This window comes from Pararhizobium sp. LjRoot238 (assembly GCF_964252955.1).
GTDB lineage: Bacteria > Pseudomonadota > Alphaproteobacteria > Rhizobiales > Rhizobiaceae > Pararhizobium.
In genome coordinates, this window is the sequence record NZ_CAXUPP020000006.1 from 57,389 (window position 1) to 115,059 (window position 57,671).

A 57,671-nucleotide genomic window follows, 5' to 3' on the forward strand; every position below is an offset into this window, starting at 1 on the left:
CCGCTATCAGCGAAAGCGATCAAACCTGTTTCCACGGCCCGCGCCAAGCACAGGACCAGATCAATCCTCATCGCCAGCCGGCACCTCAATCGGCTCGCGGACGGCGGAAAGGATCGTGCGTTTGCCGACATGGTTCGCCGGTCCGACAAGCCCTTCCCTCTCCATGCGTTCGACGAGCGAAGCGGCTCTATTATAGCCGATCTGCAGGCGGCGCTGAATGTAGGAGGTCGAGCACTTCTTGTCACGCAGCACGACCTTGACCGCCTTGTCGTAGAGATCGTTGCCGTCTTCCTCGGCCATCGCGCCCTTGTCGAAGACCGCGCTGTCCCCCTCCGCGGCCTCGTCGGCGTCCTCGGCATCCTCGGTTACGGTGCCAAGGTATTCCGGGCGCCCTTGCGTCTTCAGATGCGCGACCACCTTCTCGACCTCCTCGTCCGACACGAAGGGACCATGCACACGCGCGATCCGCCCGCCGCCGACCATGTGCAGCATATCCCCCTGCCCCAGCAGATGCTCGGCGCCCTGCTCGCCGAGGATCGTCCGACTGTCGATCTTGGAGGTCACCTGGAAGGAGATGCGGGTCGGGAAGTTGGCCTTGATCGTGCCGGTGATGACATCAACCGAGGGGCGCTGCGTCGCCATGATCAGGTGGATGCCGGCGGCGCGCGCCATCTGAGCGAGCCGCTGGATGGCACCCTCGATCTCCTTGCCTGCGACCATCATCAGGTCGGCCATTTCATCGACGATGACGACGATATAGGGCATCGGCGCGAGGTCCATTTCCTCCTGCTCGAAGATTGCCTCGCCGGTCGAGCGGTCAAACCCGGTCTGTACCGAGCACAGGATCGTCTCACCCTTGGCCCGAGCCGATGCGGCGCGCGCGTTGAAGCCGTCGATGTTGCGCACGCCGAGCCGCGACATCTTGCGGTAGCGGTCTTCCATTTCGCGAACCGCCCATTTCAGCGCCATCACGGCCTTTTTCGGATCGGTCACAACCGGCGTCAGCAAATGCGGAATGCCGTCATAGACCGAAAGCTCTAGCATCTTCGGATCGACCATGATCAGCCGGCATTCCTCCGGCTTCAGCCGATAGAGCAAGGAGAGGATCATCGTATTGATCGCCACCGATTTGCCTGAACCCGTGGTACCAGCGACCAGAAGATGCGGCATCTTGGCAAGCTCTGCCACCACCGGCTCCCCGCCGATCGTCTTGCCCAGGCATAGCGCCAGCTTGAAGCGGGTCTCGCCGTAGTTTTCGGATTCGATCAGTTCGCGGAAATAGACGGTCTCACGGACCGGGTTCGGCAGTTCGATACCAATGACGTTGCGGCCCGGCACCACCGCGACGCGCGCCGACAGGGCCGACATGGAGCGTGCGATATCATCCGAAAGGCCGATGACACGCGAGGATTTCACGCCCGGCGCCGGTTCGAATTCATAGAGCGTAACCACCGGACCTGGCCGCACATCGATGATCTCGCCGCGAATGCCGAAATCCTCCAGCACACTTTCCAACAGGCCGGCGCTTTGTTCCAGCGCCTCCTGCGTAATGATGGCCGTTTCCTGGACGGACGGTTCCTGCAAAAGCGTAACGGGCGGGAAAACGTAGTCGTCCGTGTCCAGGCCGATCGAGGTATCGGCGATTTTTGCTACGGTCTCAGGCTTGATCTCCCGAACCGGTTCAGACGTGGCCGCCAGGGGGGGCACGTCGCGGGCCGGCTCGATAGGAGCCCGAGCGGCCGGAAGCCGCGATTTCACTTCGGCCAGTTCCACCGGCGGCAACTTCTCAGGCGCCTTGGCAAGCGCGGTCCTTACCACAAGGAGCCCCGCCGACGGCGCGCTCACGCGCCTGACGCCTATCTCCCGATAGAGTGCCGTGACAGAGTCCGGCGCCACCTGAAACTCGGGCGCCTGCCAGCGCGCCACCGGCATCAGCACGTCCATATCGGCAGCCATATCCATGGCACTCCAGAACACATCATCGGAAACATCGTAAAGGGCATTCGGTCGTTTCGCGGCTGTTTCCCAGGCGTCCACGGACTGCGGATCTTCGTCAGCCGGGAAGCAGGCGAGATCAATGGCAGCAGTCTCCATCATTTCGAAGACCGGGTTGGCATCCGCCTGCAATTCCATCTCCCGTTTGAGACGCAGCGAAAGGAGCTGAATGCCGGATGTAGCCTGCTCTGCTTGCGCTATGGCAACGGGGGGTTCACCTGCCACAGGATTTTCGGCGGTCGAAGCAACGCCCTTGTTGTCACTCCCCTCTGCCTTGGGATCCGGATAAGCCGGCGCTGGCTGTTTTTTTGCTTCAGCGGGCAAGCGCTTCGAATAGACACTCTCCGGCGTGCGGGTGAAGCGCACGTTGGGTCTGAGCACAAAGGCGCTTTGCCACACCGGCGCATCCTCGCGCCCCTCGATTTCGCTTGCAGCCATGGCATCCGTATCGGTTCCGGTCGCATTTTCCTCACCGTTCGGATCGATCGGCGAACCGTAGACGCGCCGCTGATGCTCGGCTTTCGCCAGATGATCGTCGTGGTCTGCGGGCCGCTCTCCCGTGTGATCGAAGGGGTTCGAAAAATTGGTTCGGGAAAGACGCATAGGGACCTGCTCACTCATAATTCACGGGCAATGGGCACATCCTTTTCAATAGAAAATAAAGGTTAATCACCTCTTTCTAGCCTGCCTTTCTCACAGAATTTCCGTTGGCTCTGGCGAGCGCCATCAGCATCGGGCCGATGGCAAATTCGCCCCTTTCGGCGCGTCGTGTCAGGTCTCGGAGATAACCGCCGGCGGAGTTGATATGCCCGGCCCGCTCGAGAATGCAGGCAATCACGGTCGCGGCATTTTCCGCTCCGAGTATCTCGCAAGCCTGTTGATAGGCATCGGGGCTGACGCCAAGCATCGAACGCACAACAACCGCTGCCGCCATCAAATCGCGCCAGGTCGAAATGGCTCCGCCTGCCCCGTAATCGGCAATCTGGGGGCATGCCTGCAGCACCAGAGCCAGCGGAAACGCCTTGATGCCAAGACCTGGCGGACTGCGATGACTTTCGTTGGCTGCACCGGCCGCATTAACGCTGCGTTTACCAAGATCTGCGTCCTTCTGTCCCTTCGTCACGGGCAGTGTTTGCCGATCGATTTCGGATTTTTCGCCCTGCTTCGTTTCGATTGCAGGTTCAGATTCAGAGATGGAATCGGTATTTGAATTCTGTATGTGCCGCTGATTTTGAAAGGGATTGCCGCTTATTTTCCTTGAATCGATGTGCATTTCCAAGAGATTGACGATCTCTTCGCGCAGCATCTCCATCTCCTCGAGCGCCGTCGTCAGCACATCTGGTGTCGGTGTGCGCGGAATCGCCATTACCAGGGCACGGAAATGCATGCTGATCATCTCCCAGTCGCCCCTGGCGCCCTCCTCCGCGGCCGTTTCGATCAGCTTGGCGACGTCGCGGCGGCACAGTGTCAACCGCTCGCGTAGCCGCTGCAGATGCAGTCGTTCGGCCGTCACTTGCGCCGCCAGGCTTTCGACTTCATCCGCACGTGCAAGAAGCGGCGCCAGGGAAAAACCGAAGGCCTCGTCAATCGCACCGGCGCCGTTCCTGCGCACATAACGTTTGCCGTTTGGACTGTCCTTGCGAATAATGAGCCCAGCTTCGACCAACACCGCGAGATGACGCCGGATCGTCTGTTCTGTCATCCCATGGGACCGCAGTGACAACTGCGCATTGGACGGGAAAACGACGAGCCCGTGCGCCTCTGATAGTTCGTCCTTTGGATAGAAACTCAGAAGCGCATTCATGACCGCGAGCGCGCGATCGGTGACGCCGATCAGCGGCCTTGCTTCGCACAGCGCCCGGAAGAGTTTCCACTTGTCGACGGTCTTGCCGTCCTCGATCTCTCGCGCCATGACCTGATTGGCCAACATGCCAAGCGTCATCGCCCGCCGCCCAAAGGGCGTCGCCACACTTCCACCTTCCATCGCGTCTGCCTTTCGTCGGGCAAAGCCACTCAGCTCGTCAAAATGACGCCGATCTCAATGAAGAGACTTGACTACGATTCCAGGAAGTGTGATTCTCTCAGTCGCCAAACAGTCGAGAAGGGCTTCCGGAATGCATTTCGGGGGCCTTTTTCTTTGCCGATTTTTGTCTGCTACCCATCCTTCGATAGCGGTTGATCTTGAGGGGCCCACATGGGCGCCCGGCGTAAGCTAGTATCGGCCATCCCGTTTGCGGCTGGCCGTAAATTCCACGTAGAGATCGTCCAGCCGATCGGCGAGATAGCTGCCGAATTCGGGCACCTGCCGCTCATCGAAAACGATCCGGGTCTGAACATCGTCCCGCTCGATCCGGGCTGCTTTCTTGCCCTGCGGGTTCTTCCATTCCTGTGCCTTCGGCTTTCTCTTCGCCGGCTCGGCGCCGAGCATTTCGAACACACGGCTGAACCGCGTATCGCTGTCAGTCGCTAGAAACTCCACGTCCGCGATCAGGGCATCGAGCGTGTTCTGTTTCCGCTCCAGCCGATCGGCCAACGCCGCCCAGCGCGCCCTGCCCGCTTTTGGCGCCGGCCCGATCGCCTGAACCAGATATTCCGGAATACTGCGCGCGATGGAGATGTAGCGGCTGAGGTCAGCCTTGTCGGTCGAGAGCGCCGCCATGATCGTCGTCCGGTCGTAGCCGCCATCTTCGAGGCGTCGCGCGAATTGGGCTTTTTCGATATAGGACAGATCCTGCCGGTCGAGATTTTCCTTGCCCTGCGCGATGACGAGTTCGTTGTCCGTCAGTGTCTGGACAATGGCCCTGACTGTCTTGCCGAGCTTGGCTGCGGCCCGCAGACGCCGGCGGCCATAAGCCACCTGGAAGCGTCCGGGCGCGGTAGCCTGGGGCCGAACGAGGATCGGAACCTGCTGGCCATTTTCTCGGATGCTCTCGACGAGCGCCTCAAAACCGGGATCGACCGCTATCGAAATACGATCGCTCACAGAGGAGCTATCGATCTGCGACGGATCCAGATCGATCACGGTGGATCCGGACGCCAGCTGCTCCTGCAATTTTGCGGCGCTGCGCGCACCCTCGGTCATTTCCTGCAGTGACGCGCCCATAGCTGAAATGGCGCCCGTGCGGACGCGATCTGGGCTTTTTTCAACGCCGGCAACTGGCGCGGAGCCTTCCGGCCTGCGCATAAACAAAGTGTTGACGGTATCTTTTCGGCTCACGACAGATCACCCCGATTTAGATGCTTTTGAGCCGCGGCGCCTTGGAAACAGCAGAAGTTGGGAGCTCCCAACAGGTGCGGCCGGGTGGCATAGCCCCTGGGTCCAGTGGATATGCCACTCGAAAGATCCCGTTCATCGGGCGAAGCACGGAACCGTTTGAAATGCACTGTTGGGAGCTCCCAACAAACTGCGGGCAGTGGGAGGAGAGGGCTCATTTTGGCGTGCGCCCCCACGCTTGCCGAATGAGGGATTCGACTTCGCCGTTCACCGCGTCGAGTGCTTCCATTGCCCGGTCATAGGTCGAACGAGTGAGGTTCTCCCGGCCGATCTCGTACAGTGTCTGCTTCGTTAGACCCGCATCGGAAACCGCGGCCGACTTCACCATCGGATTGGTCATGACGTGATCGTCGAACAGATTGCGAAGGAGGGCGGCGACCTTGGTCTGCGGCGCGTCCTGAGGTTCATAGCGGGTGAGAAGATAGCGGATGAAATCATATTTCAGTTCGCCGCCCGCCTCGCGAACGACGGCCAGTAGGTCATGTGTCATCAACAGGAACTGGCTCATTGACGCCACGTCGAGCATTTGCGGATGGATCGTCACCACCATCGATGTTGCCGCGCAAAGGCCACTCAGCGTCAAGTAACCGAGCTGCGGCGGGCAATCGATGACGACCACGTCATAGCCGTCAGCGATTTCATCGAGCGCACGCGCAACGCGGGTGAAGAAAATTCCGTCTCCATCGCGGGAGCCGCTCGTCAGGGCGCGCGGAGTCGTATGCTCAAACTCCATCAGCTCAAGATTACCCGGCACGAGATCGAGGCCGTCGAAATAGGTGTTGCGGATGACGTCCGCCAGCGGGCGCTTTTCCTCATCATAGCGGATGGCGGCGTAAAGCGTCTCGTTCGACCTGACATCGGTTTCCGGCAGGACGCCGAGAAGGGCGGAGAGGCTTGCCTGCGGATCAAGATCGACGGCAAGCACCCGATATCCCTGCAGCGCCAGATATTGCGCCAGGTGCACAGTCGTGGTCGTCTTGCCCGAGCCGCCTTTGAAATTGGTGACGGCGATGACCTGGAGGTGATCATCGGGGCCGCGGCGCGGCACAAGGTTATAGGCTTCGCGGCCCCGCGCCGTCTGCGCCAGCTTTTCGCGCAATTCGTTGATCTGCCGCAGGGTATAGAGGCGGCGTCCGTTGCTGGTGAGTTCGGGCTGCGGTCCTTCGCCGGCAAGCGTCATTTTGCGCAGCGTCGAATCCGAAACTCCCATGAGGCGAGCCGCCTCGCCAGAGGTGAACCGCCGCAAGGTCTTGTTGGCCGTGGGCGGAAAGAGGGCCTCGCTGATCGCTTGCAGCTGCGAACTGATAACCGCCGCATGATCTCCGATCGTCTCATCGACGGTCTTGCGCTCAATCTTGGTCGCTCGAATTGCATTGCTCACGTTCAAAAACTTTCGTCACGGTAAAATTGCCGGATGGGGGATATAACCGTGACGATACGCAACGCAACGATTCGTGCAAGAAGTTATTGGTTAACAGAAGGTTAACACAGCGGGATAAGAAAATGAATCCGCCGCCGCCCAAAACACGATTCACTCATGAATCCAAGGCGTTCCTGATCTCCGCCGAAGCGCGGCGCCGCGCGAGTGCCAACCCAATGTTTCATGTTAACAATCATGCGGCAACCTGCGCTATATGGACGACAGGGACGACGAAATGCGCGACTCATGCACTCTTCGGCGTGTTTCATCCCGAATCGCGGTGCAATACCGTACCATCCAAAGCTATCGCCTGCCCCTTGATCCTACGGAAGAGGGGAGGACAATCGCGCCTCGCATGGGGGCCGCTACGCTCGAAGCCGTTCGGGGCGCCACGGAAAAACACGCATTTTTCTTGGCAATACCCGGAACATTCCGTTTCCCTGCGCGTTAAGCGCCGGGTCGATTTCTGTCGACATCAAACACCGTGTTTTGCAACGATGCGAGGATGTGCAGATGAACAACCTGTTACCACAACTTCATGAAGGACATGCGCCGATCACGCTGCACCAGTTGTTCCGCGACGCCCTGGAGGCCTATGACGATTGGGTTGAAGGTTCAGATGCTCCGGCGGTGTACTATCAGGGCATGCCGGTTCCGATCGGAGTCGTGTTCGATCACATGCGCAATTGCACGGACATTCTGCCGAACAATATGGTCAGCGCCGTTACCGAGCGACTGACAAAGCCCTGGACCAGCGACAGCCCCCTTGATGAAATGACCTTTTCGACTGCGGCACGTGTCATGTGTGTCCTGATCAGAAAGAGAGAAATGCGGCGCACCGGCGGCGATATCAACGCCTTCATCCGCCGGTTCGAAAAGCGGCGCTCAGACCGTGTCTAGCGTTGAGGTCTAGCGGCCATTTCGGCGCAGCCAATGGCGGCATGGGCAACTCCAATCCCAACAAGTAACGGAAATATATCGAAAAATAACAGGACGTGAAAACGACTTGCTACCATGGGCCTCCCATGGTTAAATGACAAAATATATAGAGTATGCCGTATATTTGTGAACTGGCGTTTGAGTGACAGTGCCAAGGTTCAACAATCCAGCCGCATGATGCGGGGGAGGAGATGATATGACGGTTCATGGTTTCTCGGCGCCTTACGGTTATAGTAGCCAGCCTTTGCAGATCGCCATTGTCGGCCGCGGCTTTTCCGGTTTGATGATGGCAATCGCTCTCCTGAAATCAGTCAGCCAGCCGTTTCAACTGCGCATGTTCGATCCGCAGCCGATCATCAGCGGTGGCCAGGCCCTAGCAACCGCACGCGCGACCGAAATCCTCAACAGCCGCGCCCGCGACCTCTCGGTCTCGACCGGCGAGCCGAAGGATTTCACCCGCTGGCTGCAGGCCAACCAGCATTTTCGCGAAGCCGTCTCCGCCGCGATCCCGGGCTTCGGCCAGATCTTCGTGCCGAAGGCCACCTTCAGCGATTATGTCTATCAGCGGTTTTCCGAAGCCTTGGCGCAACGCACTGATGTCAGCGTCCAGATGTCCAATGAGGGCATCGCCGGTATCCGGCGCAACGACAACGGCTTGTTCGCGCTCGGACTGGCTGATGGCAGCGAAGCAATTTACGACACGGTCGTTCTGGCAACCGGCTATGGGTTGAAGGCCCACCAAGAGAAAACCGAGCAGGATGGTGAAGTCGCTCTGCAAAGCCCCGCAAATGGCGCCCGGCATGTCGTCGTCATGGGCAACGGCCTGCGAGCGGTGGACCAGGTCCTGCAATTGCGCGACGGTGGGTTTGCCGGCCGCATCACGATCCTGTCACGTCGCGGGTTCCTGCCGCAGCCGCATACCCGCATGCCCGCGGATGCCGTCTTCCCGTCGCAACCGATGCCCTCGCAGCTTCGCCATATCGTCCGGTTCGTCCGCAAAGCCTGCGCGGAAGCCGAGGAAAACGGCTGGAGTTGGCAGGCCGCGATGAACGGCCTGCGCAAGCGAGCCCGCACCCTGTGGGCTTCGTTGCCGCCGAGCGAAAAACGGCAATTCAATCGCCATCTGAGAGCCATCTATGACAGCCACCGCAACAGGCTCCCCGCGGACGTGCATGCAAGGCTTGAACGGGAACTGTCCGGCGGCATGACGGAGTTGAAACGCGGGACTACGCTGAAGCGAAGCCCCATTGGGCTTGTCGTGCGGTGGGCCGGTCAGTCCACGGAGGAGCACTTTGCCGCGGACGAAGTCATAGACTGCCGCTGCCTTTCGCCTGACCTGAAAGATCCTGCTATAACCGATCTGCTGCGCGCAGGCCTCGCAAGCACGGACGAACTCGATCTTGGCCTAGCCGTAAACCCAGCCGGCGAACTGCTCACCCCCAGGGGCACGCCCGTTGGCCTGTTCGCCATCGGTCCGCTCGGCCTCGGCTCGCTTCCGGATATCGATCTCGTGCCCGAGATCGTAACGCAGACTTATGCCGCCGCGACGCTGATTGATGCGCGTTCACGGCCGCAATTACAGGCAGGCTGATGGGCCGTAGCCCACGAAAGACCCGATCCCGCGGCCTTCGGGTCGCGGGTCTAATTTCACTCCATCAAATCCACCAATTCGACCTCTAAATGTACGCCTCAGGAATGGGGCTAGCCGTGAACGGATTTTCCATACATGATAAAATTTATAGATATTATTGTTTTGTAACCAGCACCAATCCCGGAAAGACTGTCGGCCAAATGCTAAATCGTATTCCGTACACGCTGGAGACAATCGCATATGAGCACGGTTCCGGAAAAAATCGACGTTCTCTGGTTTCTGCCCACCCATGGGGACAGCCGCTATCTCGGCACCTCCATCGGCGGCCGCAACGTTGACCTCAACTATCTGAAGCAGATCGCCCAGGCCGCCGACAATCTCGGCTACTACGGCGTGCTGATCCCAACGGGCCGCAGTTGCGAGGACAGTTGGATCGTCGCTTCCGCACTTGCACCTCTGACGGAAAAGCTGCGGTTCCTCGTCGCCGTCCGTCCGGGCCTGCTCAGCCCGACGCTTGCCGCCCGCATGACGGCGACGCTCGACAGGATTTCGAGTGGCCGTCTCCTCGTCAACGTCGTCACCGGCGGCGATCCGATCGAGAACAAGGGCGATGGTATCCATTATTCCCACGAGGAACGCTACGAAGTCACCGAAGAATTCCTCGACATCTACAAGGCCGTCCTGCGCGGCAAGGACGTGACGGTCAAGAGCAAGCATTTCGATATCGAGGATGCGAAGCTGTTGTTCAGGCCATTCCAGGAGCCGCACCCGCCGCTCTATTTCGGCGGCTCGTCGGGTATCGGCCAGCAGGTCGCCGCCCGCACGATCGACAAGTATCTCACCTGGGGCGAACCGCCAGAAGATGTCGAGAAGAAGATTGCCGAGGTTCGAGCACTGGCAGATGCCGAGGGCCGTAAGGTCACCTTCGGCATCCGCCTCCACGTCATTGTCCGTGAGACCGCCAAGGAGGCGTGGACCGCAGCGGACGAACTCATCAAATACGTCGATGAAGACACGATCGCCACCGCACAGAAGGTCTTCCAGCGCATGGACTCGGTTGGCCAGAGCCGGATGAGCAAGCTGCATGGTGGCCGCAAGGACAAGCTGGAAATCAGCCCCAACCTCTGGGCCGGTGTCGGCCTCGTGCGCGGCGGAGCAGGGACTGCACTTGTCGGCGATCCCGACCAAGTGAAGGCGCGGATCGACGAATATCGCCAGATCGGCATCGACACCTTCATCCTGTCAGGATATCCGCATCTGGAAGAAGCCTACAAGTTCGGAGAACTCGTGCTGCCCAACCTGCCGCTCAACCATCCGGTGAAGGCCTATTCGGCCGGTGCGAACACTGGGCCTTTCGGCGAAACGATTGCCGGTGACCACCGCCCAAGGCTTAAGGTTTCCCAATCCTGACCTATCCAGCCTAAGGTGCCCCGATGTGTCTCTTTCAAGAAATATCGGGGGTTGCGCATTTTATATATCGTCCTGCGATTAAACGGTGATGTTCAACCGTTAACCAGGGCAGTGACCACAGATAGGTCGCTGCCATGGCTCGGTTGACAAACGACGGACAAGTCTGAAGAGTACAACCGGTCAAAACGGCAGCGTTGGGGAGGACTTAATGTCTATGCGCGCGTTTATCCGGTATTCAGCGATCATTCTTGCCGTACTCTCCTTCAGCCCTGCTGTCAGGGCAGCGGAAACGGGCCGGCATGTCCTCACGACAGAAAACGGCGACTATTTCGGCTTTGACCTCCGCACCGAGCAAAACGTCACCCTCGATCAGTGCAAGACGGTCTGCATGGCCGACTCCTCCTGCCGCGCCTTCACCTACAATCCCAAGGTGAAATGGTGTTTCCTCAAATCCGACTACAACAAGCTGAATACGTTCACTGGCGCTATCGCCGGCAAGATTGTCGAAGCCGCCGCGAGCGAACCGGATATCGGCGCGCCGCCGGCGCTGCCCTTCCTCACCGAACAGCAGCTTGCTGATGCCCGCACAGCCAAGATCAATCTCGCGCTGGAGCCGGATCAGGAAGGGCAGGGGCTCAACGGCCTGATCGCCGCCGCCCATCGCGAACTCGCCGCCGGCAGGATCGCCCCGGCACTGAAGGCTTTCCAGGGTGCCTTATCGATCATCCCGGAGGACGGCGCACTCTGGATCGAGGCGGCACGCGCTGCCAACCGCGTCTACGGCAACACCGACTTTGCCGTCCAGGCGTCGCTCGCCGCCATCAACGGCTACCAGCTCACGCGCACGGCACAGTCCCGCGCAGACGCTCTGGCTGTTCTCGCAAAGGCACTGGAAAGCTCGGAGAATTTCCGAGCGGCGCTCAGCGCCTACAAAGCCAGCCTTGCGATTGTCGAGGCAAAGACGGTTCGGGCGGCCTATGACACATTGAAAACGCGCCAAGGCTTCCGCGTGACTGAGCATACGGTCGATTCCGACAGCGCCATACCGCGGGTTTGCGTCCAGTTTTCCGAACCGCTGGTGAAGGCCGGCGTGGACTACACCCCATACGTCACGCTCGACGGCGCGCCGCCCAAGGCGCTCGAAGCGAAGGGCAGCGAGATCTGCGTCGAGAGCCTGAACCACGGCCAGCGCTACAAGCTGGCCTTCCGTCAGGGCCTGCCGTCCTCCATTTCCGACGAGCCCCTAGAAGCCCAGGTCAATCTCGACGTCTATATCCCGGACCGCGCGGCGATGGTGCGCTTCACCGGCGACAGTTTCGTGCTTCCGGGAACCGCCCGCCGCGGCATTCCGCTCGTCTCGGTCAACACGACCAGCGCAAACCTCAAGCTCTACCGCATCGGCGATCGCAACATCGCGTCGCTGCTCACCACCTCTCAGTTCCTGACGCAGCTCGACGGATACAGTGCCCAGCGCATTCAGGATGAAAACGGCGAGATGGTTTGGCAGGGCTCGATCGATATCTCTACCGACCTCAACAAAGAAGTGGTGACGAGCTTTCCGGTGGATGAAGCGTTGCCGCAGCGCAAGCCTGGCGTCTATGTCCTGACCGCCGTCTCGGGTACCGCAGCGACAAATGAATGGGACAGTCAGGCGACGCAGTGGTTCGTCATCTCCGATATCGGTCTCTCGACCTATTCCGGCACGGATGGCTTGAGCGTGTTTGCCCGGTCCCTAGCGACGGCAAAGCAGATTGCCGGGGTCGAACTAACGCTGCTTGCCAAGAACAACGAAATCCTCGGGACCGCAACCACCGACGCCGACGGACGCGCGACCTTCGATGCCGGTCTGTTGCGGGGCACCGCCGCCATGACCCCCGCGGTGATCGCTGCAAAGGCCGGCAACGACGATTTCGTCTTCCTCGACTTGACGCGCGCCGGCTTCGATCTCTCCGACCGCGGCGTCACCGGACGCGCGGCACCGGGTGCCATCGACATCCTGACCTGGACCGAGCGCGGCATTTATCGCGCCGGTGAGACCGTGCACGTTTCCGCATTGGCGCGCGACAGCGCTTCCGTTGCAATCGAGAAGCTGCCGCTGACCTTCATCTTCATGCGCCCCGATGGCGTCGAGGATCGCCGCGTCGTCAACGACGGCGGGCAGGCGGGCGGCTATACGCTCGATCTCGCCCTGCAGCCGAACGCAATGCGCGGCACATGGACCGTGCAGATCTATACCGACCCCAAGGGCACGGCGATCAGCGAGAAGCAGTTCCAGGTCGACGACTTCGTCCCCGATCGGGTCGAGTTCGACATGGCGAGCACCGTCAAGCAGATCGAAATCGGCAAGCCGGCGCCGATCACCATCGACGGCCGATTCCTGTATGGCGCACCTGCAGCGGGCCTCGAGCTGGAAGGCGAAGTCGGGCTCAAGCCGACACGCGAAAGCGCCGATTTCAAGGGCTATTTCTTCGGTCTGGCCGATGAGGAAGCGACGGAAGACAGCCGCACCCCGCTGGAGGCTCTGGAGCCGCTGGACGAAGACGGCAAATCGACGTTCGAGGTGAACCTCGCGGAAACGCCGTCCACCACCCAATTGCTGAACGCCAATATTACTGTGCGCGTTCAGGAAGCCGGCGGGCGGGCCGTCGAGCGGTCACTGACGCTGCCCGTCAGGCCGGAAGGCTCGATGATCGGCATCAAGCCGCAATTCACCGGCGACCTCGCGGAAAATGCGGTCGGCAAATTCCATGTCATCGCCATCGACCAGAATGGCGACAAGCAGGCCAAGTCCGGCCTGACGTGGAAGCTGTTGCGCATCGTGCAGGATTATCAATGGTACCGCGACGGCACCGCGTGGAAATACGAGCCCGTCATTTCGACCAAGCAGGTGTCCACCGGCAAGCTCGATGTCACGAAAGACGGTGGTGAGATTTCCCTTTCCGCCGGTTGGGGGCGCTACCGCCTCGAAGTCGAGACCGCCGATATCGACGGGCCAACATCAAGTGTGGAATTCGATTCCGGCTGGTATGTCGCCGCCAGCTCTACGGAAACGCCGGACGGGCTCGAGATTGCGCTCGACAAGGAAAATTATGCGATCGGAGACACCGCCAAGCTCAGGGTCTCGCCACGGTTTGCCGGCGAGGTTCTGGTGACGATCGGTTCGGAAAAGCTGATCGCCACGAAGACCGCCACTGTTCCTGCCGAAGGCGGTGCGGTCGATATTCCGATCACCGAGGATTTTGGCGCCGGCGCCTATGTCACGGCAACCCTCTATCGTCCGGGCGACGCCCAGGAAAGCCGCATGCCGATGCGTGCCATCGGCATCAAATGGCTCGCCGTCGATCCGGCAGACCGCAAGCTCTCGGTCAAGCTGGAGTTGCCGGAGAAGACTCTGCCGCGCCAAACCCTCAACATCCCGGTTGAAGTCGCCGGGGCAGGGGTGGGCGAGGAAGCCTATGTGACGGTTGCCGCCGTCGATGTCGGTATTCTCAATCTGACGCGCTACGAGGCGCCCGATCCGGACGGCTGGTATTTCGGCCAGCGCCAGCTCGGTCTTGAAATCCGCGACCTCTATGGCCGTCTGATCGACGGTTCGCTCGGCGCCACAGGACGCCTGCGCACCGGTGGCGACGGCGGCCAGATGCCGCTTCAGGGCAATCCGCCGACCGAAAAGCTGGTGGCCTTCTTCTCCGGGCCGGTTCAGCTTGATGCGAGCGGCAAGGCGATCATCAGTTTCGACATCCCGCAGTTCAACGGCACGGCCCGCGTCATGGCGGTCGCCTGGTCGAAGACCGGTGTCGGCCATGTCAGCTCTGACCTCGTCATCCGCGATCCGGTCGTGGTGACGGCAAGCCTGCCTCAATTCCTGGCACCTGGCGACAAGGCCGAACTTCGCCTCGACATTGCCAATACCGACGGCCCCGCAGGGGATCTCGATCTCAAGGTGACGAGTAGCTCGTCCGTGGTGATCGACAGCGCCCAGGCCGAGCAGACGTTCAGCGTCAAGCCGGGCGGAAAATTCGACCTGACGCTGCCCCTATCCGGTGTTCATCCGGGTGACGGCGCTATCTCGATCGAGCTTACGAGCGCCGACGGACTGTCGCTGCACCAATCCGTCTCCGTTCCGGTGCGGCCGGCATCCTTGCCGTTGACGACACGTCATCCCGTCACTATCGAGCCCAATGCCAGCCTGAAGGTGGACGGCGAATTATTGGCCGAAAGCATGCTGCAGGGGTCGGCGGTCAGCATCAGCGTCACCCGCTCCGCAGCCTTCGATATCCCGGCGCTGCTGACCTCGCTCGATCGCTACCCCTATGGCTGCGCCGAGCAGACGACCAGCCGGGCGCTACCGCTGCTTTATCTCAGCGAACTTTCGAAACAATCCGGCCTGCCGGAGGATGCGGATGTACAAGAGCGCGTGCAAAAGGCGATCTACCGCGTCCTGTCCTATCAGTCATCGACAGGCAGTTTCGGCCTCTGGAGTCCCGGCTCCGGCGATCTCTGGCTCGATGCCTACGTCACCGACTTCCTGACCCGTGCGCGGGAGCAGAAATACCAGGTGCCGGATCAGGCGATGGTTCAGGCGCTCGATAATCTGCAGAATGCCTTGAGCTACGATGTCGACGTCAAGAGCCAGGGCAACGAGATCGCCTATGCCCTCTATGTGCTGGCCCGCAACCGCAAAGCCGCGATCAGCGACCTGCGCTACTATGCCGACACGAAGCTTGCCGAGTTCCCGACACCTCTTTCCAAGGGCCATCTGGCCGCGGCACTCGCGCTTTACGGCGATGGGCAACGCTCCCAGAGCATTTTCGGCGACGCGCTGCAGATGTCGAAGGGCACGAGTACCAGCCTTCTCGATCGCTCCGACTATGGCTCGCCGCTCCGCGACGACGCCGCGGTGCTGACGCTGGCGGCGGAAAGTCGTCCCGTACCGGCGATCATTCCGCAACTCGCCAAGATCGTCGCCCGCGAATGGGAACAGGCTTCCTATACAAGCACGCAGGAACAGATGTGGACGCTGCTTGCGGCGCGTGCCATCAAGGGCGGCGATCAGGATTTGAGGCTCGATATCAATGGAACAGCGCGCAGTGGCGGTTATGCCGCGCGTCTAACCGGTGACGAAATCCTCGACCAACCGATCACGATCAGCAACCGGTCCAAGGATCCGGTCGCCGCCATCGTCACGACGGTTGCAGCACCGGCCTTCCCGCTACCCGCCGGCGGCAATGGGTTCACAATCCAGCGAACCTACTACACGCTCGATGGCGAGGAAGCCAACATCACGCAGGCCAAGCAGAACGAGCGCTACGTGGTCGTCATCAACGCCACGGAGAGCAACGCCTGGCCGTCGCGCGTGCTGATCACAGACCTTCTCCCGGCCGGCTTCGAGATTGACAATCCGAGCCTCGTCGACAGCGCCAAGCTCTCCAACTTCGAATGGATCGGCGAGATCGAAGCGGCGCATACGGAATTCCGCAGCGACCGTTTCGTTGCCGCCTTCGACCGGTCGAGCGGTGACGACCGGGCGATCACGGTCGCCTATGTCGTGCGCGCCGTCACGCCGGGAACCTACGACCATCCGGCGGCCAACATCGAGGACATGTACCGGCCACAGTTTTCGGCGCGCACCGCCATGGGGCGCATGGAGGTTCAGGCGGTCGAATAATGTCGCTCTGGTGGAAATCCTGCGCCGCGCTCTCCTGCTCCGCATTTCTGTGCGCGGCGGCAGTGTTGGGTCTTGAGGCCGCCGACCGCGCCTATCCGCCGCCACTCGATAAGGCGCGCACCGTCGCCGCCGAAGTTCTCGACGCCGACGGCCAGTTGCTGCGCGCCTTCGCGACGCCGGAGGGCCGATGGCGGCTGAAGACGATGGCGAAGGATGTCGATGCGCAGTTCGTCCGCATGCTCATCGCCTACGAGGATCAACGGTTCTGGGAGCACAAGGGCGTCGATCCCTGGGCCCTGATGCGGGCTGCCTGGCAATTCGCAAGCCACGGGCGGATCGTCTCCGGGGCATCGACGCTGTCCATGCAGGTGGCGCGCCTGATCGAGCCGCGCGAGGGACGTTCCTTTACGGCGAAACTTCGCCAGTTGGCCCGCGCCATTCAGATCGAGCGGCGGCTGAGCAAAGCCGAAATCCTCGATCTCTATCTGACCCATGCGCCCTATGGCGGCAACCTCGAAGGCATCCGCGCGGCAAGCCTTGCCTATTTCGGCAAGGAACCGCGACGGCTGACGGTTTCTGAAGCCGCGTTGCTCGTTGCGCTTCCACAATTGCCTGAAAAACGCCGACCCGACCGCCAGCTGAAAGCTGCCGAGACGGCGCGCCAGCGGGTTTTGACGCGCATGGCGGTTTCCGCCGTCATCGGGGAAGGGGAGGCGGAGCGCGCGGCTGCGGTTGCCATCCCGAACCACCGCCTGCAACTTCCGGCCCTTGCCGCTCACGTCGCCGAATCCGCCTTGCGCAAGGAGCCGAAGGTCATCCAACACCAGACGACGCTCAGACGCCCCATTCAGAAGGCGCTTGAGACAGTCGCAAAGGACGCAGCAGCGAAACTCGGGCCAAAAGTATCCATCGCAATGGTCATGGCGGATGCGCGCACCGGAGAGATCGTCGGCGAGCTTGGCTCCGCTGATTATTTCGATGCCAGCCGCTCCGGATGGATCGACATGACCCGCGTCTCCCGCTCGCCGGGCTCGACGCTCAAACCCTTCATCTATGGTCTCGCCTTCGAGGAAGGCCTCGTCTCGCAGGAAACGATCATCGAGGACCGACCGGCTGATTTCTTCGGCTATCGTCCACGTAACTTCGACATGACCTATCAGGGTGATGTCAGCATCCGGCAGGCGCTGCAATTGTCGCTTAACGTGCCGGCCGTGCGGCTGCTCGATGCGGTCGGGCCAAGCCGGATGATGATGCGCTTCCGGCGCGCCGACGTCCGGCCCATCTTGCCGCCGAACGAGGCGCCCGGCCTCGCAATCGGGCTCGGCGGTCTGGGCATCAATCTGAAAGACCTGGTGCAACTCTATACGGCATTGGCGAACCGCGGCAAACCCATGCGGCTTGGCGACGGCATTCAGAATCAGCCCAGCCAGATCGAAGGCGAGCCGCTTCTCGATCCGGTCGCGACCTGGCAGATTGCCGATATCCTGTCCGGCGTCTTGCCGCCCGCCGGCGCAGTCCAGCGCGGCATCGCCTACAAGACGGGGACGAGTTATGGCTACCGCGATGCCTGGTCGGTCGGGTTTGACGGTCGCTACGTGCTCGGCGTGTGGGTGGGCCGACCCGACAATGGCGCCGTTCCGGGCCTGACCGGCTATGGAACGGCGGCGCCCATCCTGTTCGAAGGCTTTGCCAAATCCGGCGTTATCATAACGCCCTTGCCGCGCGCGCCCGTTGGCGCAGTTCGCATCGCCCAGTCCGAGCTGCCGATTAGCCAACGGCGTTTTTCGCTGACCTCGAACGGGCTCGTCTCGGCTACGGTTCGCGAGTCGGCTCCCCAGATCGTCTATCCTCCGGAGGGCGCCCGCGTCGAACTCGGTGTCGATACGGCGGGCATGCCCATGCCGCTGGTCCTGAAGCTGCAAGGGGGGAGGGCGCCGTTCCGCTGGCTGGCAAACGGCAAGCCATTGCCGGAAACATCACGGCGCCGCGTCAATCAATGGGTTCCCGATGGAGCCGGTTATTCGACGCTGACGGTCATCGATGCCGCGGGCCGCGCTGCAAGCGTTCGGGTTTTCCTCAATTGAGGCTGCAGCGTCCTGTGCGCCGAATGGCATAGTCTCCTAATCTGGCAACCCAAAATTGCACCTTCTATGAATAGGGATTCACGAAAGGGGCCCTATGAGCTAACAGTGGTTAACGATCCGATTCATCGCGATTCGCATTTGCGTCCTGGCATCAACATCCACTGGGGAAACGGGGGTTTTTTGCCTGTATCGGCATTTCCATCTTTGCGATATCTGCTCGCTGGCTTTGCGATAACTGCTGTGCTTGCGGGCTGCGGCGCTCGCGACGGTGTACGGCTGTCCGATACGGCAGTGACGGTTCCTGACGAGACCGCATTCGCGCTGCCGCCGCCCGGCGGGCTGGCGGTCGTCAACATCGTCGAGCGCCGTTTCAGCAACAGCACCCAGCAGGACGTCTTCCTTTTCACGTCCGCATCCACACCAGGCCAGAATGTCCTGCGCGTTCAATTGTTCGGGCCGGTCGGGTTGCAGATGGATGGACAGAAGACGCTCGGCTACTCCTCCATCAGGGCGAGCGACATTACCACGGAAATGCGCCGCGAGCTTCCCGGCGTCGCCCTCGTTCAGTCGCCACTCTACCTGCAGAACAATTACGGCCCCTTCAGCTACGCATACGGCCGCGGTCACGGCAACGATGCCTGTCTCTATGCCTGGCAGCAGATCCGTTCGCCCGAAGAAGCAAGGACAGTCTTCCAGAACCGCGGCACGATCCAGGTCCGCCTGCGTCTGTGCGAGGACGGTGCGAGCGAAGAGAAACTGCTCAGCACGATGTACGGATACACCATTCGCGCCGCCTTCAACGTCCCAGGGTGGAACCCTTACGGCGAACCGCCGAGTGTCGATCCGACATTCGGCCGCACCGGAAACCCGATCTATCCGAAAAGCGAAGACCTGCGTGATTCGCCGACCACCGCCGTGGAAATTACGAGACCCCGTCCCGTTTTGCGACAGAAACAAGCGGCTCGCACCGCCGAAAACAAGGAACCTGTTAAGCGACCGGCTTCGGATGAAACCATTCCTTTACCAACAGGCGCGGATATAGACGCAGTCGTTGTTCCTTCGCCGGACTGTATGACACAGTCGGAAGGTGCCACGCAGTGCAAGTAACCTCGGCATGGTCCGGATTGCCGAGTGCAGTTTGAGTTGACCGTGGCATTTTAAGGGCTCCGCCAATGAACGGCTTGTCACCGGGCGGTATCCTGAAAGGCAGCAACCATGCGCAAGGCAGGTATTATCCTTTTCTGGATCATCGCATCCCTCAGCGGGATCGCACTGGTTACCTTGCCGATCAATCTGCAAACCCAACTGATCGCCAGCATCGCCGTCGTCACCTTCATGGCGGTGATCAAGATCCTGCGGGCGGAAGGCACATGGCGGCTGATCGCGCTTGCGTTCGGCACTGCCATCGTCATGCGCTATGTTTACTGGCGTAGCACCAGCACGCTGCCGCCGTTCAACCAACTCGAAAATTTCATTCCCGGCTTCCTGCTCTACCTGGCCGAAATGCACAGCGTCATGATGCTATGGCTCAGCCTGTTCGTCGTCTCGATGCCTCTGCCGCCGCGACCATCCCGCGCCGCATCAGCAGGCAAATATCCGAGTGTCGATGTCTTCGTGCCCACATACAACGAGGATTCCGGTCTTCTCGCCAATACGCTGGCGGCGGCCAAGGGCATGGATTATCCCGCCGACAAACTGACCGTCTGGCTTCTCGATGACGGCGGCACGCTGCAGAAGCGAACGTCGCCAAATCTCCTCGAAGACCAGATGGCCAAGGCTCGGCATCAGGAACTGCAGATCCTCTGCAGCGATCTTGACGTGCACTATCTGACCCGCGACCGAAATGAGCACGCCAAGGCAGGCAATCTCAACAATGGCATGCAGCATTCCAATGGTGAACTGATCGCAGTCTTCGACGCCGACCATGCACCGGCACGGGATTTCCTGCTCGAAACCGTCGGCTATTTCGAGGACGATCCGAAGCTCTTCCTTGTCCAAACGCCGCATTTCTTTCTCAACCCCGACCCGGTCGAGCGCAATCTGCGGACCTTCGAAAGGATGCCGAGCGAGAACGAAATGTTCTACGGCATCATCCAGCGCGGCCTGGACAAATGGAACGCCTCGTTCTTCTGCGGATCGGCCGCCGTGTTGCGCCGACAGGCGCTCAACCAGACCGGCGGCTTCAGCAGCCTCAGCATCACTGAAGACTGCGACACCGCAATCGCGCTGCATGCGAGCGGCTGGAACAGCGTCTATGTCGACCGGCCGCTGATTGCCGGGCTGCAGCCTGCGACATTTGCGAGCTTCATCGGCCAGCGCAGCCGCTGGGCGCAGGGCATGATGCAGATCCTGCGGTTCCGCTTTCCGCTCTTGAAGCGTGGACTGTCGATCCCGCAGCGGCTCTGCTACATGTCATCTACTCTGTTCTGGCTCTTCCCCTTTCCGCGCGCGATCTTCCTCTTTGCGCCGCTCTGCTACCTGTTCTTTGATCTGGAAATCTTCACAGCATCCGGCGGCGAGTTCCTCGGCTATACGCTTGCCTATATGCTCGTGAACCTGATGATGCAGAATTATCTCTATGGATCGTTCCGCTGGCCATGGATCTCCGAACTTTACGAATATGTCCAGACGATCCATCTGCTGCCGGCCGTCGTCTCGGCCATCGTCAACCCCAGGAAGCCGAGCTTCAAGGTGACGGCCAAGGACGAAACCGTCCTCGTCAGCCGCCTGTCCGAAATCAGCCGGCCCTTCTTTCTCATATTCGGCATTTTGCTGCTCGCCGTCGTCGTAACGGCTTACCGGGTCTACACGGAGCCGTACAAGGCGGACGTCACCCTGGTGGTTGGCGGCTGGAACCTGCTCAACCTTCTCCTCGCCGGCTGCGCCCTCGGTGTTGTCTCCGAACGGGGAGAACACTCGGCAACGCGACGGGTCAAAGTCACGCGCCGGTGTGAATTCGGGCTCGACGAGAAATGGTATCCGGCCACGATCGACAATGTTTCCGTTCATGGCGCGCGCGTGAATATCTACGCGAAGGAGATAGGGACACTACCTGTCGATACCCGTGGCCTGATCCGCTTCAAGCCCTATAGCGGCGACACCGAGGAAATCCTGCCGGTTGCGATCCGGAACTCTCAGGTCGCAGGCGACATTGTTACGATCGGCTGTCGCTATCTGCCGGAAGTGACCAGGGACCACAGCCTCGTCGCCGATCTCATCTTTGCAAACTCGCAGCAATGGACCGAGTTCCAGCTCTCACGCCGCGGCAATCCGGGTCTCCTGCGAGGCACGCTCTGGTTCCTCGGCCTTGCCTTCTACCAGACCAGCCGTGGCCTCATCTATTTCTTCAGAAGTCCGGGGGCGCGAGACAAGGCCCGGATCGCTGCGGAGGCAAAAAGATGATGAAGTCTGTTCTGCTGGCCTTGATCATCCTCGTGCTACAGAGCTTCCCGCTTCGCGCGCAAGCGCCCTTCGACATGACGCCGGAGCAGCCGACGGCTGAAGAGGAGACAGGGAATGGAGCGGCATCGCAACCCGCGGTCGTCACGCCGACTGCCCAACCGAGTGAAACCGAAGCCTTCAAGCGGTACCTTCTCCCAAACGGCAACCTGGATCTGAACGGTGAGTTCGAAGATCGGGCCTGGTCGGTCTATCTGACACCGCAGCAGGCAGCCACCGGAGCAAAGCTCAATCTCGGCTATCAGAATTCGATTTTCGTCGCGCCGGAGGTGTCCCGTCTTTCGGTGGAAGTCAATGACGCGAAGATCGCCGACGAAGCGGTTCGCTCTCCTGATTCCGTATCCGACTTGAGCTTCAACCTGCCGAAAGATCTGCTGAAACCTGGATCGAACCTGATCCGTCTGCGCGCGCACCAGCGTCACCGTACCGACTGCACGATCGAATCGACCTTTCAGCTCTGGTCGAATGTCGATGCGGAAAAGACCTATTTGAGCTTTTCGGGCAGCGACGCGCAGGGCCTGCAAAGCCTCGACGATATCCGGGCCATCGGCGTCGATGACAATGGCCTTACCCGGTTCAATTTCGTCGTACCGGCGCTGGAGCAGCCCAGTGCGACGATACCCCTGATGCGACTCGCCCAGGGTCTCGCCGTTTTCGCCGACATGCCGAACCAATCCTTCTCTTTCAACACGCGCAGCATGGCCGGAACAAAGCCAGGCGAATTGACGGTGCTCGTTGGCACGCCCGCCGAGCTTCAGCCGCTTCTTGCCTCCTTGCCCGCCAGCGCCAGTTCCGGGCCTGTTGCCGGTTTCGTCGAAGATCCGGCGACCGGATCGCCGGTGTTTGTCGTCAGCGGACCGACATGGCAGGCGATCGGCACGGCAATAGAAAGCGTCGTTGCCCCCACCGAAGTCACCGGTCCGGCGACCCGCCGCGACGTCATAACGACACAACGGTGGCACTCTCCCGACGCGCCTTTCCTTTTCTCCGATACCCGGCTGCGTTTCTCTCAACTCGGTTTCAAGACCGAAGAATTTTCCGGCCGGCGGTTTCGCACCGATTTCACCGTCGGCGTTCCTGCGGATTTCTATGCCAATGCATATGGCGAAGCGGTCATCCTTCTGGACGCCGCCTACTCCCCGACTGTCTTGCCCGGCAGCCACATCGACATCTACGTCAATGGAAATATCGCTTCGACGGTCCCGATTACCTCCTCCGGTGGCGGTATCCTCAGACAGCTGCCGATCAACGTGACGATGCGGCATTTCCGTCCGGGCGTGAACACGATCACAATCGAAGCCATTCTCGAAACCGAGGACGACAAGCTCTGCGCACCCGGCGCGACCGGCTCGGAAACGCCCCGCTTCGCGCTGTTCGATAGCTCGGAATTCCACATGCCCGACTTCGCGCGTATCGCGCAATTGCCCAATCTCGCGGCGTCCGCCGGAACCGGGTTTCCCTATGGTAGAAGCCAGGACGCTACTCGCCTCTACCTGGATCGCATCGATGCCGATACGCTGTCGGCTGCAGCGACGTTTCTTGGACGCCTGGCCGTCGGCGCCGGTCACCCAATCCCTGTCGAGACGGTAGCATCTCCGGCACTGATCGGCAGCCGAAGTGCGATCTTCATCGGCGCGCTTTCGCAAATGCCGCAGACGGTCCTGACGCAGATGAATATTGCCGAGGCAAGCCGCACGACATGGGGATCCGATCCCGGCGGCCAAGCGGATGCCGTTACTACCGAAGCCGCTGTCGACGCGTGGCGGGAGAAATTGCGCGGCGGCGTCTGGGCCGGCTGGATCACTGCGTTCGAAGACTGGGTTAAACGGAACTTCGACATTTCCCTTTCCTCGTTGCGATTTGCGCCGGTATCGGAGAGCAGCTTTACGCCCTCGAATGAGACATCGCTGCTGGTCGCACAAAGCGCCAGCCTCGACGGCAGCGGCACATGGTCCCTGGTGGCGGCACCGACAGGAAAAGACCTGCACGAAAGCGTGCAGGCCCTGAGCGCGCAGGACACCTGGATGCAGCTTGCCGGCCATATCACGACCTACCAGCGTGGCACCAAAACGGTCGAGACCGTACCGATCAATGACTTCGACTTCGTCGAGACCCAGCCAGCGTCCCTTTCAAACTACCGGCTGATCGCCGCCAATTGGCTTTCGACCAACATCCTGACCTACGCCGTGCTGCTGACTGCGCTCAGTGTTCTGCTGGGGCTTGCGACCGCCATGCTGCTCAATAATCTCGGGCGGCGGGAATGATGGGAAAACTGCTTGCAGCGCTCCTCGCAGGCATTTTCTATCTCTGCCTGCAAACCGTTCCGGCCGAGGCACAACAGCCGATGATCACCACCGAAGCCTGGCAGGCCTATAAGACCAAATTTCTCGATCCCGGCGGCCGGATCATCGACGATGGCAACGGCAATGTCAGCCACAGCGAAGGGCAGGGCTACGGCCTGCTGCTGTCGGTCCTTGCCGGCAGTCCGGCGGATTTCGCGTTGATCTGGGCTTTCACGCGGACGGAGCTTCTCGTGCGCAATGACGGCCTCGCCGCCTGGAAATGGAGCCCCGGCACGAAGCCGCATGTAACCGACATCAACAACGCGTCCGACGGCGATATCCTGATTGCCTATGCGCTGGGCCTTGCCGGCCAGCAGTGGAACCGCAGGGATTATACGGCGGCCGGGGCAGGAATCGCCCGAGCCATTCTCGCAAGGACCATCGTTCAGGACAACGCCCGAACGCTGCTTCTGCCGGGCGTCACGGGATTTTCCGCCGGCGACCGCGAGAACGGCCCGGTCATCAACCTGTCCTATTGGGTTTTCGAGGCCTTTCCGGTTCTCGATCAACTGGCGCCGTCACCGGCCTGGGAAAAGCTGCACGACGACGGCATCGCGCTGATCAACGAACTTCGTTTCGGTCCAAAACAACTGCCCGCCGACTGGGTCTCGCTGAAGCCTTCGCCCAAGCCGGCATCCGGCTTTCCGGCGGAATACGGATACAACGCACTGCGTATACCCCTTTATCTCGTTCGCGGCGGCGTAGCGGACCGGCAATTGCTTTTAAGGTTCCGGCAAGCCACGTCCGGCGCCAATGACGCAATGACAACCGTGGATTTGAATTCCGGCACAACCAGGAATAATCTCTCCGATCCGGGTTATCGAATTGTTAACCATATTCTGGCCTGTGTGGTGGACAAGACGGCGTTGCCGGCGGATGTGAGACAATTCACGCCAACGCTGTATTACCCTTCGACGCTCCATTTACTGGGGTTATCTTTTGTTGCTGCAAAGCATCCGGAGTGCTTATGAGGCCGTCCTTTATCGCACTGTCAGCGATCATCGCGGCCGTCGGCATCGTCGGCATGAAGAAGCCCGACTATGTGAAACATATGATTCAGTCCTTTTCGCCGGCAAGCGAAGATGACCTCGCCCAGCTATCGTCGCGACTGCCTCAACAACAGCCAGCGTTTCAGACCGTCGGTGGAACGGCACCGGTGTTCCAGGAAATCAAGCGACCTTCGGAGCCGCCGCTCGATACCGTGGTCACGGCGGCGACAGCGCCTGCGGTTGATGAAAGTGCGCTGCGCTACTTCGCAAGCCAGGGCGATACCGCAAGGTTGCAAGCGGAAATCTCGCGGCTGAAGGCGCTCTATCCCGATTGGACCCCACCGAAGGACCCGATGGCCATTCCTCAGAATGAGGACAAGCAGCTGGAGACAATGTGGCAGCTCTATTCGCAGGCACGCTACCCCGAAGTCCGCAAGGCGATTGCCGAACGGCAAGCCGCAGAACCCGGCTGGCAGCCGCCTGCGGATTTGCTCGAGCGGTTGAGCGTGGCAGAGGCGCGGCTGCGGCTGATCAATGCATCCGATCTCAAACAATACGAGACGGTCGTGCGCATCGGCGCCGAGACGACCAGCCTGCTGACCTGCAGCGAGGTCGATGTCCTCTGGCGCGTTGCCGAGGCATTTTTCCGGACGAGCAAACCGCAACGGGCGACGGACGCCTATATATACATCCTGAACAATTGCCAGAACGCCGCCGAACGCCTCGCTACGATCCAGAAGGCAGCCGATCTTCTGCCCTCCAAGACGGTCGAAGATCTTCTCGCCAAAGAGAAGACGGCGCCGGATGGCACACGGGAATTCGACAGCATCCGCAACGACCTTGCCCGCCGGTTCGTCGCCGAAGCCAATGCCGACGGAAAGAATATCGTACCGCCCCAGTATGTCTCGCGTGTCGAGCGGCTTGCCGAGACCGGCCGCCTTGCCTCTGACGCCCTGTTGCTCGGCTGGTACCATCTGCCGCGCGGCGACAGGGAAGCCGCCGAAAAATGGTTCCGCCGCGCCCGTGACAAGGAAGATTCCGCCTCCGCCTCACAGGGTCTGGCGCTGACCCTGATCGATCGCAACGTGCCTCTCGACGCCGAGAATGTGGTGTATCGCTGGCGCGACGCCTCCAAGGAGGCAAAAGCGGTCTATCTGGCCGCGACCGCAAACCTGCTTGCGCTCGATCCGCCGATTTCGATCAAGGCCGACGTCCTCAAGCGGATCGCCGCAGAGGTGATCAAATCGCGCGACGCCGCAACGGCCCAGCAGTTCGGCTGGTACGCCCGTGCCTTGAACCAGCCGCAGACGGCGGTGCAATGGTTCAAGACGGCGCTTGGCTGGAAGCTCGACGACGAGCCTTCCGCCTACGGCCTGGCGGTGACCCATCTCCAGTTGGACGATATGAAGGGCGTTTCGGAAATCCAGCGTCTTTGGGCCGGGAGGTCGGAGCGCATAGCCAAGCTCGGCGAAGAGAAAGACGCGTCCGACGCCGCCAAGGAACAATTGCCGGTTCCGGGCGAAACGGTAACCGTCCGGCGCAAGGCCCGCCCGCAGGCGCAAGCGATTGCCGTTTCCGACGAACCTCAGGAATTCAGGGAAACCCCGGATGTCATCGTTCGGCCACGCAAGGGCATAAGTGTCGCAATCGTCCGTGGCTGCAGGACCACGATCAATCCTGAGACGCTGTCGCCCGACGCGGCGCTGGCGCGCGGCTGGTGCCTTATGGAGCTGAACAGGCCACTGGAAGCAGCAGCAGCCTTCGAGGTCGCCTTGCTCGGATCTTCGAAAACGCGCGAGGATGCCGCCTATGGCCAGAGCCTGGCCTATCTGCGTGCCGGATTGGCGAGCAAGGCGGCGGTCGCGGCGGCCAAGGCACCGCAGAAACGTGAACGCGCCCTCGAACTGCAAAAAGCCATTCTGGCCGACAAGGCCATCGCCGCCTTCGACGGGGGCCGCCCGCGGGAAACCTTGCTTGCGCTCGATCAGTTGAATCAGATCACCCCGGAAAGAACGGATCTGCTTGCGTTGAGGGGATATGCCTATCTCAAGATGAAGCGCTATGCTGACGCCCGCCGCATATTCGAAGCACTGGCCGCGATCGGCAATCGGGACGGCCAGCGTGGACTTGCAATTATCAACGAGATATTCCACGAAAACGATTGACCGGACATAAAGTGCCCCACCGGCATTGCGCGTCCGCCCCAAGGAGCGGAGTGAACCATCGTGACGTCATCCCCATTGGACATCTCCGTCAAGACCGCGGACGGACGACAGACGACGCTTGGCGAATTTCGCGGACGGGTGATGCTGGTCGTCAACGTCGCCTCGAAATGCGGCCTGACCGTTCAGTATGAAGGGCTGGAAAAGCTATTCGAAGCAAAGCGCGACGAAGGCCTCGTCATTCTTGCCTTCCCGGCCAACGACTTCATGGGGCAGGAGCCGGGAACCGAAGCGGAAATCGTCGAATTCTGCACCAGCACCTACGACGTCCAGTTCCCGATCTTTGCGAAAATATCGGTCAAGGGCGAGGCGACCCATCCGCTCTACCGCAGCCTGACGACGATCGCGCCCGACGCAATCGGCGAGGGGCCGATGCGCGACCGGCTCAAGGGCTACGGCGTCGAGGCCGACAGCGCTTCCGATGTTCTCTGGAACTTCGAAAAGTTCCTGATCGGCCGCGACGGCAACGTCGCCGCCCGGTTCGCGCCGGATGTGACCGCCGACGACGGGCGCCTCGTTTCCGCGGTCGAAGGAGAGCTTGCGCGGGGACGCTGACGCATTGTCGAAAGCTGTGTTGGGAACCAGCACAGCAAGCGCAATGTTCTTACTGCGCGGCGGCGTTCGCGGGATACTCGCCTGGCACGTACGCCGCTTTCCCGTTCTGTCATCCGGGATGAAAACACGCTTGCATTCGCTCCCGAATGTTCCAGATTGACGAAAGTGGCGTTGATGGAGACAGCGATGGCGGATGATCGCAAGGCGGCACTTGTGCACATATCGGGAAGAGTACAGGGCGTCAGCTTCCGCATCTGGACGCGTACTCAGGCGCAACGGCTGGGCCTGACCGGCTGGGTCCGCAACGAAGCGGACGGATCCGTAACAGCTTTGATCGCCGGACCGGATGGCGCGATCGCCACCATGTTGAAGCAGTTTTGGAACGGGCCGATCGGTGCGTCCGTTTCCAGCGTCGAGACCGAACCAGTTCCCCCCGGCTTGATTCCATCAGAGTTCGTTATCAAGACCTAACACGCGCCTCAGACCGTTCTCGCCTCCTTGGGCGAAAACCCGTATTGCCGCTTGAACGCAGTAGAAAAGTTGGCAGTGCTGGAATAGCCGGCGAGAAAGGCGGCCTGGGCAATGCTGAGACCTTCCGTCTCCAGTGCCATGCGGGCCTCTTCCAGTTTCAGCCGGCGGACGTAATTGAAGACGGTTGTGCCATGGGCGATGTGGAAAAGCCGCTGCAGCGTGTTGACGCTCACCCCGGCTTCCGCGGCCAGTTCCTCGACCGTCGGCAGAGAGCCGCGGCTGCCGCGCAACCGCTCTTTCGCACGTTCGAGCCGCTTTCGCTCCGCCGGCCGCAGCGAGCTCGTTCCTGCCGGCGCCGACCTGATCGATGCGAGCCGGCCGAAGGCCTCCGCGATGATGCCGAGCGCCCGGCTTTCGAGATATAGTTTCTGCATGAAGGGTTGAAGCGGCGGCGGGTGCATCGCCTGTTCGGCAAGCGCGATCAGCGAAGGAGAGGGGTTCCACGACATAGACGCCAGATGCTCGGCGGTGAAGGCCTTCAGCGCCGCGGAATCGGAATGCCCGAAGACATCGCCCGATTCCAGCCATTCGGGAAAGATCCTGATGGTGAATTTGCGCACCCGGTCGCCGATCTGCGCGCAGCGCCGGAAACTCTCCCGATGCCTTTGTGAAAAGAGCGTCGCCGACGGTATCCATCTGTCGTCACGCTCGCCTTTCCTTGCCATCGGAATATCGTGATCGCCGATGCTGGCTGCAACCCCGCCCTGAAAAAACAGCTTGATGCCCAGATGCGGTTGCATCTCGGTCTCGGTGCTGAGATCGCACAGATTGATCACATCGGAATAGTGGACAGTCAGTCCCTGGCGCACCGTGGTCCTTCGGAATGTGCCGCTGAGCACCATGTCCTCGCTGGAGATGTTGTCACTGAGCAGGCGGAAGGACTGATTTTCCCTCCGCATGCGGTCGAAGAAATCCTGCGCTTTGACCTGGGTGTTCATCGGGTAGCGGCTTTATCCGGTGGCGGCGCGGCAATGCGCCCTTGCGGTTTCGCAAACGAAATTGGTGGTTTTGCAAAGATGTTGGCGGTGGCCTTCATCCCGGTATGGGGTATATACACAAAACATGACTATTTCCATCATATTATTTTAAATGGATGGATATGGCCCCAGCTTGGTCAAGAACCGACCGGGGAAACAGGTGGTGATCAAGGAGTTGAAATGCTGCATAAACAAGGCTTTGCATATATCTTAATGGGGACGGTAAGCCTTTTCGGGCTTATGGCTTCCGCCCCTGCGCAAGGCCAGGAGCCTACGGCTCTTGAAAAGATCACCGTCGAGGCGGGCGGTGAAGCCGACGACGGCATCGTCGCGGAAAGCGGCAGTTCAGCCACCAAGACGAAGACCCCGCTGTTGAAGACGCCGCAATCGATCTCCGTCGTCACCAGGAAGCAGATCGAGCAGCAAGGCGCGAAAACCATCGCCGAGGCGTTGCGCTACACGCCGGGCGTATCGCCTGAAATCCGACCGAACGATCGCTACGACATCGTGCCGGTGCGCGGCTTCGGCGGCTATCAGAATTTCGTGCAATATCTGGACGGCCTGCGCCTGCTGCGTGGCCTGTCTTTCTCCCAGCCGACCGTCGATATCTTCGATCTGGAGCGTATCGAGGTCGTGCGCGGGCCTGCCTCGGTGCTCTACGGGCAGATGAGCCCCGGCGGCTTTGTCAATCTCGTCTCCAAAAAGCCGCCGGAAGAGGAAATCCGCGAGGTCGACCTGACGCTCGGCTTTCCCAACTATATCAAGGCGGCTGCCGATTTCGGCGGCAAACTCAATGAAGACGGAACGCTGCTCTACCGGTTGACGGCATCCGGCCGTTACAACGAAACCAATATAGACGACATCACCTCGAAGCGCGTTTCAATTTCCCCTTCGCTGACGATCAAGCCGGAGGAGGGTACGAGCCTGACCTTCCTCTTCAACCATACGAACGACCCGACCAGTTCCTATCCTTCCTATCTGCCGGCGACGGGTACAGCCGTCGCCAATCCCGGCTATGCCGACATTCCCTATGATTTCAACATCGGGGACCCGGATTTCGACATGTTCAAACGATCGGTAACGCGGGCGGGCTATGAATTCGAACACGAGTTCGGCGACTATTTCACCTTCCGCCAGAACCTTCGCTACACCCACATCGAATCGGAGCAGCGCGGCCTGACCGGAGCAGCGATTTCCGGAACCACGATCACGCGGCGGACCTCGCACCTCGACGAGACGGTGGACACGTTCGTGGTCGACAACCAGCTGCAGGCCGATTTCCAGGCGGGCGGCATCGACCACACGCTGCTCTTCGGCGTCGACTATCAATATATCGACGCCGGCCGGCTGCTCGGCAACGGCCTTGGCCCGAGCATCGACTATCTCAACCCGGTCTATGGCGAAGCGATTGTCGATCCCGCGTTCACGACGGACACTTCGCAGATTACCAAGCAGGCGGGCGTCTATCTTCAGGAACAGGCCGAGATCGGCAATCTCAACCTTTCTTTCGGCGGGCGCTACGATCGTTACTCCGTCGAAACCGATACCACGATGCTTGCAACCGGCGTGACGACGAGCGCCGAACAGGAAAATGGCGCCTTCACCGGCAAGGCGGGTGCTACCTATGAATTCGACGGCGGCATCGCACCCTATGTCAGCTATGCGACGTCTTTCGAGCCTCCCGCGGGTCTCGGCTTCAGCGACAGCGGAGGCGTTACGCTGGATCCCGTCAAAGGACAGCAGGCCGAGATCGGCATCAAGTACCAGCCGGAAGGCTCAGGTCTCTTCCTGATGGCCTCGCTCTACGATCTCCGCCAGCAGAATGCCACGGCGTCGGATGCGGCCCATCCCGGCTACTACACCCAGCAGGGCGAAATCCATTCGCGCGGTCTCGAGCTAGAGGCTAAACTCGGCTTGGCCTCGGGCTGGGACGTGGCCGCCGCCTATACCTTCATCGACGCGGAAATCACCAAGAGCGCCGCGGATGTCGTCGGCAATCGCCCGGTGACGGTGCCGGAGCACGCCGCCTCGCTCTGGGTTCATTACACCGTGCAGAGCGGCACCTTTGAAGGCCTCGGCCTCGGCGGTGGCGTGCGTTATGTCGGATCGAGCTACGGCGCCGACGACAACAGTTTCAAGGTTTCCGCCTTCACTCTCGCCGATCTGGCTCTCGATTATGATTTCGGTGCGAAGTCGCCGGATCTCAAGGGACTTTCGCTGAATGTCAGCGTCTCGAACCTCTTCGACGAGGAATATGTCGCTTCCTGCACAACCGCGCTGAATTGCTTCTACGGAACCGGGCGCACGACGCTCGCGACGCTGAAATACAAATGGTGATGGGTCTCCAGCGCATTCCGGCGTTTGGGCGGAATGCACTGCCCATCGCGGTCTATCCGCAGACGGAGTTAGAGATATGAAGCATATATCCGAAATCGAAATACGGCGTTACGCCGTCGAGGTTGGCACACGCCAGACCGAGGTGCAGCGCCGGTTGCGCGACGATACCCTCGAGATGCCGAACGGCAACATGGTCACGACGCCGCCGGCCGGGCAACTGATGGCGTTTCTGGCAAGGACCATCGAGGCCAAGCGGGCGCTGGAGATCGGCACCTTCACCGGCTACAGCGCGCTTGCCATCGCCCAGGCGCTGCCGCCCTCCGGCGAACTCGTCGCCTGCGATGCGAGCGCGGAGTGGACCGGCATCGCCCGGCGCTATTGGGAGGAAGCAGGGGTTGCCGACCGCATCACGCTGAAACTCGGCGATGCCGTTGAAACACTCGATCGGTTGCGGGCAGAAGAAGGCGAGGCGGGCTTCGACTTCGCCTTCGTCGATGCCGACAAGGAAAACTACGACGCCTATTACGAGCGCTGCCTGCGCCTCGTCCGCCCCGGTGGCGTCATCTGCTTCGACAACATGTTCTGGGGCCGCTCGGTGGCTGATCCTGAGGACAACCGTCCGGATACGGTGGCGCTGCGGGCGCTCAATCTCAAGATCCGCGACGACCAGCGGGTCGACATGTCGATGATCCCGCTTGGCGACGGCATGACCTTCATCCGCCGTCGGGCCTGAACAGAGCGGTCCGCTTCGGCGGGCCGATTTCAATCCTTCAATGGAATGATGCTGATGTTACGTATTGCAACACGCGCGCTGACGCTGCTCTTTCGCAGCCGGCCGCGCTTCAAAGTGCTTCGCTGGCTGCCAATCTTTGCTGCGTCTTTCTTCCTGGCGGGGGCGCCGGCACGCGCGGAAATCGTGCTGACCGATCTCAAGGGCCGGACGGTCGCTCTGGAGAAGCCGGCGAGCCGCCTTCTGGTCGACGACGGCCGAATGATCCTGGCGCTGTCGTTCCTCACCGACGATCCGGTCGGTATCCTGGCGGCCTGGCCGCATGATGTCGACCGTTTCGGCCGCGGCCTTTACGAAGCCTATCGGCAAAAATTCCCGCATATCGAGACGCTGCCGAAATCCTCCAGCAACGCGCAGGATCTGTTCGTCGAACAGGTGCTGGCGGCCAAGCCGGATCTCGTGGTGCTGTCGATCTTCTCCCATCCCGCCGAGCAGCAGATCGCGCAGCTTGCCGAGGCCGGCATCGCCGTGGTCTTCGTCGATTTCGTCGCCGATCCCTTCGACAATACCGACACGAGCCTTGCCATTCTCGGCGAGGCGATCGGCAAGCAGGACCAGGCCGCAAGGGTCGTCGCCTTCCGGCAGGCGCAGAAAAAGCTGATTTCCGACCGGCTCGCCGACAACAGGCCAGCCAGCCGTCCGGTCGTTTTCCTGGAGGCGCATGCTTCGACGAGCGAGCCGTGCTGCAACTCGCCAGGGACCGGCAATATCGGCCGCTTCATCGATTTCCTCAATGCGCGCAATATCGGCGATGTCCTGAAAGGGCGGCCCTTCGGCCAGATCAACCTCGAATACGCGATCGCGTCCCGGCCGGACGTCTACATCGCCAGCGGCGGCGAATATATGGCTGAGCGTAGCGGTCTTCTGATCGGGCCCGCCTATGGCAAGGCCAAAACTGCCGAAACACTTCAGCTTCTGCTCGACCGGACCGGCTTTCAGCAGTTGCCGGCGGTGAAGAACGGCAACGTGCATGGCATATCGCAGCAGGTGTTCAATTCCCCGCTCGATCTCCTGGCTTTGGAACTGGTCGCAAAATGGGTGCATCCGCGGCTTTTTGCCGATCTCGACATCGAAGAGACGCGGCGGGTGCTGAACGGGATGATGGCGATCCCCCTCACCGGAAACTACTGGACCGACTGACACGGCATGGCGTCGCCCGCCTCGTCGTGGCGACGCCGGCACGCTTTGAATCCACGTGAACAACTGGAGAGCACAATGGCTAATCCGATGATCTGGATCGACGAGGATGCGCAGACGCAGGCCCCATCGGCGCGACAGGTTCCCTATGTCCTTAAAACCGCCGGCGAAACGCTGCTTGCCCTTGGACAGAACGCCCTGCTGCCGCAAGGCCCGCTGGCGGAATTAAGCGAACGGACCGCTCGGTTCTTCCGCGACCATAGCGAAGGGCCGGACATGTTGGTCGGAGCGCTGCCTTTCGAACCCTCGGCATCGGCCCATCTTTTCCAGCCGGAACGGGTCTTGCGGGTTCAAGGCCGCCATGACCTCGGGGCGGTGCCCGGCCTTGGCGGTGCGCAGCCGCAGGCCGGCCCGGCCCGCATCCTTTCGGTTACCGCCGATCCCGATCCTGAGATCTTCGCTGCGGCGGTTTCGGCCGGTCTCGAGGCCATGGAGGCCGCCGGCGCGGATCTGCGCAAGATCGTCCTGTCGCGCAGCCTGAAGATCAGCGCCAGCCGTGATTTTTCCGCCGCCGACCTCATGCGCCGCCTTTCCGGCGACGACAGCGTCACGGTCTTTGCCACGCCACTTCCGCCGCGCGGTGCGAACGGGCGGACGCTGATCGGCGCGACGCCGGAGCTTCTGGTCGAAAAACGCGGCTGCAGCGTGGTCTCCCATCCGCTCGCGGGCTCCGCCCGCCGCCATCCAGACGCGGCCGCGGACCGGCGCTCGGCGGCCGCTCTCCTCAGCTCCGAGAAGGATCGCCGCGAGCATGCGATGGTGGTGGAATCGATCTTCGACCTCCTCTCGCCCTATTGCCTTGACCTGTCCGCTCCGGAGGGCACCGGGCTCAGGGCGACCGCCAGCATGTGGCACCTGGGGACCCGGATTGCCGGACGGTTGAAGGATGCCTCGATGCAATCGGAATACCTGGCCGCGCTCCTGCATCCGACGCCCGCCGTCTGCGGCCTGCCGCGGGCGGCGGCCCACAGCAAGATCGGCGAGCTCGAAAGCCATGACCGCGGCTTTTATGCCGGCGCTGTCGGCTGGTGCGATTCGGCCGGGGATGGGCGCTGGTTCGTTTCCATCCGTTGCGCCGAGATCGAAGGCTGCGAGGCAAGGCTCTATGCCGGCGCCGGGATTGTCCCGGGCTCGACGCCGGAAGGCGAGATCGCCGAAACGGCTGCGAAATTCCGTGCGATGCTCGACGGCTTCGGCATCGACGGCGCCCGTTACGGTATCTGAGGGGTGACCATGCTGGAACTGAAACAAAGCTGGCCGGACGGCCTTGCGGCAAAGTACCGGGCTGCCGGCTATTGGCGCGGCGAAACCATGTTCGGCTTTCTGCGTGACCGCGCCGTTCGAGCGCCCGACAACATCGCGGTGGTCGGCGGCCCAATCCGCTGGACCTACGGCGAGCTCGTCAAACGGGCCGAGGCCCATGCCGCCGGATTTCTCTCGCTGGGCCTCGTTCCCGGCGAGCGCGTGATCGTGCAGCTTCCGAACATTGCGGAGTTCCTCTCGGTCGTCTTCGGGCTGTTTCGCGCAGGCCTCGTCCCGGTCTTTGCGCTGCCCGCGCATCGGGCGACCGAAATAGCCCATTTCGCGCTGAAAGCCGAAGCGAGCGCCTATGTCATCGCCGAAAGGCATGAGGACTTCGACTACAGGATCCTGGCGCGCGAGATCCGCTCGATCGCACCCGCGCTTCGCCATGTCGTGGTGATCGGCGAGGCGCAGGAGTTTACACCGCTCGACGGGTTGCCGACCGAAGGCGTGCCGCTCCCACCTGATCCGCCTTCCTCCGACGTCGCCTTCCTGCAGATCTCCGGCGGCAGCACGGGACTGTCGAAGCTCATTCCTCGCACCCATGACGACTATATCTACAGCTTTCGCGCGAGCGCCGAAATCTGTGGACTCGGCGAGTCCAGCGTCTATATGGCGGCCTTGCCGGTCGCCCATAATTTTCCGATGAGCTCGCCGGGCATTTTCGGAGCACTCCATGCCGGGAGCCGGATCATCCTTTGCCCGTCGCCGAGCCCAGAGAAGGCATTCACGCTGATCGAAAAGGAACGGGTGATAATCACCGGCGTCGTTCCACCGCTGGCGCTCCTGTGGATGCAGGCCGCGGCGACGACCGGTCACGACATTTCGAGCCTTGAGGTACTGCAGGTGGGCGGCGCCAAATTCGCCCCTGAAGCCGCCGCCCGCGTCCGCGCCACGCTCGGCTGCACGTTGCAGCAGGTTTTCGGCATGGCCGAGGGCCTCGTCAACTATACCCGGCTAGACGATCCGGAAGAGGTCATCGTCCAGACACAGGGACGGGCGATCAGCCCGGACGACGAGATCCTGATCGTTGACGATCTGGGACAGCCGGTGGCGGAGGGCGAACCCGGAGTGCTGCTTACGAGAGGGCCGTATACGATCCGGGCCTATCACAATGACGCGGCGGCCAATGCACGCTCCTTCACACCCGATGGCTACTACCGGACCGGTGACATCGTGTCGAAGACCCCCGATGGCTATCTGATCGTCCGGGGCAGGGCGGGCGATCACATCAATCGCGCTGGCGAGAAAATCTCGGCCGAGGAAATCGAGGATCATCTGCTCGCCCATCCGGCGGTCTTCGACGCCGCGGTCGTCTCCATTCCCGATCCCTATCTCGGCGAGCGCAGCTGCGCCTTCGTGATCAGCAAGGGCGAGAAACCGAAAACGATTGCCTTGAAGGCCTTCGTGCGCGGTCGTGGGCTTGCCGAGTTCAAGGTGCCCGACCAGATCGTCTTCGTCGAGAAATTCGAGACGACGGCCGTCGGCAAGATCAGCCGCAAGACGCTTCGCCAAAATCTTCGCGAACAGTTTCTGAAACAGATGCCGGTGGAGGCCTGACGATGGGATTGCCGAAAATAGCCCCCTACGACCTGCCGTCCGCCGGCGAAATGCCGAAGGCCAGGGCCGACTGGACGTTCGACCCAACGCGGGCCGCACTTCTGATCCATGACATGCAGAACTATTTCATCGGTGCCTTTTCGCCGGAAAATTCCCCCATCGCTCCGGTGATCGCCAATATCGCCCGGCTGCGATCGGTCTGCGACAAGGCTGAAATTCCAGTGTTCTACACCGCGCAAACCGGCAACCAGGACCGCCGCGACCGCGGGCTCCAAGCCGATTTGTGGGGATCGGGCATGAGCGACGCGGCCGAACACCAGCCCATCACGCCTGCACTGAGCCCGCGCGATGGCGATATCGTCCTGGTCAAGCACCGCTACAGCGCCTTTCAGCTCAGCAATCTGGCGCATCTGATGCAGGTCCGCGACCGCGACCAGCTGATCGTCTGCGGCATCTATGCCCATATTGGCTGCCTGCTGACAGCCGCCGAGGCCTTCCAGCGCGACATCAAGCCTTTCCTCGTCGGCGATGCGGTGGCGGACTTTTCCCGGGAACGCCACGACCTCGCACTCAACTATGTCGCCATGACCTGCGGCATTCCCATCAGCGTTGATGCGCTGTCCGGCGCAATCGAGAGAGGAGCCCTCGCATGAAGCGTCCGTTTACCCGCGAGCAGATGCGGCTCGATATCGCGGCGATGATCTATGCCGATCCAGACGAGATCGGTGCCGACGATAACCTGATGGATCTGGGTCTCGATTCCATGCGCGCCATGAACCTCGTTCTCCTCTGGCAGGAGCGCGGCATCACTCTCGACTTTTCCGAACTGGCGGAATGCCCGACACTCGCCGGCTGGTGGGCGGTCGCGCAGCGCCGGATTCCCGTTGCGCTGGAGGCCTGACCATGCCGGCATTCGCACCCAACGACCGCCGCTCCCAGGAAACCGGACGCACATTTCCCTTGACGGATGCCCAGGCGGGCCTCTGGTTCGCGCAGTCCATCGATCCGCAAAACCCGGTCTTCAATACCGGGCAATATGTGGACATCAACGGACCTCTAAATGTTGCCGCCTTCGAGGAGGCGGTCCGGCAGGTGGCAATGGAGGCAGACAGCCTCGCCGTCCGGATTCTCGGGCAGGATCGGCAGGTCGTCAACGAGCGCAACCGACCTTTCCTCACGATCGAAGACGTTTCGGGCCGCAAAAATCCGCGCGAAGCCGCGCTGGACGTGATCCGCACCGATATGGGCCGCGCCGTTGACATGACGGCGGAACCGCTTGCCCGCCAACATCTCTTCCGTCTCGCAGATGAGAGCTTCCTCTGGTACCAGCGCCTGCACCATGTGATCACCGACGGTTTTGCCACAGGTCTCGTCACCCAGCGCATTGCCCAGTTCTACAATGCCGCGCTGTCGGGCGGCACTGCCGGCCATCCGCTGACGGACATGGAAATCGCCGTGCGCGACGACCTCGGCTACCGCCAGTCTTGCCGCTTCCGGGAGGACCGCGACTATTGGCTGGACGCCATGCGCGACCTTCCCGACGTGGTCGGCATGAAACCGGGCCTCGCGCGCAGCGGCGTGAGCTATCAGCACGTCGAGCGCATGCTCGATGCTACTTTCTGCGCGGGTCTTGTCGCGCTTGCAAAGGCGACACAGCTTTCCTGGCCGGACATCCTGACCGCACTTGCCGGGGTCTATTTCGCCCGCCATGTAGGGGGCAGTGAGGTCGTCATCGGCGTTCCCTTCATGGGGCGGTTCGGCGCAAGCGTTGCCCGGGTGCCGACCATGGTCATGAACGTTCTGCCGCTTCGGCTCGCCGTTGACGAGGAGGAGGAACTGGTCACCTGGCTTCGCCGGTCGGCCGGCCGCATCGTCAGGGATCGCCGCCATGGACGCTATCGCAGCGAGCAGGTCCGCCGGGATTGCGGGCTTCTGGGCGGCCACAGGCGGCTTTCCGGACCGCTCGTCAATGTCCTGCCTTTCGACGCCTTACCGTCGCTTGCCGGCGTTCAGACGCATCTCACAATCCTCGGAACCGGTCCCGTGGACGATATCACTTTCAGCTTTCGCGGCGATCTGGGCGCGGGAAACCTGCGTCTGGAAGTGGACACCAATCCCGGCCTCTACGACGAAACGGAAACCGCTGCCCACGGCGTGCGGCTGGCCGCCTTCTTGTCCGCAGCCGTTTCAGGCGCACTTGCGGGCAGGCGGCTGTGCGACATTCCGACGGTCACCGGCGAAGAGAGCCGCTGGCTGATCGAGACTCTTAACGATACGGCCCATCCGGTTCCGGAAAAAACGCTCGCCGTACTGATCGAGGAGCGTTTGTCGGCCTTTGCCGCGAGCGAGGCCGTGCGCTTCGAGGGGCGGTCGCTCACCTATGGGGATCTCGATCAACGAAGTGCGGCGCTGGCGGAAGCCCTTCTCGAACACGGCGCGGGACCGGGCGCCATCGTCGCGGTGACGCTGCCGCGCTCGCTCGATCTCATCGTCGCACTGATCGCGATATTGCGGGCGGGAGCGGCCTATATGCCGCTCGATCCGGCCCATCCTCCGGAGCGGCTGAACAAAATCATGAACTCCGCGGGTCCGGTGGCGTTGCTGCGGGCCGAAGATGGTGGCGATTTCGCCGGCATTCCCTCCCTGCCACCGTCGCTTTGGCCGGATGAGCCGCGCGGCCTGGCGATCCCGGGTCCGTCCGGCGCAGACCCCGCTTATGTGATCTATACCTCCGGCTCCACCGGTGAGCCGAAGGGGGTCGTGGTCGGGCACGACGCCATCGTTAACCGCCTGGAATGGATGCGGCTGCACTACGGCTTCACGGCTGAAGACGTCATTCTGCAGAAGACGCCGATGACCTTCGACGTTTCCGTCTGGGAGTTCTTTCTCGCCTTCCTGTGCGGCGGGCTGCTTGTCGTCGCACCGCCGGAAGCGCACAGGGACCCGGTCGCCATGGCCCGCATCATCCGAGACAACGGCGTCACGACGGCGCATTTCGTGCCGTCCATGCTGTCAGCCTTCCTTGCGGAACCAAAATCGCGCGGACTGTCGCTGAGCCGGGTGTTCTGCAGCGGCGAGGAACTGACCGCGGACCTCCGCGACCGTTTTCATGACCGGATCGAGGCCGAGCTGCACAATCTCTATGGACCGACGGAAGCTGCCGTCGATGTCAGCTACTGGCCGGCGGATCGCAAGGACGCATCCCGTCCGGTGCCGATCGGCTTTCCGGTCTGGAATACCCGCCTCTATGTCTTGGACGACCATCTCCGCCCCGTTCCGGCCGGAGTCGACGGGCACCTCTTCATCGCCGGCCGGCAGCTGGCGCTGGAATATCTTGGCCAGAAAGCCCTGACTGAAGATCGTTTCATTGCCGATCCCTTTCATCCAGGCGAGTGCATGTACCGCACGGGTGATCTTGCCCGGGTTCGCGACGACGGCGCCATCCTCTATCTTGGTCGTTCCGATCACCAGATCAAGCTGCGCGGTCTGCGTATAGAACTCGGCGAAATCGAAACAGCGCTGCTCTCCCATCCCGCCGTCACCCAAGCCGTGGTCATTCTGCGCGAGGACCAGCCTGGAGACAAGCGCATCGTCGCCTATGTGACGGCTGAGGCAAATGTCTTGCCTGCCGAGATTTCGGCCCACGGCGCTACCCGCCTGCCGGACTACATGGTTCCTTCGGCGATCATGGTTCTCGACGCCTTTCCCGTCAATGGTAGCGGCAAGCTGGATCGCAAGGCGCTGCCGGCTCCGGCACATGCCGGGACAAGGGGCAGGGCGCCGGAGACGGAAAGCGAAAAGCTGGTCGCCCTGCTTTTCGCGCGGGTGCTGCAATCGCCCGGGCCTTTTTCCGCCGCCGATGATTTCTTCGATCTCGGCGGGCATTCGCTGCTGGCCGTCGAATTGATGCTGCATCTGCGCGAAATCCTCGGACGCGATGCCGGCATTGGCGTCCTGTTCGAGCATTCGACGATCGGCAAGCTCGCCCACTACCTCGATCAGGGGCCGGTCTCCCCCGACACCGGGCTTCAGCCACTGGTCAAGCTGAATGCAGTGACCGCGGGCAGGGCGCCGGTCTTCATGCTGCATCCGGCGGGCGGCCTGTCCTGGTGCTACAACGGGCTTGCCCGCGCACTTGGCGCCGAAAGACCCGTCTGGGGCGTGCAAGCGCTAGCGCTCGATCCGGAAGCGGAGGCGCCGCGCAGCCTTGAGGAAATGGCGAGGGACTATGCGCGCCGCATTCGGTTTCTGGCCGGCGGCGAGACCATCCACCTCGTCGGCTGGTCTGTCGGCGGCATTCTCGCCCAGGCGGTGGCCGTTCAGTTGCGCGACATGGGCCTTGTCGTCGGCGTCGTCGCCATGCTCGATGCCTATCCTTGCGATTGCTGGCGCGATGAGCCTGATCCCGGACCGGGGGCCGAACTGAAGGCGCTGCTCGCCATCGGCGGGCACGACCCGGACCGATTGCCGGACCTGCCGCTGACCCGGCCTGCCGTCACCGCATTCCTGGCTGAAAATGGTAGTCCGCTCGCCAGGCTTCCCGCCGCCGCACTCGACGGCATGATGCGCGTTGTCGGGCTCAACAATCGCTTCGTGCGAGCCCATCACCATCGCCGCTATGAGGGTCCGCTCCTGCATTTCCGCGCGGCCGCCGACCATGGCGACGGCATTTTGACGCCGGAAAGCTGGCGGACCTATTCTGCGTCGCTGAGCATCCACGAGGTGCCCGTCCTGCATGCCCATATGACGGGGGCCGAGGCCGTCACCCATATCGCCCCGGTCCTGAAGGCGGCGATCGAAAACAAAGAAAACGGAGAGAGCGACCATGGCATTCAGCGGGCTTGAGGGCAAAACCGCCTTCGTCACCGGTGCCGGCGGCGGCATCGGCCATGCCGTGGTGAAACTGCTTCTCGACGAAGGGGTCAAGGTCGCGGCCAGCGATCTCGCCGTCGAGACGCTCGAGACGCTGGCCGGTGCGAATCTCAGGATCGACCGTCTCGATGTCAGCCGGAGCGCGGCGGTCGACCGGCTCGTCGACGATGTCGCGGGCGCCTGGGGCGGTGTGGATTTCGGCGTCAATGTCGCCGGCGTGCTCGCAACGGCCACCATCCTTGAAACCTCGGACGAGGAATGGAACAGGGTTTTCTCCGTCAATGCAGCAGGCGTCTTCCATGTCTCGCGGGCGCTCGCGCGCCACATGGCGCCCCGTCGGCAAGGCAGCATCGTGACCGTGAGTTCCAACGCTGCCGGCATCCCGCGACAGAACATGGCCGCCTATGCCGCCTCCAAGGCGGCCTCGACCATGTTCACACGCTGCCTCGGGCTGGAACTTGCCGAATACGGCATCCGCTGCAACATCGTCGCACCGGGCTCGACCTTGACGTCGATGCAGACCGGCATGTGGAGCGACGAAGCAGGAGCCGCGCGGGTGATCGAGGGGTCGCTTGCGACCTACAAGCCCGGCATCCCGCTGCGGAAACTGGCGACGCCCGAGGACGTTGCCAATTCCGTGGCTTTCCTCCTGTCCGACAGGGCAGCACATATCACCATGGCCGATCTCTATGTCGACGGCGGCGCAACGCTTCGGGGTTGAACGATGAAACAAACATGCAAGAAACAGGACGGGCCATCGACCTTTGCCGCCCGCGAGGCAAGCCGCGAGGCAATGCCGGAAACCGAGATGGACGCAATGCCTGTGACCATGCCGGGCTGTCGGCGGTTCATGCTGATGGCCGAAAGCGGCCTGCCTTATGAGATTTTCGCCTTCGTTCCCGACGCGCCGCCGCCGCCTCGAGGGTTTCCGGCCATCTATGTCCTGGATGCCAATTCGGATTTCATCACCGTCGCCGAGACCGTGCGGCGGGTTTCGCGCCGTCCGAAGGCGACCGGCATCGATCCTGCCGTGGTGATCGGCATCGGCTATCCGAAGACGGGCGACTACAATGCCGATCGCAGGCACTATGACTTCACCCGCGGACCGGCGGATGCCGGCGTCTTCCCCGACCGGGACGGCACAGACTGCGGGGGCCAGGCGGCCTATATCCGCTTTCTCACCCATCGGCTTCTGCCCCATGTCGCGACGCATTTCCCGATCGACGATGCCCGGCGGACCCTTCTCGGCCATTCGCTGGCGGGCTATTTTGCGCTCGACCTTCTGGCGCAGCACCCCGGCATGTTTGCCGGCTATATCGCCTTCAGCCCGTCGATCTGGTGGGACAGGCCGGTGCTCTCGGCGTCCCTGCGCGAAGCCGGGCCGACCTTTGCCGGCACGGTGCACGTCTATGCCGCGGTCGGGGGATGGGAGCAGGATCTTGCACCTTGGCAGTCGAAGGAACAGTTCGGTCCGCGCTATCATCAGGTCCGGCAAGCGCGGCGGATGATCGACAACGTCCGGGAATTGATGCTCGAACTGAACCACGCCTTCGGTTCTTGCGCCGCAGTGAAGTTCGAGGTCCGCGACGACGAGGATCACGCCACCGTCGTCACGTCCGCGCTCTGCCGGGCCTTGAGATACGTCACCGGCAGAGCGTAGGGATCGGGTTTCGTCTCACCGTCGCCTCCGTCGGCGCAACACGGTCCGGGATATCGACCTCCCAGATTTCGCATCAGTTCCAATCCACGCTAAGCGGCCCGGTTCGTTCAGAAATCCGCCACCTTGCCCCAGGCCGCGGTTTTGAAGCGGTTCGGGTGATAGGGGCGGGGATCGACCAGAGGCTCCGCGCCGGTGATGATATCGGCAATCAGGTGTCCGGCACCGGGGCCGATGCCGAAGCCGTGGCCGCTGAAACCAGCGGCGAGGATGAAACCGGGGACAGAAGCGATTTCGCCGATGCCGGGCACGCCGTCGGGCGTGCTGTCAATATATCCCGCCCAGGCCGCGGTGATGCTTGTCTTGGTGAGCGAGGGCAAGAGCGCGCAGGCGCGGCGATGAGTGAGCTCAATGGTGCTGCGATCGGGCGTCGGGTCGAGAATACGCATCCGTTCCATCGGGGTCGGAGCATCCAGCCGCCAGCGGGCCAGCGTCTCGTGGCCTGAGCGCCAGCCTTCGGCGCCACCCGGCGCCAGGCTGCGCCACCGGCGCAGGAACATCGGCACGAACTGGTCTGCAAAACGCAACTGCTGCGGCGTGGGATCGACGCGCCCGCGCCCGCTGATCGCCAGAGTGTAGCCGTTGTCGCTCCGCCGCGTGATCGAAACGTCAGCCGTGTGGAGCGCATCGGGGAGATCATCCGCCCCGGCCGAGACCGACAGGATCGACGAGCGGATGGATGCCTGCGGAAAGCGGATGCCGATCTGACGGCAGAAGGATGACGCCCAGGCGCCGCCCGCCATGACGGCGACGGGCGTGCGGATGGTTCCCCTTTCGGTCACCACCGCGCTCAGTCGTCCGGCCGTAGTCTCGATACCGCGTGCGGCGCAATTCTGATGCACGCTGCTGCCGAGTTTCACGATTGCTTTGGCGACGGCAGGTGCCGCACGCGAGGGATCGGCGGTGCCGTCCGACGGGGAGAAGACCCCGCCCTTCCAAATCCGGCCACTTGCCCTGCCGCGTTCGGTCGCCTTCGTGCTGTCGAGCATATGCGTTGTCACGCCGGCGGTTCCGGCAAAGTCGCGCCAGCGGGCCCAGCCCTCAAGTTCGGCATCGTCGTTGCTGAGGTAGAGCAGTCCGCAGCGCCGGAACCCCGTGTCCTCGCCGGTTTCGGCCGCAAAACGCTCCCACAGGTCGAGGCTCTTTGTCGCCATCGGCAGTTCCCGCGCATCCCGGTTCTGCTGACGACACCAGCCCCAGTTTCGGCTCGACTGCTCGGCGCCGATCAGACCTTTCTCCAGAAGCGCGACTTTCAGACCCCGGCGCACAAGATAGTAGGCCGCGAAGACGCCGACGATGCCGCCGCCGATGATCACCGCGTCGGCGCTTTCAGGCAGGGTTTGATTCGTTTCGATCTTTTGAAGGGGCACACGCATTGCAGATCTCCAGCTCAAGCCGTCAATCTACCCGCGCCCGGACGAAGGCGTAGCTGGAGTTCATGGATGTCCAGCATTTTCTACTGTCTTGCGCGGCGCGGCAACCTTTTATGCTACCCAATAGGAATGCATAGATAATGACAGTGATGCCCCATGTGCTATGGTCGGGTTGGGATGGATGCAGCATTTTCTGCTGCATCCATCCGTCGATGACACCAACACGGCAGGTCTCACATGAAACTGGATCGGATCGACATCAAGATCCTCTACGAGCTGCAGAAGAACGGCCGCATCACCAATGTCGAGCTTGCCGAACTGGTCAATCTTTCGCCGAGCCCTTGTCTGATGCGGGTGAAGAAGCTGCAGGCCGAAGGCTATATTGTCGGCTATTCGGCCCAGGTCAATGTCGGCAAGCTCGGCCAGACCCTGACGGTTTTCACCGAGGTCACCCTCAAGAATCACCGGCAGATCGACTTCGCCCGCTTCCTGGCCGCGGTCGAGAAGGTCGACCAGGTGATCGAATGCCATCTGGTTTCCGGCGGCTACGACTATATGCTGAAATTCGTGACGGCCGGGATCGGCGAGTACCAGACCATCATGGAACGGCTGACGGACATGGATATCGGCATCGACAAGTATTTCAGCTTCGTGGTGCTGAAGTCGCCGATCGTCAAGGCCCACATGCCGTTGACCAGTCTCTTTCCCCTCTGAAGAAGAGACGACCGCCTCTCAGCGCCGGCAATAGGCGCGGACCAACTCCGGGTCCTGCTCAAGTCCGTCGAGCCAGTTCGGATCGAGCTTCGGCACGGAGGAGAAGAGCAGTTGCGAATAGGGATGCTTCGGCTTTTTTCCTGCGTTGGATGGCGTGATCTGCTCGACCTTTTCGCCCGCATACATCACGACGATCTCGTCGCAGATGGCCTCCACCACCGAAAGGTCGTGGCTGATGAAGATGTAGGACAAGCCGAGTTCGCGCTGCAGTTCCTTCAGCAGTTCGATCACAGCGGCTGCGACGACGGTGTCGAGGGCCGAGGTGATTTCATCACAGAGGATCAGCTTCGGGTCGGCCGCAAGGGCGCGCGCGAAGTTCACGCGCTGCTTCTGACCGCCGGAAAGCTCGGCCGGACGCCGCTGGCGGACCGATGACGGCAACCGAACCATATCCAGGAGCTCGTTGATCCGCTTGTCCCGGGCCTTGCGGTCCATGCCGTGATAAAAGGCAAGCGGCCGCGCCAGAATGTCCTCGATCGACTTTGCGGGATTGAGCGCCGTATCGGCATATTGGAAGACGATCTGCATTTCGCGCAGTTGCTCGCGGGAGCGGCCGCGGACGCTTTGCGCCAGTTCCCGCCCGTCGAAGACGATCTGACCGGCAGAGGCAGGCAGAATGCCGGCGATCGCCCGGGCCAGCGTGGACTTCCCACAGCCGGATTCACCGATGATGCCGAGATTGCGGCCCCGTTCCACCTTGAGGCTGACCGATTGGACGGCACGCACCAGGGGCAGACCGTCATTCTGAATTGTACCATAGCCCGCGATAAGGTTTTCGACCGTGAGAATATGGGGCGTGTCCATGGCCGCCGCCGACTGGGCGCCTCGTGCCTTGGGCTCGAAGGCGGCAAGCAGTTCGCGCGTATAGGGATGTTGTGCATGCGACAGGATATTGTCCGTGGTTCCGGCTTCCTGAACCTCGCCGCCCTTCAGCACGATGATCCGGTCAGCGATCTGCGCGACGACGGCGAGATCGTGGGAGACATAGATGCCGGCGATACCGCCTTTGCGCATCACGGCCTTGAAGGCGCGAAGCACCTCGATCTGCGTCGTCACATCGAGCGCCGTTGTCGGTTCATCGAAGATCACCAGCTTGGGATCGCCGATCAATGCCATGGCAGCGGAAAGGCGCTGCAACTGACCGCCAGAAACCTGGTGCGGATAGCGGTCGCCGATCGTTTCGGGAGCGGGCAGGGAAAGCGCCCGGAAAAGTTCGATCGCGCGGACTCTTGCCTCGGCGACCGGCATCAGATCGTGAATGCGGGTCACTTCGATCACCTGGTCCATGATCGTGGCGGCTGGATTGAAGGCCGCGGCCGCGCTCTGCGGCACATAGGCGACTTCGGTGCCGCGAACGGCAGCCCGTTCCTTTTCCGAAAGCCTGGCCATATCCTTGCCCGCGAGCATCACGCTGCCGCCGGAAATGCGGCAGCCCGCGCGGGCATGGCCCATCAGGGTAAGGGCAATCGTCGTCTTTCCCGAGCCGCTTTCACCGATCAGCGCGACGATTTCGCCTTCCGCGACGTCGAAGCTGACACCTTTGATGATCTCAACGATACGGCCGGAATCGGTCTTCGCCTCGACCTTCAGATCACGGGTTTCAACGAGGTTGGCCATCATGCGCTCCGGTCCCGGATCTTGTAGGGCAGGTTGTCGATCAGAAGGTTCACGCTGATGGTGAGGCTTGCGATCGCAATCGAGGGAAAAATCACAGCGGGTGCGCCAAAGGGCAGGCCGCCGATATTCTCGCGGACGAGGGCACCCCAGTCGGCATAGGGCGGCTGGACGCCAAGGCCAAGAAACGACAGACCGGACAGGAGCAGCACGATGAAGACGAAACGGAGACCAAGATCGGCAAGCACCGGCCCCAGGATGTTCGGCAGGATTTCGGAGCCAACGAGGTAGAAGACGTTCTCACCACGAATCCGCGCGACGGTGATGAAATCCATGGCGTTGACGTTCACCGCAAGCGCACGGGCAAAACGATAGGCCCCGGGGATGTAGATCACCGACAGCGTAAAGATCAGAACCGGGATTGACGATCCCACGGCTGCTACGACGACAAGCCCGAACAGCTTGCTCGGGATGGAGTTCAGCGCATCGAGAAAGCGGCTGAGCACCGTATCGGTCCATCCGCCCGTCACCGCGGCGATCATGCCCAGCACGACGCCGGTAAAGCAGGCAATCGTGACGGCGGCCAGCGAGATGCCGACGGTGTAGCGCGCGCCCATCAGGATACGCGAGAAGATATCGCGCCCGAGATAGTCGGAGCCCATCCAGAACTGACCGGACATCGGACCGAAATAGTCGAAGTCGACAATTTCTCCTACCGGGTAAGGGATGAGAATGGGGGCGAAAATGGCGATGAGAGCCCACAACAGGATAACGGCAAGGCCTGTCATTCCAACCAGATTGAAGCGATAGCCGGCACGGCGTCCGATTGGCTTATGCGTGGTGTCTGTCGTCATCGGAGCCTCGGATTCGAAAGAATGGCAATAATGTCGGCAAGCGTGATCAGGACCAGATAACCGAGGCAGAAGATCATCGCGCAGCTCTGGATTAACGGCAGGTCGCGCGTGGCGACCGCATCGACCATCAACTTGGCAATCCCGGGGTAGTTGAAGATGGTCTCAACGATGATCACCCCGCCGAGCAGATAAGATAGCGAGAGGGCGACCGCATTGACGATCGGACCAAGTGCATTCGGAAGAGCGTGCTTCAGGACAATCCGGCGCCGTGACGCACCCTTCAGCAGGGCCATTTCGACGTAGGGCGTGTTCAATGTTTCGACGACGGCGGCACGTGTCATACGGATCATCTGGGCGGAAACGACGAAGGTCAGCGTGATCACCGGCATGGCATAGACCCGCAGCAAGTCGGTGAAGGAGTGCACCTCATTGGCAAAGGAGAGCGCCGGCAGCCATTTCAGGTAGACCGCGAAGAGAAGGACGGCCGAGGTTGCGACCATGAATTCGGGGACGGATATCACGCCGATCGTGAGGATGGTGACGATCCGGTCGTAGAGGGAGCCACGCATCATTGCAGCGGTAATGCCGAGCGTGAGTGCAATCGGCACCGAGAACAAGGCGGTTACTCCGGCGAGTTTCAGCGAGTTGATGAAGCGCCCGCCGATCAGTTCGGCAATCGGCATGTCGTTGGCGTAGGACGTGCCGAGATCACCCGCCAGGAGCCCGGCGAACCACCGCATGAACCGGAAAATGGCCGGCTCGTCCAGGTGCATTGCCTTGCGCAGGCCTTCGACGGCTTCCGGCGTGGCGGCCTGGCCGAGCAGGATCGTTGCCGTGTCGCCGGGCAGCATGGTCGTGGCGAAGAACACCGCAAACGATACGATGACCAAGGTAACAAGGGCAATGAGCAACCTGCTCATCACGAGGGACATAACCCTATTGCTCACGCGCGCGCTCCCTTTGGCGTTCGGCTGATGGACTATACGCGATCGGAAAGCGGACCGGGGGCGAAATCCGCCCCCGGCCATTCGCTTCGTCAGGCTTCGAGCCAGACATATTCCGCGAATGCGTAGCCCATCTGGCCGCCAAGCGGGTTAGGAGCAAGGCCTTTCAGCTTGACTGTCGTTGCGTCGACATTCGAGAGATAGGCAGGGATAGCGGTTCCCGCCTCTTCAGCGACCATGACCTGCATCTCGTTGTAGATTTCCTTGCGCTTTGCCTGATCGAGAGAGCCCCGCGCCTCGATCAGCATCTTGTCGAACTTCTCGGACTTGTACTGGCTCTCGTTCCACGGGGCGTCCGAGGTGTAGAGCAGCGAGAAGAGGATGTCCGGCGTCGGCCGAGGATTGATGTTGCCGAAATGGACCGGCGCCTTGAGCCAATAGTTGTCCCAGTAGCCGTCGGAGGGTACGCGCTGGACGTCGAACTTCATGCCGATTTCGGCGGCCGCTGCCTGAACGATCATGGCCATGTCGATCGAAGAGGTCGCAGCTTCCGAAGCGATCATGGGGATGGATTGACCGAGGACTCCCGCCTTTTCAAAATGGAACTTCGCCTTTTCGGGATCGAAGGCCTTCGGCTTCAGGTCGGCATTGTGGTAGAAATTGGCCGGAGAAACCGGCTGGTCATTGCCGATTTCCGCCAGACCGCGCAAAGCCGATTTCTGGATCTGTTCGCGGTTGATCAGATACTTCATGCCCTCGACGAAATCTTTCTTGTCGCCTGGAGCCAGATCCATCCGCATGTTGAGGTTGGTATAGTTGCCGGATGTCGTCTTTGACAGAAAGAAGCCTTCCTGGCTTTCGACCAGGCGCATCGACCGCGGGTTGATCGACGCGGCAAGATGGATATCGCCGGACAGAAGGGCGTTCACCCGTGCATTGTCGTCGCTGATCGCGAAGTATTCGAACGAGTCGACGTTCGCACCACCGGATTTCCAGTAATTCTTGTTCTTGACGCCGACCGAGCGCACACCCGGTTCGAAGACCTCGCGCACGAAGGCGCCGGTGCCGTTGGCCTTGGAGAAGTCCGTGGTGCCGTCGGCGACGATCATGAAATGGTGCATGCCGAGGACGGTCGGAAGGTCGGCGTTCGGGTTGGCGAGAGTGATCTCCACCGTTAGCTTGTCGACGGCCTTGAAGCCGGTCATCTGCGCCGCGATCTTGGCAACCTTCGAACCGACGCCCGGATCGAGATGACGCTTCAGCGAGAAGACGACGTCTTCCGCGGTGAGCGGCTTGCCGTCATGGAATGTCACGCCGCCGCGCAACTTCACGGTCCAGACCTGGGCATCCTTGCTCTCGATGGATTCTGCAAGTTCCATGCGTGGAACGCCGGTCTGATCAAGGAAGGTCAGGCGGTTGTAGAAGGCGCAGCAGCGCACGTAGTCGGTGGAAAGCGAGGCCTTGGCCGGATCCAGTGTATCGGCAGTTGAGGAAGACCAGCCCGCAGCCTTCAGCGCGCCTCCAGCAACCGGAGTGGCAGCAACCGCCCTGGTTGCCTGCCCGAGAATGAAGCCGCCAGCGGCCGTGGCGACGCCGCCAGCCAGCATCAACTGAAGAAGTTCGCGACGGGTGGCGCCACGACGGATAGCATTTTCCACCATCGTGTCGTCTGCTTTCGTCCAATTCGTGATCTTGTCGTTCATGTCATTCCCCTTTTTGTTGGATTTTCCGTGGCGCCCGCCTTTTCCGGCGGGTTCTGTCCGTTTGTGAGGCTTGGTTTCTAAGCCGCTACCTCCTCCACGGCGCTGGCGAGGTCAGCCATAGAATGGAAGTGGAAGTCGGGCCGGGTAAATTCAGCCGGCTCGATCGTGCCGCCGTAGCCCTTTTGCGCATGGCGCCGCTCTATCCAGCAATTGGTCATGCCGAGCCGACGCGAGATGCCGATGTCGTGGTACTGGCTTTGTGCGACATGGAGGATATCCTCCTTCGAATTGCCTTCGGTCGCGACGAAATCGAAAACCTTCTGGAAAAAGGCCGGATCGGGTTTCTCGGTGCCGGCATCGTCGGCCGTGAAGGCCGCATAGAAGGGGTTGCCGAGCTCGTTCGAAAAATGCTCAAAGGCCCAGCGTCGCGCGTTCGTCATTGCGATCAGCCGGTATTTTTTTGAAAGCCGGGCCATCGCCTCTGCGCTGTCGGCAAAGCCTTTCCAGTTCTTGGCCGAATCCCTGAGCCGCTCGCCATAAGCCGCTTGCGCCGGCAGGCCAAGCCTGGGCGCAATCGCCAGATAGACGCGCACGAGATCGTCGGGGAAGAGATCGGCATCGTCCGAATAGCGAGCTTCCCGATAGAGCGTCAGCGCTTCTTCGCCGTCCACGGTCACGCCTGTCTCCGCGGCAATCCCGGCCAGGCAGTCCTTGATGCCCCCTTCGAAGTCGATCAGCGTGCCGACAACATCGAATGTGAGATATTTGAAATCAGCGAAGGTCTTTGCCACGTGAATTTCCCCGGTTGTGCGCGCGTCATGCCGTCGCATTGGGCCGTCTACAGAATTTAATGCTGTCGCGGATGCCATTGGCCCCGCCCATTTTTCCTGCAAAACCCCGGTTTTCCGGGATTGCCGCCTTTTTCTCAGCTCCAGTTTCGCAGCAATGGCTCGCCGGATTCTCCGAAATGAACCTGCCCGGCGGCACAAAATTGCGAATATGGCGGGCTTCACGGTATTTCGAGGGATGCGCGAAACCCTGCCTTGCATGGATTTTACCGCTCACGCCATGACAGCGCGAACGGCCGGATCAGCCAGAGTTTCGTCGAGCGTCCGGCGCGTGCGCTCGATGATCGCGTCGATTTCCGCATCGGTGCAGCAGAGCGGCGGTGCATAGCCCAGCACACCGTTAGCAAAGGCGCGGATGACAAGACCGTTGTTCCATGCGCGGTCGAAGATGCGGCGGGCGGGTTCGGCGGCTACCGGAAGGGGCGTCTTGCGCACCTTGTCAACGACGAGTTCCACCGCAGCCAGCATGCCGCGACCGCGGACATCGCCGACGAGAGGATGATCTCTGAGGCTCTCGAGACCGGCCATCAGCCGTGCACCGGCCTTGCGGCCATTGTCCAGAAGCCCTCCTTCATAGAGCCGCAGAACTTCCAGACCAACGGCTGCGCTGACGGGATGGGCCGAATAGGTATAGCCGTGGCCGACGGCGGAAGCGCCGGCGCCGTCGGCGATCGTCTGGTAGACGTGCTCGGACATGAAGAGAGCGCCCATCGGCACATAGCCGGAGGTCAGGCCTTTCGCGACGGTCAGGAAATCCGGCACGATCTCGTCCTCCGCGCAGGCAAACAGCGGACCCGTGCGCCCGAACCCGGTGATGACTTCATCGGCGACAAAGAGGATATCGAGCTCCCGGCAGGCGTCGCGCATCGCCTTCATCCAGCCTTTGGGCGGCACGAGCACGCCGCCCGAACCCTGGATCGGTTCGGCATAGAATGCCGCGACGCGGTCAGCGCCTAGGTCCTCGACCTTCTGCTTCAATGCCGCAACCGAGGCGGCGATGATTGCTTCCGGGTCGGTGCCGACCGGATTGCGATAGGCATAGTGGGACGGAATCTTGTGCTGCCAGTCGAAAGGCAGGCCGAAGCCGGCATGGAAAGCGGGCAGGGCAGTCAAGCCCGCTCCGACCGTCGAGGAACCGTGATAGCCCTGCTCGATAGAGATGAACTGGTCTTTCCTCGGCAGGCCGCGAGCGTTCCAATAGTAATGGATGAAGCGGATCGTACTGTCGACGGCGTCGGAGCCACCGAGCGTGAAGTAGACGTGGTTGAGGTCGCCCGGGGCGCGGTCGGCGAGTTCGGCGGCGAGCCGGATCGCCGGCTCCGAGCCGAGGCCGAAATAGGCGGTCGCGTAGGGGAGCTCCCGCATCTGTTTTGCGGCAGCCTCCACGATGCTGTCATGACCATAGCCGGCGTTGACGCACCAGAGACCGGCAAAGCCGTCGATCAGCTGTTTGCCGTAGGCGTCGGTGACGGTCGCTCCGGAGGCCGAGGCGAGAACGCGCACGCCCAGCTTCTCGTGGCTGCGATAGGAGGCAACCGGATGGACCAGGTGAGCGCGGTCGAGTTCGATGAGGGAATTGCTAAACATGCATGTCTCCGGGTCAGCCGAGGGCTTGGTTGGCGAGAGCGAAGGTTTTCAGCTCGGGGGGTGTCGTGACATCGCGGCCTGCGGCCCGCATGGCAATGCCGCCACCGGCATAAGCAAGGCCGTGCCTAGCGAGCCAGGGCGCAATGGCAGTGTCGTCCGTCGTGTCGACCCGCAGGAAGGCACCGGGCCGGCTGGCAATGAAGAAGGAAATCAGGGCGCAGGCATCGCTCGCATCGGCGGCGACCACGGGTCCGATCACGTCGCCCCGCCCGAAAGCGCGAAGTGCTGCAAAACCCCGGAGCTGACCCGCTCGCCGTATCACGGCAAACCGGCCGACCCCTGCGATGGATTCGAGGAGGCCTCTTCGGTCGGCGCCGAAGGCAGCGCGATCAAGCGCCACGATCATGTCGAGATCAGCCCTTTTGGCCGGCTCAACGCCGTCCGGCGCAGCGATCGCAGGCACATTCCCCTGATGTTGCAGGATGACAGAGCCGGTCTGCCGGAAACCGAGCTTTTGATAGAGCGGCAAGCCGTCGTTGGTCGCCACCAGACGGAGTTGCCGCTCGCCCGCAATTTTGAGCGATGCATCCATCAGCTTGCGCCCAAGACCGCGGCCGCGCATGGCTTCATCGACGATAACCATGTTGATCGTCGCACAACCGTCGCCATAGGACGTGACAAGTACCGTCCCGACCACACGGCGCTCTTCCTCGAACGCCACGACACCGCTACTCAGCGCAAGCGCCATCTGCCAGTCTTCCAGGCGATGGGGCCATCCGTTCTGACGGGAGAGCGCCACCGCACCCTCGAGATGTTCGGGGCCGAAGGCCACAAGATCGATCTGGCTTGTCTGCATCGACGAGGTCCTTAGTCTGTTTCCTTCAGTCTTAGACCGGTGCCGTCAGAAGATCGTCCCAAGGACGGGCCGCCGGCGGTATCTTCCGCCGTAGCTTCGGCAGCTTGCCGCATCTTATGCCGGCAGTTTTGGACAAAAGGGCCAAATCCCGGGGACCTTGCCCACTTCATGATCCTGGTGACGCAACTCTGTGCCAAAGAGTGCGCGGGATACGAAACAATCTGCTTCGCCAGTCCCGATTTCAGTCGGGCAGGTGGGCAAGCCTCAGCCTATGATCGGGACAGACGAAATCGCTTCAGGAAACTTCAAGGACCCTGTCATGGCCCACTTCCGCCCGAAATTCATCACCTTCGACTGCTACGGGACGCTTACCAACTTCCAGATGGCGGAGGCAGCTCGCGATCTCTACGGCGATCAGCTCGACGAGGCGCGCATGGCGCAATTCATCAAGAATTTTGCCGCCTACCGTCTGGATGAAATCTTGGGGGACTGGAAGCCTTATAGCGAAGTCGTTCACAATGCCGTCGAGCGCACCTGCAAGAAGAACGGTGTGATCTTTCGCGACGAGGACGCAAGGATGGTCTATGAACGGGTGCCGACCTGGGGGCCGCATCCGGACGTGCCGGCGGGCCTTGCCAAGGTGGCCAAGGAAATCCCGCTGGTCATCCTTTCCAACGCCATGAACGCGCAGATCATGTCGAATGTCGAAAAGCTTGGCGCGCCCTTCCACGCGGTCTACACGGCCCAGCAGGCCAATGCCTACAAGCCACGTTTCAAGGCCTTCGAATATATGTTCGACATGCTGGGCTGCGGCCCGGAAGACGTCTTGCACTGCTCGTCCTCCTTCCGCTACGACCTGATGTCGGCGCATGACCTCGGGATCAAGAACAAGGTCTGGGTCAATCGTGGCCACGAGCCGGCAAACGCCTACTACGGCTATGTCGAAATCGCGGATATTTCTGGCCTGCCGGGCGTCGTCGGGCTCTGACGGAGGGCATGGCGATGAAGTTCCAATCCTACTGGCATGACACGGCCCCCGCCTTCGGGGGCGCGGCGCAAGGCCCCGTCGAGGGACATTACGACGTCGCCATCATCGGCGGCGGCTTCACCGGGCTTGCGGCCGCGCGCCACCTCGCCAAGGCGGGCGTCCGGGTCGTTGTGCTGGAGGCGGAACGGGTCGGTTGGGGGGCTTCCGGCCGCAATGGCGGGCATCTCAACAACGGGCTCGCCCATAGCTACATTTCCGCCAAGGCGGAACTTGGCAAGGAGCGCGCCATCGCGCTCTACCGGGCACTCGATGACTCGATCGATACCATCGAGGCGATCATTGCCGAGGAGGGGATCGACTGCAATTTCCGCCGGGCCGGAAAGCTCAAGCTCGCCTCCAAGCCACAGCATTTCGATGCCATTACCCGCAATTTCGAGGCGGTACACAACGAGGTTGATCCGGACACCGCGCTTCTGACGGCGACCGACCTGAAGGATGAGGTCGGCTCGCCATTCCATGGCGCCATGTTGTCGAAGAAGAGCGCAATGATGCACATGGGACGCTATGTGGTCGGGCTCGCCACCGCCGCCGCGCGCCATGGCGCCATCATCTTCGAGAAGGCAGCGGTGACCGCCCATCGCAAGGGAAATGGACGACACAGCCTGGCGACCGAGCGCGGGACGGTTACCGCTGATCACGTGTTCGTAGCGACGGGCGCCTATACGCCGTCGGTCTTTGGCTATTTCCGCCGCCGCATCGTTTCGGTCGGCAGTTTCATCGTCGCGACCCGGCCGCTGACCGAAACCGAAATAGCGGCGACGATGCCGGGCAACCGGACCTGCGTCACCTCGATGAATATCGGCAATTATTTCAGGTTGGCGCCCGACAACCGGCTGATCTTTGGCGGCCGCGCCCGGTTTTCCGCCACATCCGACCAGCGCTCGGATGCAAAGAGCGGAGCGATCCTTCAAGCAAGCCTCCTGCAGATTTTCCCGCAGCTTGCCGGGGTCGAGATCGATTACTGCTGGGGCGGGCTCGTCGACATGACCAAGGACCGCTATCCGCGCGCCGGCTATGTCGATGGCGTCTGGTACGCCATGGGCTATTCCGGCCATGGCGCGCAATTGTCCACCCATCTCGGCATGATCATCGCCGACGCCATTCTGGGCAAGGCCGACCGCAACCCGGTAAAGGGCCTCGACTGGCCCGCCGTTCCCGGCCATTTCGGCAAGCCGTGGTTCCTGCCGCTTGTCGGGCTGTACTACAAGACCCTCGACCGGTTTCAGTAACCGCGGAGCGATCAACGAAGGAGGGCGCCGGGATGTTCTCTCGGCGCCCATTTTCTTGTTCTTGCCGGTCAGTCAGTTGAGCCCGCCGATATGGAAGCTCTTCATTTCGAGATATTCCTCGATGCCGCACTGGGCACCTTCGCGACCAAGGCCGGATTGCTTGACGCCGCCAAAGGGAGCAACCTCGGTGGAAATTGCCGCGGTATTCAGTCCGACCATGCCGAACTCGAGCGCCTCTGCGACGCGCCAGGAGCGCTTCAAGCTCTCGGTGTAGAAATAGGCCGCGAGCCCGAAAGGCGTAGCATTGGCGATCCTGATCGCGTCCTCCTCCTCGTCGAAGCGGAAGAGGGGGGCAACGGGCCCGAAGGTTTCCTCGCTGGCGAGCTGCATATCGGTCGTTGCACCACCGAGGACGATCGGAGCAGTATACTGTTCGCCCTTCGGCATGGCTGGCGGCGTGGTGAGGATGCGGGCGCCCTTTGCGACTGCGTCGTCGACATGGCGGTTGATCTTGTCGATCGCGGCCTTGTTGATCATCGGGCCGATATCGACGCCGGCTTCAGTGCCGGGGCCGACCTTCATGGCCGAGACACGGGCGGCCAACTTCCCGGCGAAGGCGTCATAGACACCCGACTGGACGAGAAGGCGGTTGGCGCAGACGCAGGTCTGGCCGCCATTGCGGAATTTCGACGCGATCGCGCCCTCGACGGCAAGGTCGAGATCGGCATCGTCGAAGACGATGAAAGGCGCGTTGCCACCGAGTTCCAGGCTGAGTCGCTTGACGCTGTCGGATGCGCCGCGCATCAGGAGCGAGCCGACGCGGGTAGAGCCGGTGAAGGAGATCTTGCGAACGGTAGGGTTCGCCATCAGTTCGTCACCGATCTCGGTCGGCATGCCGGTGACGATATTGATGACGCCTTTTGGGATGCCGGCGCGTTCCGCCAGAACGCCGAGCGCAAGCGCCGAATAGGGCGTGAGATCCGATGGCTTGATGACGACGGTGCAGCCTGCGGCAAGCGCCGGCCCGACCTTGCGGGTGATCATCGCGTTGGGGAAATTCCAGGGTGTGATGATCGCCGAAACACCGACCGGCTCCTTCAGGACAACGATCCGCCGGTCAGCTGTCGGGGAGGGAATGGTCGTGCCGCCGATACGGCGCGCTTCTTCGGAAAACCACTTGATGAACGAGGCGCCGTAGCGGATCTCGCCGCGCGCCTCGGCCAGCGGCTTGCCCTGTTCCTTGGTCAGGATCAGCGCGAGATCCTCGATGTTCGCAATCATCAGGTCATGCCAGGCCTCCAGCAAGGTGGCGCGTTCGGAATGCGTCTTCCTGCGCCACGATCCAAAGGCATTCTCAGCCGCCTCGATCGCCGCGCGGGTATCGCTACCGTCCATGTCCGGCACGGTGCCGAGCACGTCCTGCGTTGCCGGCTCAATGACGTCGATTTCGCGTTCCGCCGCAGCACCACGCCATTCACCGTTGATCAGCCCTTGCTCGCGAAACAGGCTGGTGTCCTTCAACTCGTTCATCGTGTCCTCTTCTCTGTCAGCCAAGCGCCGAAAGCACTGCCGCGGTGATCGCGTCTGTTTTGTCCTTGCCGGGGATGGCG

General features: G+C 61.7%; 41 protein-coding genes (1 of these 41 cut by a window edge). 25 read left to right on the forward strand and 16 right to left on the reverse strand.

The features are described from left to right. Positions 1 to 60: 60 nt before the first annotated feature. From ACSQ3F_RS28845 to repA, 4 genes are all read right to left on the reverse strand, one after another. Positions 61 to 2,598, reverse strand: a complete 2,538-nt coding sequence (locus tag ACSQ3F_RS28845; protein WP_436103578.1) for a DNA translocase FtsK — start codon at positions 2,596 to 2,598, stop codon at positions 61 to 63. A 76-nt stretch (positions 2,599 to 2,674) separates the two neighbouring features. Beyond that, on the reverse strand, positions 2,675 to 3,979 hold the full coding sequence (gene repC, locus ACSQ3F_RS28850; protein WP_436103579.1) for a plasmid replication protein RepC: 1,305 nt from the start codon (positions 3,977 to 3,979) through the stop codon (positions 2,675 to 2,677). A 228-nt stretch (positions 3,980 to 4,207) separates the two neighbouring features. Next, a complete protein-coding gene (gene repB, locus ACSQ3F_RS28855; RefSeq protein ID WP_436103580.1) occupies positions 4,208 to 5,212 on the reverse strand; it encodes a plasmid partitioning protein RepB in 1,005 nt (334 codons plus the stop codon). A 211-nt stretch (positions 5,213 to 5,423) separates the two neighbouring features. After that, the gene (repA, locus tag ACSQ3F_RS28860; protein WP_436103581.1) at positions 5,424 to 6,650 is read right to left on the reverse strand and encodes a plasmid partitioning protein RepA; all 1,227 of its coding nucleotides are present in this window, start codon (positions 6,648 to 6,650) and stop codon (positions 5,424 to 5,426) included. Positions 6,651 to 7,202: 552 nt separating this feature from the next. Between repA and ACSQ3F_RS28865 the strand changes: the two genes are divergently transcribed. The 12 genes from ACSQ3F_RS28865 to ACSQ3F_RS28920 all read left to right on the forward strand — a co-directional run bounded on the left by ACSQ3F_RS28865 (position 7,203) and on the right by ACSQ3F_RS28920 (position 28,419). Further along, positions 7,203 to 7,589 carry a hypothetical protein gene (locus tag ACSQ3F_RS28865; protein ID WP_436103582.1) on the forward strand — a complete coding sequence of 129 codons (387 nt, stop codon included), beginning with the start codon at positions 7,203 to 7,205 and terminating at the stop codon, positions 7,587 to 7,589. 235 nt (positions 7,590 to 7,824) lie between these two features. Continuing rightward, entirely contained in the window at positions 7,825 to 9,219 is a 1,395-nt protein-coding gene (locus tag ACSQ3F_RS28870) for an FAD/NAD(P)-binding protein (RefSeq protein ID WP_436103583.1), read from the forward strand. Between the two features lie 240 nt (positions 9,220 to 9,459). Further along, positions 9,460 to 10,629, forward strand: coding sequence for an FMNH2-dependent alkanesulfonate monooxygenase (gene ssuD, locus ACSQ3F_RS28875; protein WP_436103584.1), 1,170 nt, complete (start codon positions 9,460 to 9,462; stop codon positions 10,627 to 10,629). A gap of 214 nt (positions 10,630 to 10,843) precedes the next feature. After that, positions 10,844 to 16,297 carry an MG2 domain-containing protein gene (locus ACSQ3F_RS28880; RefSeq protein WP_436103663.1) on the forward strand — a complete coding sequence of 1,818 codons (5,454 nt, stop codon included), beginning with the start codon at positions 10,844 to 10,846 and terminating at the stop codon, positions 16,295 to 16,297. Further along, positions 16,297 to 18,381 (forward strand): penicillin-binding protein 1C, encoded by a 2,085-nt coding sequence (gene pbpC / locus ACSQ3F_RS28885; protein WP_436103585.1) that lies wholly within the window; start codon positions 16,297 to 16,299, stop codon positions 18,379 to 18,381. The genes ACSQ3F_RS28880 and pbpC overlap by 1 nt, the downstream gene beginning before the upstream one ends. A gap of 291 nt (positions 18,382 to 18,672) precedes the next feature. Then, entirely contained in the window at positions 18,673 to 19,488 is an 816-nt protein-coding gene (bcsN, locus tag ACSQ3F_RS28890; protein WP_436103586.1) for a cellulose biosynthesis protein BcsN, read from the forward strand. 108 nt (positions 19,489 to 19,596) lie between these two features. Beyond that, positions 19,597 to 21,783 (forward strand): UDP-forming cellulose synthase catalytic subunit, encoded by a 2,187-nt coding sequence (gene bcsA / locus ACSQ3F_RS28895; RefSeq protein WP_436103587.1) that lies wholly within the window; start codon positions 19,597 to 19,599, stop codon positions 21,781 to 21,783. Then, positions 21,780 to 24,104 (forward strand): cellulose biosynthesis cyclic di-GMP-binding regulatory protein BcsB, encoded by a 2,325-nt coding sequence (locus ACSQ3F_RS28900; protein ID WP_436103588.1) that lies wholly within the window; start codon positions 21,780 to 21,782, stop codon positions 24,102 to 24,104. Before bcsA ends, ACSQ3F_RS28900 begins: the two co-directional genes overlap by 4 nt. Then, positions 24,104 to 25,153, forward strand: a complete 1,050-nt coding sequence (locus ACSQ3F_RS28905; RefSeq protein WP_436103664.1) for a glycosyl hydrolase family 8 — start codon at positions 24,104 to 24,106, stop codon at positions 25,151 to 25,153. Before ACSQ3F_RS28900 ends, ACSQ3F_RS28905 begins: the two co-directional genes overlap by 1 nt. Beyond that, a complete protein-coding gene (locus ACSQ3F_RS28910; protein ID WP_436103589.1) occupies positions 25,150 to 27,336 on the forward strand; it encodes a cellulose synthase in 2,187 nt (728 codons plus the stop codon). Before ACSQ3F_RS28905 ends, ACSQ3F_RS28910 begins: the two co-directional genes overlap by 4 nt. A 60-nt stretch (positions 27,337 to 27,396) precedes the next feature. Then, a complete protein-coding gene (locus tag ACSQ3F_RS28915) occupies positions 27,397 to 27,948 on the forward strand; it encodes a glutathione peroxidase (protein ID WP_436103590.1) in 552 nt (183 codons plus the stop codon). 186 nt (positions 27,949 to 28,134) lie between these two features. Then, complete coding sequence (locus ACSQ3F_RS28920) at positions 28,135 to 28,419, forward strand: acylphosphatase (RefSeq protein ID WP_436103591.1); 285 nt, start codon at positions 28,135 to 28,137, stop codon at positions 28,417 to 28,419. 8 nt (positions 28,420 to 28,427) lie between these two features. Here ACSQ3F_RS28920 and ACSQ3F_RS28925 read toward each other — a convergent pair whose 3' ends face one another. After that, on the reverse strand, positions 28,428 to 29,417 hold the full coding sequence (locus ACSQ3F_RS28925) for a helix-turn-helix transcriptional regulator (protein ID WP_436103592.1): 990 nt from the start codon (positions 29,415 to 29,417) through the stop codon (positions 28,428 to 28,430). A 219-nt stretch (positions 29,418 to 29,636) separates the two neighbouring features. Here ACSQ3F_RS28925 and ACSQ3F_RS28930 point away from each other — a divergent pair, with 219 nt between their 5' ends. From ACSQ3F_RS28930 to ACSQ3F_RS28975, 10 genes are all read left to right on the forward strand, one after another. Continuing rightward, complete coding sequence (locus tag ACSQ3F_RS28930; protein ID WP_436103593.1) at positions 29,637 to 31,793, forward strand: TonB-dependent siderophore receptor; 2,157 nt, start codon at positions 29,637 to 29,639, stop codon at positions 31,791 to 31,793. 76 nt (positions 31,794 to 31,869) lie between these two features. Continuing rightward, positions 31,870 to 32,526, forward strand: coding sequence for an O-methyltransferase (locus tag ACSQ3F_RS28935; RefSeq protein ID WP_436103594.1), 657 nt, complete (start codon positions 31,870 to 31,872; stop codon positions 32,524 to 32,526). Positions 32,527 to 32,580: 54 nt separating this feature from the next. Next, a complete protein-coding gene (locus tag ACSQ3F_RS28940) occupies positions 32,581 to 33,723 on the forward strand; it encodes an ABC transporter substrate-binding protein (protein WP_436103595.1) in 1,143 nt (380 codons plus the stop codon). A 75-nt stretch (positions 33,724 to 33,798) separates the two neighbouring features. Then, positions 33,799 to 35,004 (forward strand): isochorismate synthase, encoded by a 1,206-nt coding sequence (locus tag ACSQ3F_RS28945; RefSeq protein WP_436103596.1) that lies wholly within the window; start codon positions 33,799 to 33,801, stop codon positions 35,002 to 35,004. Positions 35,005 to 35,013: 9 nt separating this feature from the next. Beyond that, positions 35,014 to 36,642, forward strand: coding sequence for a (2,3-dihydroxybenzoyl)adenylate synthase (locus ACSQ3F_RS28950; RefSeq protein ID WP_436103597.1), 1,629 nt, complete (start codon positions 35,014 to 35,016; stop codon positions 36,640 to 36,642). Positions 36,643 to 36,644: 2 nt separating this feature from the next. Further along, positions 36,645 to 37,295 carry an isochorismatase family protein gene (locus tag ACSQ3F_RS28955; protein ID WP_436103598.1) on the forward strand — a complete coding sequence of 217 codons (651 nt, stop codon included), beginning with the start codon at positions 36,645 to 36,647 and terminating at the stop codon, positions 37,293 to 37,295. Continuing rightward, on the forward strand, positions 37,292 to 37,543 hold the full coding sequence (locus tag ACSQ3F_RS28960; RefSeq protein ID WP_436103599.1) for a phosphopantetheine-binding protein: 252 nt from the start codon (positions 37,292 to 37,294) through the stop codon (positions 37,541 to 37,543). The genes ACSQ3F_RS28955 and ACSQ3F_RS28960 overlap by 4 nt, the downstream gene beginning before the upstream one ends. Before the next feature lie 2 nt (positions 37,544 to 37,545). Further along, positions 37,546 to 41,487 (forward strand): amino acid adenylation domain-containing protein, encoded by a 3,942-nt coding sequence (locus ACSQ3F_RS28965; RefSeq protein WP_436103600.1) that lies wholly within the window; start codon positions 37,546 to 37,548, stop codon positions 41,485 to 41,487. Continuing rightward, on the forward strand, positions 41,468 to 42,235 hold the full coding sequence (locus ACSQ3F_RS28970; protein WP_436103601.1) for a 2,3-dihydro-2,3-dihydroxybenzoate dehydrogenase: 768 nt from the start codon (positions 41,468 to 41,470) through the stop codon (positions 42,233 to 42,235). Before ACSQ3F_RS28965 ends, ACSQ3F_RS28970 begins: the two co-directional genes overlap by 20 nt. A 3-nt stretch (positions 42,236 to 42,238) precedes the next feature. Beyond that, positions 42,239 to 43,174: an alpha/beta hydrolase gene (locus ACSQ3F_RS28975; protein WP_436103602.1), complete on the forward strand. Its 936-nt coding sequence runs from the start codon at positions 42,239 to 42,241 to the stop codon at positions 43,172 to 43,174. A 107-nt stretch (positions 43,175 to 43,281) separates the two neighbouring features. On the opposite strand, the gene ACSQ3F_RS28980 is transcribed toward ACSQ3F_RS28975, so the two are convergent. Then, the gene (locus ACSQ3F_RS28980) at positions 43,282 to 44,607 is read right to left on the reverse strand and encodes an NAD(P)/FAD-dependent oxidoreductase (RefSeq protein ID WP_436103603.1); all 1,326 of its coding nucleotides are present in this window, start codon (positions 44,605 to 44,607) and stop codon (positions 43,282 to 43,284) included. A 234-nt stretch (positions 44,608 to 44,841) separates the two neighbouring features. Here ACSQ3F_RS28980 and ACSQ3F_RS28985 point away from each other — a divergent pair, with 234 nt between their 5' ends. Continuing rightward, positions 44,842 to 45,318: a winged helix-turn-helix transcriptional regulator gene (locus ACSQ3F_RS28985; RefSeq protein ID WP_037128921.1), complete on the forward strand. Its 477-nt coding sequence runs from the start codon at positions 44,842 to 44,844 to the stop codon at positions 45,316 to 45,318. Between the two features lie 18 nt (positions 45,319 to 45,336). Here ACSQ3F_RS28985 and ACSQ3F_RS28990 read toward each other — a convergent pair whose 3' ends face one another. The 8 genes from ACSQ3F_RS28990 to ACSQ3F_RS29025 all read right to left on the reverse strand — a co-directional run bounded on the left by ACSQ3F_RS28990 (position 45,337) and on the right by ACSQ3F_RS29025 (position 53,784). Beyond that, positions 45,337 to 46,995, reverse strand: coding sequence for an ABC transporter ATP-binding protein (locus ACSQ3F_RS28990; RefSeq protein WP_436103604.1), 1,659 nt, complete (start codon positions 46,993 to 46,995; stop codon positions 45,337 to 45,339). Next, positions 46,995 to 47,846 carry an ABC transporter permease gene (locus tag ACSQ3F_RS28995; protein WP_436103605.1) on the reverse strand — a complete coding sequence of 284 codons (852 nt, stop codon included), beginning with the start codon at positions 47,844 to 47,846 and terminating at the stop codon, positions 46,995 to 46,997. The genes ACSQ3F_RS28990 and ACSQ3F_RS28995 overlap by 1 nt, the downstream gene beginning before the upstream one ends. After that, the gene (locus ACSQ3F_RS29000) at positions 47,843 to 48,793 is read right to left on the reverse strand and encodes an ABC transporter permease (protein WP_436103606.1); all 951 of its coding nucleotides are present in this window, start codon (positions 48,791 to 48,793) and stop codon (positions 47,843 to 47,845) included. The genes ACSQ3F_RS28995 and ACSQ3F_RS29000 overlap by 4 nt, the downstream gene beginning before the upstream one ends. Positions 48,794 to 48,882: 89 nt before the next feature. After that, positions 48,883 to 50,493: an ABC transporter substrate-binding protein gene (locus ACSQ3F_RS29005; RefSeq protein WP_436103607.1), complete on the reverse strand. Its 1,611-nt coding sequence runs from the start codon at positions 50,491 to 50,493 to the stop codon at positions 48,883 to 48,885. 77 nt (positions 50,494 to 50,570) lie between these two features. Continuing rightward, positions 50,571 to 51,323, reverse strand: coding sequence for an HAD-IA family hydrolase (locus ACSQ3F_RS29010; RefSeq protein ID WP_436103608.1), 753 nt, complete (start codon positions 51,321 to 51,323; stop codon positions 50,571 to 50,573). Continuing rightward, positions 51,310 to 51,558, reverse strand: coding sequence for a hypothetical protein (locus ACSQ3F_RS29015; RefSeq protein ID WP_436103609.1), 249 nt, complete (start codon positions 51,556 to 51,558; stop codon positions 51,310 to 51,312). The genes ACSQ3F_RS29010 and ACSQ3F_RS29015 overlap by 14 nt, the downstream gene beginning before the upstream one ends. Then, positions 51,555 to 52,928: an aspartate aminotransferase family protein gene (locus ACSQ3F_RS29020; RefSeq protein ID WP_436103610.1), complete on the reverse strand. Its 1,374-nt coding sequence runs from the start codon at positions 52,926 to 52,928 to the stop codon at positions 51,555 to 51,557. Before ACSQ3F_RS29020 ends, ACSQ3F_RS29015 begins: the two co-directional genes overlap by 4 nt. A gap of 13 nt (positions 52,929 to 52,941) precedes the next feature. Continuing rightward, the gene (locus tag ACSQ3F_RS29025; protein ID WP_436103611.1) at positions 52,942 to 53,784 is read right to left on the reverse strand and encodes a GNAT family N-acetyltransferase; all 843 of its coding nucleotides are present in this window, start codon (positions 53,782 to 53,784) and stop codon (positions 52,942 to 52,944) included. Positions 53,785 to 54,103: 319 nt separating this feature from the next. Here ACSQ3F_RS29025 and ACSQ3F_RS29030 point away from each other — a divergent pair, with 319 nt between their 5' ends. Both ACSQ3F_RS29030 and ACSQ3F_RS29035 read left to right on the forward strand, forming a co-directional pair. Next, the gene (locus ACSQ3F_RS29030; RefSeq protein WP_436103612.1) at positions 54,104 to 54,772 is read left to right on the forward strand and encodes a haloacid dehalogenase type II; all 669 of its coding nucleotides are present in this window, start codon (positions 54,104 to 54,106) and stop codon (positions 54,770 to 54,772) included. A 14-nt stretch (positions 54,773 to 54,786) separates the two neighbouring features. Then, positions 54,787 to 56,061 carry an NAD(P)/FAD-dependent oxidoreductase gene (locus ACSQ3F_RS29035; RefSeq protein ID WP_436103613.1) on the forward strand — a complete coding sequence of 425 codons (1,275 nt, stop codon included), beginning with the start codon at positions 54,787 to 54,789 and terminating at the stop codon, positions 56,059 to 56,061. 72 nt (positions 56,062 to 56,133) lie between these two features. On the opposite strand, the gene ACSQ3F_RS29040 is transcribed toward ACSQ3F_RS29035, so the two are convergent. Together ACSQ3F_RS29040 and ACSQ3F_RS29045 are read right to left on the reverse strand one after the other, a co-directional pair. Further along, on the reverse strand, positions 56,134 to 57,591 hold the full coding sequence (locus ACSQ3F_RS29040; RefSeq protein WP_436103614.1) for an NAD-dependent succinate-semialdehyde dehydrogenase: 1,458 nt from the start codon (positions 57,589 to 57,591) through the stop codon (positions 56,134 to 56,136). 16 nt (positions 57,592 to 57,607) lie between these two features. Beyond that, positions 57,608 to 57,671, reverse strand: partial view of a tartrate dehydrogenase gene (locus tag ACSQ3F_RS29045; RefSeq protein WP_436103615.1) — the 3' end only. It continues 980 nt past the right edge of the window; 64 of the gene's 1,044 nt are visible here — the last part of the coding sequence; its start codon lies beyond the right edge, outside the window; it ends in the stop codon at positions 57,608 to 57,610.

Excerpts from the sequence above, each read along its gene's own strand:
- ACSQ3F_RS28845 (WP_436103578.1), bottom strand. The coding sequence starts at position 2,598 with ATGCGTCTTTCCCGAACCAATTTTTCGAACCCCTTCGATCACACGGGA.
- repC (WP_436103579.1), bottom strand. The coding sequence starts at position 3,979 with ATGGAAGGTGGAAGTGTGGCGACGCCCTTTGGGCGGCGGGCGATGACG.
- ACSQ3F_RS28865 (WP_436103582.1), top strand. The coding sequence starts at position 7,203 with ATGAACAACCTGTTACCACAACTTCATGAAGGACATGCGCCGATCACG.
- ACSQ3F_RS28870 (WP_436103583.1), top strand. The coding sequence starts at position 7,825 with ATGACGGTTCATGGTTTCTCGGCGCCTTACGGTTATAGTAGCCAGCCT.
- ssuD (WP_436103584.1), top strand. The coding sequence starts at position 9,460 with ATGAGCACGGTTCCGGAAAAAATCGACGTTCTCTGGTTTCTGCCCACC.
- ACSQ3F_RS28880 (WP_436103663.1), top strand. The coding sequence starts at position 10,844 with ATGCGCGCGTTTATCCGGTATTCAGCGATCATTCTTGCCGTACTCTCC.
- pbpC (WP_436103585.1), top strand. The coding sequence starts at position 16,297 with ATGTCGCTCTGGTGGAAATCCTGCGCCGCGCTCTCCTGCTCCGCATTT.
- bcsA (WP_436103587.1), top strand. The coding sequence starts at position 19,597 with ATGCGCAAGGCAGGTATTATCCTTTTCTGGATCATCGCATCCCTCAGC.
- ACSQ3F_RS28900 (WP_436103588.1), top strand. The coding sequence starts at position 21,780 with ATGATGAAGTCTGTTCTGCTGGCCTTGATCATCCTCGTGCTACAGAGC.
- ACSQ3F_RS28905 (WP_436103664.1), top strand. The coding sequence starts at position 24,104 with ATGGGAAAACTGCTTGCAGCGCTCCTCGCAGGCATTTTCTATCTCTGC.
- ACSQ3F_RS28910 (WP_436103589.1), top strand. The coding sequence starts at position 25,150 with ATGAGGCCGTCCTTTATCGCACTGTCAGCGATCATCGCGGCCGTCGGC.
- ACSQ3F_RS28920 (WP_436103591.1), top strand. The coding sequence starts at position 28,135 with ATGGCGGATGATCGCAAGGCGGCACTTGTGCACATATCGGGAAGAGTA.
- ACSQ3F_RS28925 (WP_436103592.1), bottom strand. The coding sequence starts at position 29,417 with ATGAACACCCAGGTCAAAGCGCAGGATTTCTTCGACCGCATGCGGAGG.
- ACSQ3F_RS28930 (WP_436103593.1), top strand. The coding sequence starts at position 29,637 with ATGCTGCATAAACAAGGCTTTGCATATATCTTAATGGGGACGGTAAGC.
- ACSQ3F_RS28935 (WP_436103594.1), top strand. The coding sequence starts at position 31,870 with ATGAAGCATATATCCGAAATCGAAATACGGCGTTACGCCGTCGAGGTT.
- ACSQ3F_RS28940 (WP_436103595.1), top strand. The coding sequence starts at position 32,581 with ATGTTACGTATTGCAACACGCGCGCTGACGCTGCTCTTTCGCAGCCGG.
- ACSQ3F_RS28945 (WP_436103596.1), top strand. The coding sequence starts at position 33,799 with ATGGCTAATCCGATGATCTGGATCGACGAGGATGCGCAGACGCAGGCC.
- ACSQ3F_RS28950 (WP_436103597.1), top strand. The coding sequence starts at position 35,014 with ATGCTGGAACTGAAACAAAGCTGGCCGGACGGCCTTGCGGCAAAGTAC.
- ACSQ3F_RS28955 (WP_436103598.1), top strand. The coding sequence starts at position 36,645 with ATGGGATTGCCGAAAATAGCCCCCTACGACCTGCCGTCCGCCGGCGAA.
- ACSQ3F_RS28960 (WP_436103599.1), top strand. The coding sequence starts at position 37,292 with ATGAAGCGTCCGTTTACCCGCGAGCAGATGCGGCTCGATATCGCGGCG.
- ACSQ3F_RS28965 (WP_436103600.1), top strand. The coding sequence starts at position 37,546 with ATGCCGGCATTCGCACCCAACGACCGCCGCTCCCAGGAAACCGGACGC.
- ACSQ3F_RS28970 (WP_436103601.1), top strand. The coding sequence starts at position 41,468 with ATGGCATTCAGCGGGCTTGAGGGCAAAACCGCCTTCGTCACCGGTGCC.
- ACSQ3F_RS28975 (WP_436103602.1), top strand. The coding sequence starts at position 42,239 with ATGAAACAAACATGCAAGAAACAGGACGGGCCATCGACCTTTGCCGCC.
- ACSQ3F_RS28980 (WP_436103603.1), bottom strand. The coding sequence starts at position 44,607 with ATGCGTGTGCCCCTTCAAAAGATCGAAACGAATCAAACCCTGCCTGAA.
- ACSQ3F_RS28985 (WP_037128921.1), top strand. The coding sequence starts at position 44,842 with ATGAAACTGGATCGGATCGACATCAAGATCCTCTACGAGCTGCAGAAG.
- ACSQ3F_RS28990 (WP_436103604.1), bottom strand. The coding sequence starts at position 46,995 with ATGGCCAACCTCGTTGAAACCCGTGATCTGAAGGTCGAGGCGAAGACC.
- ACSQ3F_RS28995 (WP_436103605.1), bottom strand. The coding sequence starts at position 47,846 with ATGACGACAGACACCACGCATAAGCCAATCGGACGCCGTGCCGGCTAT.
- ACSQ3F_RS29005 (WP_436103607.1), bottom strand. The coding sequence starts at position 50,493 with ATGAACGACAAGATCACGAATTGGACGAAAGCAGACGACACGATGGTG.
- ACSQ3F_RS29010 (WP_436103608.1), bottom strand. The coding sequence starts at position 51,323 with ATGCGACGGCATGACGCGCGCACAACCGGGGAAATTCACGTGGCAAAG.
- ACSQ3F_RS29020 (WP_436103610.1), bottom strand. The coding sequence starts at position 52,928 with ATGTTTAGCAATTCCCTCATCGAACTCGACCGCGCTCACCTGGTCCAT.
- ACSQ3F_RS29025 (WP_436103611.1), bottom strand. The coding sequence starts at position 53,784 with ATGCAGACAAGCCAGATCGATCTTGTGGCCTTCGGCCCCGAACATCTC.
- ACSQ3F_RS29030 (WP_436103612.1), top strand. The coding sequence starts at position 54,104 with ATGGCCCACTTCCGCCCGAAATTCATCACCTTCGACTGCTACGGGACG.
- ACSQ3F_RS29035 (WP_436103613.1), top strand. The coding sequence starts at position 54,787 with ATGAAGTTCCAATCCTACTGGCATGACACGGCCCCCGCCTTCGGGGGC.
- ACSQ3F_RS29040 (WP_436103614.1), bottom strand. The coding sequence starts at position 57,591 with ATGAACGAGTTGAAGGACACCAGCCTGTTTCGCGAGCAAGGGCTGATC.